The following is a 57671-nucleotide window of genomic DNA, read 5'->3' as shown; positions in this document are numbered from 1 at the left end:
CAGATGCGTGACCTTCGATCACAGCCTCTGTTTTGCCGTAGCGCTTGAAGAAAGCTACAAAGTCTTCGATGTCGGCAGAGTGCGGTTCAGATACTTCAGCACTTTCGTTGGCAAACAGAACACGCAGGTTGTGCGTTACTTCTTTTTCGTCAAATACAGTACAACCGTCTGCGTCTACTTTGTCGTTCATTGGTGTGTCAGGGCACATGTCTTTGCTGTCTACAACGCCATCGCTGTCGCTGTCAGCTTCAGTCACTACTGCACAACCTGTTGAATCAACTTCGGTACCAGCTGGTGTGTTAGGACACTGGTCAACACTGTTCAGCACGCCATCGCTGTCGCTGTCACCGTCTACAACAGGCGTAGGCTCGTTGTAGTTAGACGTTGTCGCGTTGCCGAATGGGAACGTCAGACCAACTTTAACGCTGTAGTCGTAATAAGAATCATCGATGTCACGATAAGCAGCAACTTCAGTAGAAAGCTTCAGCTTTTCACCGATTGCCCAGTGCTTACCTAAACCCAAGTTAACCAGGTTGTGATCTTCATCGAATTCCTGACGTTTAAGACCACCGAAAATGTACCACCAATCATTAGGCATGAAGTACATCGCGTCTACGCCGAACATAAAGCCAGAAGCGCTATCTTTATTGCTCAGAACTTCCATATAGTCGAGTTCTAGCGCAGTAAATTCACCGCGAACAGCCCAGCTTTCATCAAACCGCCAGCCCATTTCCATGCCAACACCTTTGCCATCATCCAGGTAATCAGGTGCTGGTTTGTCTACGTCAGCATTATAATACATACCGTAAATGCCAAACCATTTATCGTATGATTGAGTTGATGCTTCCTGTGCAGATACATGAGCAGAGGCTGCTAATGCAAAAGCCAGTGCAGACAGTTTAAAAGTTTTGTTCATTTTCACATCCTGTATAACGTTGAGTGATTGATAAATCAATTGGATGAAAGGGTCTTAGCATACGGCGTGCCAACTACAACATTTCGTATATAAGAATTTTCTGGATTTTATCGCCAAAGGCCGTGTAAAGTCGCTAGAATGCGCCGACTGCCACCATTATTGCGATGTTCGCCCATAATGACACCTTGCCAGGTGCCTAGCTGAAGTTTTCCATCCTTTATCGGAATTGTTACCTCGCAACCCAACAAGCTAGACTTGATGTGAGCGGGCATGTCATCCATACCTTCATAGGTGTGTGTAAAAAATTCCGACGTTTCCAATACAGTATGGTTAAACCAGCTTTCTAGATCACTTCTTACCGATGGATCTGCGTTTTCATTAATGGTGAGACTGGCACTTGTATGCTGAAGCCACAAGTGAAGTTGCCCAATCTTTACGTTTGCTAACTCACTGATTGCACTTTCGATATGGTCTGTGATGAGGTGGAAACCCCGTCGAAACGGGGGGAGGGTAATTTCTTGCTGATGCCAGTTACTTGTCAAAGCATATTTCCATGTGAGCCAGTCCTTCGTCACACATAAATGGCATGATGAGCTTGGAACCATCGACCTGGTGGCTAATAGTGTGTTGCTTTCCAGATACTACGATCGGTGTGGCCATGCCAAACTCGAAGCCTTTTTCTGCCAGGTCTCGCTTTGCGTTGCCACAAATCATGTTTGTGACTTCCCCAACCATATCGCCAACTTCCGCGTCGAGCTTCGCAGGACGTTCGCCTACCATACGCTCCATAATGGTCAGCGCCAGTTCCTCATCAAAGGTGATCGACATTGACCCTTTTATCTGAGGCCCTACCATTCCAATTAAGCCGGAAACATCACCTTGCGCTATATCACTTTGTTTACGCTTTGGTTTTCCTGGCTTTAATTTGGTTTGTGCCATGGTTTCCATCACATTTAGTAAACCATTGATGAAAGGATTAACAAACTCAACATTCATGGTGTTCTTCCTCTGGCTCAGAGTTTTCTGCATCCTGACAGTCTGCACAAAGTCCGTGAGCTTCTATTGTTTGTTTGGAAACTTTGAAACCATATTTACTCGCCTGGTTTTCAAGGGTTTCCTGTAAGCCTTCCGACTGAATTTCTGCTACATCGCCACAACTGTCGCAAATAAGGAACTGTACCGGATGGTGGCAGCCGAAATGGTGACAGGCCACGAATGCATTAGTGGATTCCAGTCGGTGTATAAAACCAAATTCTAGTAAAAAATCCAGAGCACGATAAACAGTTGCCGGTTTCGCGCCGGATTCTGTCTCTTTTAATGTGTCCAGTAACTCATAAGCCCCCATCGGACCGTGTTTACCAAGTAAAATCTCGTAAACTTTTTCGCGTAAAGGGGTGAATCTGGCGCCACGCTGTTCGCAATAAGCACGGGCTTCATTAATCAGGGTAGTACTATTCATGACTTTTTACCGACAAATGTCTTTATTATTTATGACATGATAACCCGTGACTGGTTCGGGTTCCTGCCAATGCAGCTGATTTCTATTCTCAGTATAACATTGCGGTGAACCTTAACAATGACAGAGGTGTTTCCGCAATCGTAACAACTATAAAAATACCGGGAAAATCACTATCATGAGCGCCGTGTTTTTGAAATGCCCCTTTAAATAGCAACACAAGTTTAGGACTTTTTAAGGTGAATGAATGATTAAGCCAGTGACAGAGAATCGTCTCGCTACTACACAGGCGTTATGGATTATATTCAGCCGTGACATGTTGCTGGTGAGAAAATCTGACGATGCTTTATTTCAGGGGTACTGGAGTGATATTAGTCTACTCGCCCACCATCAAAGTAGTATTGTAGAATTACCCGCACTATCGGAACATCACGACCTCGCGCATCCCGTTTTTCTGCTCGATCTAGGAGCTGAGCACGTAGAACATGAGTTGTGGGAATTTACTACAATGCGTAGCGTGATGGCTGAAGGTTCAGAGGCACTGTTCAATGTACTGTCGAGAGCTTGGCAATACGTACATTTTCTTCGCACCCATCGCTACTGCGGCCAGTGCGGCGCGCAGATGGAACAGGTGGATTGGGAAATGGCGATGCAATGTCATCAGTGCAAACATCGGGCTTATCCTCGTGTCTCGCCTTGTATCATTGTGGGAATTTATCGCGATAATCAGATTTTGCTGGCTAAGGGCGTTCGTCACAAAGAAAGTGGTATGTACTCTACACTCGCCGGCTTCGTGGAAAGTGGTGAAACTCTCGAACAAGCTGTTCATCGGGAAGTCGAGGAAGAAGTGGGCGTAAAAATTAAGAATCTTTCATACTTCAATAGTCAGCCTTGGCCATTTCCGCATTCGTTAATGATGGGATTTCTGGCGGAATATGACTCTGGCGATATTGTTCCGCAGCCCGGCGAAATTGATGATGCGCAATGGTTTGATATCGATAATCTACCAAAGATTCCACCTAAGCTTTCTATAGCTGGCAAGCTTATAGAGGCGATGATCCAAAGAGACATGGTGAAAGAATAATAAAAAAGCCTCGCTAGGCGAGGCTTCAGGAAGGTTTTAATCGGTCCCTTAAGGGCTTCTTCATTTTTTCTTACTATTATATAAGTCTTCGTGAGAAGCAAGACTAAAGTCTTATGCATTCGTATGCAAAGCGAGTCTTTAGCACAATTTTGGGTAACAGTTGATTTGACCCCGACGCAAGCGGGCGAAATATTGTTATACTCCCCACCAGATTATGATTAAGTTGTAGAGGATTTGCATGTCGGCTAATAGCCCATCTATCGAGCGCCCGGCGCTGAAGAATGACAGATATTTACGCGCGCTACTCAAGCAGCCTATAGACGTTACTCCTGTTTGGATGATGCGTCAGGCTGGTCGGTACTTGCCAGAATATAAAGCCACCCGTGCGGAAGCCGGTGATTTTATGTCGTTGTGTAAGAACGCTGAATTAGCCTGTGAAGTAACGCTACAACCTCTGCGTCGTTTTCCTCTAGATGCCGCTATTCTGTTTTCTGACATTCTCACGATTCCTGATGCCATGGGATTGGGTTTGTATTTTGAAGCGGGCGAAGGTCCTCGCTTTAAAAATCCAATACAGAGTAAAGCTGATATCGATAAAATTGGTATTCCTGATCCGGAAGGTGAGCTGCAATATGTGATGAATGCCGTGCGCACTATTCGCCGCGAATTGAAAGGCGAAGTGCCACTGATTGGTTTCTCGGGAAGTCCGTGGACACTGGCAACTTACATGGTTGAAGGTGGTTCAAGTAAGGCCTTCACCAAAATTAAGAAAATGGCGTTTGCTGAACCTGCACTGCTACATGCATTATTGGAAAAGCTTGCTGATTCTGTCACCAGTTATCTGAACGCGCAAATTGCTGCTGGCGCACAGTCGGTGATGATTTTTGATACCTGGGGTGGTGTATTGTCGCCACGGGATTACAAATTATTTTCTCTTCAGTATATGGCGCGTATCGTTGAAGGGCTTGATCGCGAAAGTGAAGGCCGTCGAGTGCCGGTAACCTTGTTCACTAAAAATGGCGGCATGTGGCTTGAAGCCATTGCTGATACTGGCTGCGATGCTGTGGGTTTAGATTGGACTATCGATATTGCTGATGCCAAAGCCCGCGTCGGTGACAAGGTCGCTCTGCAGGGCAACATGGATCCTTCCATGTTATATGCCCAACCTGAACGAATTGAGCAAGAAGTCGCAGAAATTCTTGCCGGATTCGGCGAAGGGACAGGCCATGTATTTAACCTTGGTCATGGCATACATCTCGATGTACCACCCGAGCACGCCGGCGTTTTTGTTGACGCAGTGCATAAGCTAAGTCGCCAATATCACAAGTAATTGTTACTAAGCGTAAAATTGCGGGAAGGTAGGCGCTAATTACGCGTCTCTTGGTAAGCCTTTCTGAATGACTCTGATTAAACGCTGCTTCTGACGATTGTCGTCATGGGCAGCGTTTTTGTTTGTCTGCTGCTCTATGGCCCAGTCGATGTGTTCTTGAACCAGTTCGCTTACCTGACCACTTCTACTTTCAAGGGCTGAAAGGATAGACTCATCGGCAGCGGCATTTCCCATCGCAACTGCAATGTTGCGTAACCAGCGTGCGTGACCAATACGTCGAATTGGTGAGCCTTCCGTGTTTTTCAGAAACGTCGTTTCATCCCAATTAAACAGGTTAATCAGCGTTTCACCATGCAGTTGGCTTCGAGGGAAGAAGTCTTTCTCTTCAGTGATGTTGCCATAGCGGTTCCACGGGCATACCAGTTGGCAGTCATCACAGCCGTATATTCGATTTCCCATCAAGGGGCGTAACGCTTCTGGTATTGGCCCATCATTCTCGATGGTGAGATATGAAATGCACTTTCTGGCATCGACAGTGTAGGGGGCGACGATGGCCTGGGTAGGGCAAATCGTCAGACATGCCGTGCAACTGCCGCAACCTTCTTCTACGGGCTTATCTACCGGTAATGGCAGGTTGATAAACAGTTCGCCGAGAAAAAACCAGGAGCCCGCTTCTTTGTTTAGTGTGAGGGAGTGTTTGCCTGTCCAACCAATACCGGCTTTCTCGGCTATAGCATGTTCGAGCACCGGCGCGGAATCTACAAACGGGCGATACTCAGTGTGAGCCAATTCAGCTTTAATTTTCTCGCCCAGTTGTTTTAGTCGGTTTCGAAGTACTTTGTGGTAATCCCTTCCCAGGGCATAACGGCTAATGTAACCAATTTTGTCATCAGAAAGGTGGCGAGCAAACGACGCGTCAGGCGGGAGATAGTCCATACGCACACTAATAACCCGCACTGTACCAGGCACCAGTTCTGCCGGGCGTGCGCGCTTTACACCATGGGCTGCCATGTATTCCATATCGCCATGATAGCCGTTTCCCAGCCATTCAAGCAGCTTATCTTCGTGCTGACTAAGATCAACATCGCTGATACCGACCTGCTGAAAACCTAGCGCGCGGCCCCAAGCCTTGATATCGTTTGTTAATCTATTGAGATCGATTGATTGCAACGCGGACATGAAACCATGCTAGACACTAAACTCGCGACAAGCTTATCACACAAACTCTTTCGCGCAGAACAAGTAAGAGAACACGAACGTAAAGCAGCGGAAGATTCCGGCTGCGATTTATCTACGCTGATGGAGCGTGCCGGTACTTCAGTATTTCGTCAGTGTCAGAGCCTGCTCCCGAATACCGATGTTTTTTTGGTCGTAGTTGGGCAAGGAAATAATGCGGGTGACGGTTATATTGCCGCTTTAAAAGCTAAAGATGCGGGTAAACAGGTGCATGTCTGCGCCGTAGAGCCTCATCGAATTCTCGAAGGCGATGCTGGTGAAGCGCAGCGTCGTTGGTTAGATGCTGGCGGTAAAATTGAAGTGTTCTGCGAAGAGCTCCTGGCAAAAGCAGGGCTAATCGTAGATGCCATGTTGGGTACCGGCATTACTAGTTATATTCGCAATGAGTTTGCCGATATCATCGACGCCATTAATGCCAGCGATACCCCTGTTGTGAGTATTGATGTGCCGTCAGGTCTGGATGCCAACACTGGGCAGTCTTTGGGGCGTTGTATCGAAGCTGATGTTACGGTTACGTTTGTAGGCATTAAGCCCGGTTTAACCACCGGTGCCGGAAAACAGTCCTGCGGCAAACTGGTTTACGATGATCTTGGTATTGGTAAAGCCTTTGCAGAATTAGCGCGATCATCGGCCAGTTTGCTGGATATCGAACAGTTCCGTGGTATGGGGCCGCGTGCTGTACACAGCCACAAGGGAACATACGGTCGTTTGCTCTGTGTTGGTGGTAATAAAGGCACTGCCGGTGCTATACGATTAAGCAGTGAAGCGGCTCTTCGCAGTGGTGCGGGCATGGTGCGGGTATTTACGCATGAAACTTCTACCATACAAGTAAGCGCTGGTCGTCCAGAGTTAATGGTTACTGACAGCGATCTTGAAGATGCGCTGAAGTGGGCAACCTGTGTGGTGATTGGACCCGGGCTCGGACAAGACGATTGGGCTGAATCGGTATTCACCACGGTAATGAAGCACTGTCAGACGCATCCTAAGCCCATGGTACTGGATGCGGATGCACTGAATTTGCTTAATCGTGCGGCAACGGCGTACACCATTAACGACTGTATTTTAACCCCTCACGCTGGCGAAGCGGCCCGCTTGCTGGGTGTGTCGGTAGATGATGTAGAAGCAGAACGATTCAACTATGCACGTCAGTGCGCTCAGCGTTATCACGCAACGTGTGTGCTGAAAGGTGCAGGTACCATCATTGATAACGAGAGAAAGACCTGGGTGAGTAAACATGGGAACCCTGGTATGGCAACGGCTGGCAGCGGTGACGTATTAAGCGGCATTTTGGGGGCATTGTTGGCGCAAGGACTGTCTCGTGATATTGCGGCTAAATACGGTGTCACAGTGCATGCGAAAGCGGGTGATGATCTGGCTGACTTGTATGGTCAGCGTGGTATGATTGCCAGCGATTTATTCGATGCCGTGCGCATGCTCATCAACCAGTAGTGAATGTTAAACTGAACTTATGCCTTATCCAGAACTCTCCTTTACGTCTTCATCACCCGAAGAAACCGCATTTGTCGCTGAAACGTTGGCGGACGCGGTCAGTCAGCAGCAGCTAGCGACCGGCTTGGTTGTCTATCTGGAGGGCGATTTGGGCGCGGGTAAGACAACGTTCAGTCGTTACTTTATTCAACGGCTAGGCCATTCAGGTAATGTTAAGAGTCCCACTTATACACTGGTTGAACCGTATGAGCTGGAAGACGTATCGGTGTATCATTTCGACTTATACCGGCTAGCTGATCCTGAGGAACTGGAGTTCATGGGGATTCGGGATTACTTCCGCGAAAAGGCGGTCTGTTTAATTGAATGGCCGCAAAAAGGAGCTGAATTCTTGGCTTCTGCGGATTTAGTGATTAGTATTAACTCACATAATGATGGACGAATATTATCGGTTACTGCCCGTTCAGAGGCAGGTAAAGCCATTATTGATGTACTAGGTAGCTGACTCTTTAAATAAAATAACAAAGTCAGTAAGGGTAAATTTCAGGGTTAATTATGTTGCGCGTAATCATACTCACAATCTGTGTGTGGTGTCTGGCGAGCGCTGCCTGGGCACAAAATCAGATCAGTAGCGTTAGGGCTGCGCCTTCTGGCGACAGAACCCGTTTGGTACTTGATCTGAAAAGTGCGCCAGAATATACCTATTTTTCACTCGAAAGCCCTTACCGGTTGGTTATTGATTTAGCTGATACTGGCAATAACAGCGATTTATCCAAGGCGGATATCAGCGGCGATCTCGTTCGCCGGGTTCGCCATTCCACACCAAAAAATGAGAATGCCGCTCGCATTGTCGTTGAGTTATCTCGCAAGGCTGCACCTTCCGTTTTTCCGGTTGAGCCTGATGGACCCTATGGTCACCGCTTAGTTGTCGACCTTATTGACTCAAAGCCAACCTATACTCAAACCCCCAGTGTCGTGCTCGATAGCAAGAACAATAGTCGCGATCGCGACATTATCATTGCCATCGACGCTGGACACGGTGGGAACGATCCTGGTTCTATTGGCCGTGCTGGCACGTATGAAAAGCACATTACGCTAAGCATCGCCAAATATCTTGAAGATATGGTAAATGCCCAGTCGGGAATGCGTGCCATCATGACGCGAACAGGCGATTACTATGTGGGACTGAATAAACGCCCTGAAATTGCCCGTAAAAGTAAAGCCGATCTGCTTATCTCTATTCACGCTGACGCGTTTACTACCGCTGGACCGCGTGGCGGTTCGGTGTGGGTATTGTCTATGCGCCGGGCTGATACTGAATTAGGTCGCTGGCTGGAAAGAACGGAGCAACATTCAGAGTTATTGGGTGGAGCCGCTGAAGTCATTTCCGATAATGCCAGTGAGCGTTATCTGGCTGAAACGATTCTTGGGCTGTCTATGGACCACTCCATGGCGTCGAGTTACGACCTGAGTCAGAAAGTGATTAAGGAGCTTAAGGGCGTCACTCGCATGCACAAGTCTTCGCCGCAGGCTGCAAGCCTTGCTGTACTGACTGCACCAGATATTCCCTCTATCCTGGTTGAAACGGGTTTTATCAGTAATCCGCAGGAAGAAAAAAACCTGAACTGGAGTGATTACCGGGAGCGTCTGGCATCATCCATGTTCAATGCTATTAAAACCTATTTCCGCCAGGTGCCGCCCGACGGCACCCTCTGGGCAGCAGAAAAGTCGCGGAATCTCATTCATAAAGTCAGACGGGGTGAGTCTTTATCCTTGCTGGCCCAGCGCTACAATGTCAAAATCAGCACTATCAAAGCCGCTAATAACTTAAATAGCGATACCGTTCAGATTGGTCAGGAACTGACCATACCGCGAACCTGAAAGTAACCAGTTACAGGATTTCCCTTGCCTATACAGCTACTCCCACCACAGTTGGCTAACCAGATTGCGGCTGGCGAGGTGGTAGAAAGACCTGCCTCCGTTGTTAAAGAACTGGTTGAAAACAGTTTGGACGCCGGTGCAACCCGTATTGAACTGGATATTGAAAAAGGCGGTCACAAGCGCATTCGTTTACGTGACAACGGCAACGGTATTATTAAAGATGAGCTAGCGCTCGCATTAAGCCGCCATGCAACCAGCAAAATTGCCACGCTGGACGATTTGGAAAGTATTTTATCGCTTGGTTTTCGTGGCGAAGCGCTTGCCAGTATCAGTTCGGTTAGTCGTTTGATACTCACCTCTAAGCCAGAAGCGCAAGAGCAGGCCTGGCAGGCACACTGCGAGGGGCGGGACATGGCTGTGAGTCTTAATCCGGTAGCGCACCCGCCAGGTACCACAATTGATGTTGCAGACTTGTTCTACAACACCCCGGCCAGACGAAAATTTCTGCGTACCGAGAAAACTGAGTATCAGCATATTGAAGATGTTATCCGTCGGATTGCACTCAGTCATCCTGCGGTGTCGTTTATTCTTAAACACAACGGCAAAGTGACTAAGCGTTATCAGACATCATCCTTAGACCATCTTACCCAGCGCATTGCTGCGGTGATGGGGCAGAAGTTTCTGACCAATGCGATACATGTGAAAACAGATTATCACGGTATGCAACTGGAGGCATGGCTGGGCAATGAAGCCATGTTGCGAAGCAGTACGGATGGGCAGTTCAGTTTTGTAAATGGTCGCGGTATGCGTGATAAACTCATCTTGCACGCAATTCGTCAGGCATATGAGAGTGTGTGGGGCGTATTAGAACAACCCTCATTCGTGGTTTACCTCACTGTTGATCCCCGCGATGTAGACGTCAACGTACATCCTGCAAAACACGAAGTGCGTTTCCAGCAAAGTAGGCTGGTACATGATTTTATATGTAAAACCGTGGCTGATGCGCTTTGCGACGGTGATGAGAAAACGCAAACGCGTTTCGACGAGCCCGAACACGACTATATTCGCCCCTTAACACCCGTTACCTCAACGTCGCCGGTTCCGGCGTTTGAGCAGCGTCAGGCGGGGTCGCCAAGCTCGCCGTCTGGGGTTGGCGGGTCATTTCGTCAGCCTACCGGTGGCGGGAGCAGCAGTGGGCGCTATCCGCCAACACAATCAGGGTCGTCGAAGCCCTCCATCGCCGATTACAGCGAGAGCTATACGGCCTTGCTGACATCGCAGGCAAATATTGGTGACACAGTAAACTTGCAATATCTTCAAATAAATGAATATATAAGAATTTACTGTCATAAAAACAGCTGTTTGCTATTGTCTATAAACGCTATAATTGGCCCTTGGGTCGAGCAAAATATTATCGCGGCTGGCGCCTCACAACCGCTACTCATGCCTGTCTCCGTCGCTGACGATGGTGCTATTAGCCAGGACACGGTGGAATTACTTCGGGAAGGCTTTTTTGAAGTAAATTTGGTTGCGGGGAAGTATCGTTTGCAGCAGGTGCCGGCAGGTTGCAGGCATTTCCCATGGGTTAACTGGTTTCCGCAAATACTCGCATCAAAACAGGAAACGCTAGGTGGTGTGCTAAAATCCGTGAGTAATACCGACACCTTGCCTAGCGACATCATTGCTGCGGTTTGGCATGATTTTGACCAAAATGCGGAAGCAGAGAAAATTGTCACGCTGGAAGCCCATGGACGCAGGCAGTCCATAGATAGCCTGATTGAGAAATGGCCCGAATGAAAAGTAAAGACGATATGAAGCCTGTCGTAACAATTATGGGCCCGACCGCTTCCGGTAAAACCAGTCTGGCTCTAGCGTTGTCACAGCAAACACCATGTGAAATTATTAGCGTTGATTCTGCGCTGGTTTATCGCGGTATGGATATCGGAACCGCAAAGCCAACGGCTGAAGAACAAGCCATCGCGCCGCATTGGCTTATCGATATTATCGACCCTAATGAAAGTTATTCTGTAGCAGAATTTCACAGTGACGTGGGTACACTGATTAACGACATTCACCAGCGCGGCAAATTGCCTGTTTTGGTGGGTGGTACGATGATGTACTTTAATGCCTTGATAAATGGCATTTCGCCCTTACCTAGTTCAAACGATGAGGCAAGAGCGCGTATTGCCCAGGAAGCCGAGGCCTATGGATGGAACGCCTTACACGACGAATTGACTCGTGTAGACCCTGTAAGCGCAGCTCGTATTCATCCAAATGACCCACAGCGCCTGACCCGCGCTCTGGAAGTATATCGGTCTACCGGGCGTAATCTGACAGACTGGCAAGCAACTAAAGGTGAGCCTTGTCCGTTTAATGTCACACAATTTGCCATTGCGCCGGAAGACAGAGCGGTTTTACACGGTCGTATTGAACAACGATTCGATATGATGCTGGAAGACGGCTTTATAGACGAGGTCAGAAGTTTATTTGCCCGGGGTGATCTACACGAAGATTTACCCTCTATACGATCTGTAGGATACCGTCAGGCGTGGCAGTATTTGCAAGGGCAACTTGATTACGCGGAAATGCGTGAACGAGGGATAATAGCAACACGTCAGCTTGCTAAGCGTCAGCTAACCTGGTTAAGAGGCTGGCCTGAAGTCGAATGGCTTGACACGTTTGCTAACGATAACTTAACTAGAGTTATGTCAAAAATCACACTTTAACTGTTGGAGTGTGTTATACATTAAGCGCGGTGACAACTGTATAGTTTGTCATGGAAATAATAAAAACTAAGGAAATCAAATGGCTAAAGGGCAATCACTACAAGACCCATTCTTGAATGCGTTAAGAAAGGAGCGTATTCCCGTTTCCATCTACCTGGTAAACGGTATCAAACTTCAGGGGCAGGTTGAATCTTTCGACCAGTTCGTGATTTTGCTGAAAAACACAGTAAGCCAGATGGTATATAAGCATGCCATTTCTACTGTTGTGCCTTCTCGAGCTATCACTATGCCCAGTTCAACCCAAGGGGACTCTGACAATAGTAAAAGTGAATAATACAAAAGGTACATTGCTTGTTTGACCGTTATGAAGCCGGTGAACAGGCTGTTCTTGTTCATGTAAATTTTGCTGACGAAAGCAGTAAAGAAGATCTCGCTGAGCTTGAATTGCTCGTATCTTCTGCTGGAGTGAATGCGGTAGACGTACTTACGACGTCGCGCAGTGCACCCCACGCCAAGTATTTCGTTGGTTCAGGTAAAGCCGAAGAGATTGCTGCTTCTGTGAAAGCGCATGATGCGAATGTAGTGATTTTCAATCATGCGTTGTCGCCGTCTCAGGAACGGAATCTCGAAGCTATCTGTAAATGCCGGGTACTAGACCGTACTGGCTTGATCCTCGATATCTTTGCGCAACGTGCGCGAACCCATGAGGGTAAATTACAGGTAGAGCTGGCGCAGTTACGGCATATTTCAACCCGACTCATACGCGGATGGACACACTTAGAGCGCCAGAAAGGCGGGATAGGTCTGCGTGGACCGGGTGAAACACAGCTCGAAACTGACCGCCGGCTCTTACGTGCCAGAATTAAAGCCATCCTGCGCAGGCTGGAGAAAGTCCAGAAGCAGCGGGAGCAAGGCCGTCGTTCGCGCAAGCGCGCCGAAATTCCAACCGTCTCTCTCGTTGGCTATACCAATGCCGGCAAATCAACTATGTTCAATACCATAACGGATTCTCACGTTTATGCAGCCGATCAGCTATTTGCAACGCTTGATCCTACACTGCGTAAAATTGAACTTAAGGACGTGGGACCGGCTATTCTTGCTGACACAGTAGGGTTTATTCGTCACCTGCCTCACGATTTAGTTGCTGCGTTTAAAGCTACGCTGCAGGAGACGCAGGAAGCCGATTTACTCCTACATGTGGTAGATGTTGCGGAAGCTAACTATCGTGAAACGATGGATGAGGTGAACGCGGTTCTTGAAGAAATTGACGCAGATGACATTCAACAATTAATAATCTGTAATAAGATTGATAAACTTGATGAAATTTCTTCGCGTATAGATAGAGATGAGGACGGTGTGCCTACCCGGGTATGGGTATCGGCACAAACCGGCGAAGGACTCGATTTATTGAGCCAAGCGCTGACCGACTGTCTCGGTCAAAGCATGGTGAGCTATACATTACGAATTCCGCCTGCACAGAGCAAATTACGTGGTGTATTGTACGATTTAAATTGTATTGCCAATGAAGCTTACGATTCTGACGGTGACTGGGTAGTAGACATTAAAATGCCTGCTGCTGATTGGAACCGTTTAGAGAAACGATTGGACCAGGGGTTATCCCATTTTGTGGACCATCATTGACAAACGCTTAAATTAACGACAGTTTTCAGATAAATAACCAATTATGGAGTATCAGCATGGCTTGGAATGAGCCGGGTGGCAAAAATAATGACCCGTGGAAAAACCGCGGCGGTCGAGATCAAGGGCCCCCGGATTTGGACGATGTGTTCAAAAACCTGTTTGGTAAGTTCGGTAAAATGGGCGGCGGCAGCGGTGGTTCTGGTAAAAGTCTTGGCACAGTTGGTGCTGGAATTTTAATTGGACTGTTGGTCGTTATCTGGGTCGTCAGTGGTTTCTATACTATCCGCGAATCAGAACGTGGTGTCGTGCTTCGCTTTGGCGAATATTATAAGCAAGTCGACCCCGGCCTGCGTTGGAAGCCAACGTTTATCGATTCTGTTATTCCGGTAGATGTAACTTCTATTCGTGATCAGGCGTCTAGCGGTTCCATGCTGACTGAAGACGAAAACGTTGTTCGCGTTCAAATGGAAATGCAGTACCGAGTTGTCGACCCGTACCGTTGGACATTTGCTGTAACGAGCCCTGAAATGAGTTTGAGTCAGGCCTTAGACAGTGCAATTCGTTACGTTGTTGGTCACTCTCAAATGGACGATGTACTTACAGATGGTCGTGAAGTTACTCGTCAGCGAGTGTGGGAAGAGTTGCAGTCTATCCTTGAACCCTATGATCTGGGTGTCACGATTACTGACATGAACTTCCGCGATGCGCGTCCACCTGAAGAAGTAAAAGATGCATTTGATGATGCTATTGCCGCGCAGGAAGATGAACAACGTTTCATTCGTGAAGCTGAAGCTTATGCCCGTGAAATTGAGCCTCGCGCCCGTGGTCAGGTTAATCGCATGAACGAAGAAGCACAGGCATACAAAGAGCGTGTGATCCTAGAAGCGCAGGGTGAAGTGGCACGATTTGCTGAGCTTCTGCCTCAGTACGAATCCGCGCCAACGGTTACCCGAGAGCGTATTTATCTGGAAACCATGGAAGAAGTGCTTGGTAAAACAAGCAAAGTGTTGGTCGACACCAAAGGTGGCAACAACATGATGTATTTACCACTGGATAAAATGATGGAACAGCGTTCGTCGTCAACTTCATCTCCAGCAAGAAGTTCAACAACACCTTATCAGTCGTTACCGATGTCGTCTTCGGACAACAGCGGCAGACCTTCAACGGTAAATTCTGGTATTCGTGATAGCCGTTTTGGAAGTGGGGGAGAATAACACATGAAGAATCTATTGATTGCAGCCGTGGTGCTGGTGGTTATTCTGTTTTCGGGCGCCGTTTTCGTGGTTAGCGAAGGTGAACGCGCTATTGTAATCCAGTTTGGTAAGGTTCAACGTGATGATGCTACCGGCGACACCAGAGTGTTTGAGCCGGGTCTGCACTTTAAATTCCCGTTCATCGACTCTGTGCGACGTCTTGATGCGCGTATTCAGACGTTGGACGATGTGCCTGATCGTTTCGTAACATCAGAGAAGAAAGACCTGATTGTAGACTCTTACGTGAAGTGGAAAATTGCCGATTTTGCTCAGTACTATCTGTCAACGCAAGGCGGGAATAAACTTCAGGCGGAAGCGCTGTTAAAGCAAAAAGTGAATAACGGCCTGCGTTCAGAGTTTGGTGCTCGCACCATCGCACAAATCGTGTCGGGTGAGCGCTCAGCGCTGATGAATCAAGCAATGGAACAGGCTAGTCAGTCCTCAAAAGAGCTGGGTATCGAAATTGTTGACGTGCGTGTAAAGCAGATCAACCTGCCGAACGAAGTCAGCAACGCGATTTTCCAACGTATGCGAGCTGAACGCGCAGCGGTTGCCCGTGAACACCGTTCTGAAGGTCAGGAGCAAGCCGAGGTCATCCGTGCCGATATCGACGCCAAAGTAACGGTTATGCTGGCAGACGCCGAGCGTAATGCCCGTCAGGTTCGTGGTGAAGGTGACGCATTGGCAGCTCAGATTTACGCAACGTCATATTCTAAGAACCCTGAGTTCTACAGCTTCCTGCGCAGTATGGATGCATACCGCAAGAGCTTCAGCAGCAAAGACGATATCATGGTGCTGGAACCGGATGGTGAGTTCTTCAAATACCTGAATAACGCCAAAGGTAAATAACTTCCTAAGCCCGCGAAATGCGGGCTTTTTTAATTCTCCCGTATCCTCTGCTTTACGCTTTATCGGCTAATGATAAAGTATAGAAAATGAGCCACTTCATAGCCTTTTGCTGCGAACTGGCTGTTTTTTCGTTATACTCTCGCCAAAATTAAGCAGATTAATCTGCAGATTATAAAACGACAGAGGTTATATTTTGAGCTCCAGACAGTCTGATACTTCTTCTTTTGAGGAAGAAGCAAAGAGTGGATGGTTTGCGCGATTTTTAGCTACCGTAGAGTGGCTGGGGAATCTGTTGCCGCACCCGGTAACGTTGTTCGCCTTACTATCTATTTTCATCGTTATTCTTAGTGGCATTCTTGGTTATTTCGATATTGCCGTTGCTGATCCTCGCCCGGTAGGAGCTAAAGGTCGCGAAGCCGACGGCATGATTGAAGTTATCTCATTGGTCAACGCCGAAGGCTTGCAAAAAATTGTGACGCATCTGGTAACGAACTTCACCGGTTTTGCGCCATTGGGCACAGTACTTGTGGCGCTGCTCGGTGTATCTGTTGCCGAGCATTCCGGCATGCTTTCCGCGCTGATGCGATCGATTGTAATGGGCGCGCCACGTTTATTGGTTACGTTCGCCGTTGTGTTCGCGGGCATTCTTTCAAATACGGCTTCTGAGCTTGGCTACGTGGTACTTATTCCGCTGGCTGCAATGATCTTTCATTCGCTTGGACGGCACCCCTTTGCAGGCCTTGCCGCAGCGTTTGCCGGCGTATCTGCTGGATACAGTGCTAACCTGTTATTGGGTACTATTGATCCGCTGCTTTCTGGAATAACCGAAGCCGCTGCTCACATGATTGACCCGGAGTATATAGTCGGGCCAGAGGTGAACTGGTACTTCATGTTCATCAGTACCTTCATTATTGCCATCATGGGCACATACGTGACAGATCGTATTGTTGAGCCCCGACTTGGCAAATACAACGAAGAGCATGCGTCCGATGATCTTGAATCGGCGTCGATGTCAGCGGTAACAGATACCGAGCGCCGTGGTTTAAAAATGGCGGGCCTGTCGTTTGTTGTGCTGTGTGCAATTTTAGCGCTCACCATCGTGCCAGAAGGTGGTCCTTTACGTAATCCGGAAACCGGCGGCGTAACAGGCTCTCCATTCCTCAAAGGCATCGTGGCATTTATTTTTATTACCTTTGCGGTTCCCGGTTTTGTGTATGGCCGTGTGGTTGGTACCATGCGAAACGACAAAGATGTGATTAATGCCATGTCGAAAAGCATGGGGGCTATGGGTCTGTATATCACGCTGGTTTTCTTTGCTGCTCAGTTTGTGGCCTTCTTTAAGTGGACAAATCTCGGCACCTTTATGGCTGTAAAGGGCGCAGCGTTCCTGCAGGCTGCGGGACTGGACGGTCCGTCGGTGTTTATTCTGTTCATTCTGATGTGTGGTATGGTTAACTTGTCGCTGGGTAGTGCATCGGCGCAATGGGCCGTAACGGCACCAATATTTATTCCTATGCTGATGTTGCTGGGCTATGCGCCGGAAGTTATTCAGGCGGCTTATCGAATTGGCGATTCAGTGACTAACGTTATCTCACCGATGATGAGTTACTTTGGCCTTATTCTGGCTATGGCCGCCAAATACCGAAAGGATATTGGCATGGGGACACTCATTGCCATGATGCTGCCGTACTCCATGGTATTCATTGTCGGTTGGACAATACTGTTCTACATCTGGGTATTCTTACTCGGTATGCCGGTAGGGCCCGGCGCGGCAACTTACTACCAGCCGTAATCCAAGCGCTAAAATTGATTATACAAGAACGACCGGTAAGTCTGACTTACCGGTTTTTTTATTTCAAAGGCGTCCAGTGAGATTAAATAATCGTAACAATCGAGCAAAATGATGGATCAAAAGCACTGGTTAATCAGTATACTTACCAGTGATTTAAAATCGTTGGTCATGATTTCAGGTAAAGCAGCATGAAATACAAAAATTCCACTCATTTCACACACGGTCAGCCAGATAAGCTGGGTGTGTTAATTACTAATTTGGGCACGCCTGAAGCGCCAACCAAACAGGCGCTGAAGCCTTACCTGAAGGAATTTTTGTCAGACCCACGGGTTGTGGAAGTGCCAAGGCTTTTGTGGTGGTGCATTCTCAATGGCGTAATTTTGAATATTCGCCCAAAACGCTCCGCTCATGCTTACTCCACGGTATGGACCGAAGATGGCTCGCCGCTCATGGCGATTACAAAGGCGCAGCATGCCGCATTGGCAGATAAATGCAGGCAGCAATACGGCGACGATGTGGTGATAGATTTTGCCATGCGTTACGGCGAACCATCTATTGCCAATGCCATTCAGCGACTGTTGGATCAAGGCGTTCGCAAGTTGGTGGTGCTGCCGTTGTACCCCCAGTATTGCGCGTCCACCACGGCGTCGACGTTCGATGCCGTTGCTGCCGATTTCACCAAGCGTCGATGGATGCCGGAGCTGCGCTTCATTACAAACTACAACGATAACCCGGCTTATATCGAAGCCTTAGCTAACAGTGTTAGAAAGCACTGGGAAGAAAATGGCAAAGCGGATTTACTGCTGATGTCCTACCACGGGATCCCTAAACGATACCTCATCAACGGCGACCCCTATCATTGCGAGTGTTACAAAACGTCAAGGCTGTTGGCCGAAGCGCTGGAACTAAAATCTGATCAATACATGACAACTTTTCAATCCCGTTTTGGTCGGGAAGAGTGGTTGCAACCGTATACAGATGAAACGATGAAATCTCTACCGGGTAAAGGTATTCGCTCGGTACAGGTTCTGTGTCCGGGGTTCTCTGCAGATTGCCTTGAAACAATTGAGGAAATCGGCGTTGAAAACAAGACGTATTTCATGGAAGCCGGAGGGAAACGATTTGAATATATCCCTGCGCTGAATGACGACCCGGCACACGTTGATATGTTGTTTGCACTCATCAATGACAATCTACACGGTTGGCGCATTGATAAAGAAACGCGCAAACGGCAAGCACTGGCTAAAGCACTAGGCGCAAGCGACTAATATGACATCACAGACCAAAGCACCGAAAGAACTCCTTAAAGCACAGAAATGGGCGAACATGCTGGATACAGCGATTAAGCTGCCAGTGATTAATTTTCGGGTGGGTCTGGATTCTATTGTTGGTCTGATTCCCGGTGTGGGTGATGCGCTGATGTTATTTGCTGGCTTCCGGATTATCAGAATGGGCCAAAAACTTGGCATGCCCAGCGACCAGATCAAAGTAATGGTACGCAATAGCGTAATTGATTTTGGTCTCGGCTTCATTCCATTTATCGGTGATGTCGCCGACTTCTTCTACAAATCAAACAGAAAGAATGTTCAGATCATGGAGCGTTGGTGGATTGAAAATAACAAGGCCGCTGTCGATGCGTCTGCGCGTGAACAGTTCCGTGATTGGGAAGAGAAATTCGATAGCTAGCCCGCTAAAGCGCTTTGCTGGAATAAATTTCCAGCGTTTCCAGTGGAATAATATCCAGCGCCTTATGATGCGTTGCTTCAAGATTCACTCTGGGTGCGACGCCTGCATGGTAGGCTTCCAGCCAACGTGCCGCACAAAGACACCATCGGTCCCCCGGAGTTAATCCGGGAAACATCATATCTGGCCGGGGCGTAATCAAATCATTGCCGCGCTCTGCCGAATAAGCGAGGAAAGGCTCGTCGACGATAGCACAAACACTGTGATTACCAATGTCAGCATCAGGTACATAACAAAACCCTTCACGGGTGAAGCCTGTATTGCCACAACAAAGCTGCAGTGGACGCCCATATACATTTTTTTCATTTGCCATAATGAGTGCGCCTGAATAAATTCAATAACGTATATACGGTACAGGAAATCAACGCATTGTCACACCGCTAACGCAGTGTCTGGAGAAACAGTATGTTAGATAAAAGTCAGCTCAGTGCCCCAATCGGCGGCGAAAACGTAGACGCGCAGGAAATTGCCCGCTTCGACGCGCTGGCTGATGCATGGTGGGACCCAGCCGGAAAATACAAAACAGCACTGTCATTTAATGCCGCCCGGGTAGAATTTATTGTTGGCGCCATTCAAAAGCATTTTAAACCGAGCGGCATTGCAGACAGTCTATTGGCTGATTTATCAATTCTTGATGTCGGCAGTGGGGGAGGCCTTATCTGCGAGCCTCTGGCCAAACGAGGCGCATCGGTAACGGGCATTGATGCCAGCGCAACCAGCGTGGAAGTAGCGAAAAGGCACGCGCTCAAAGAGAACTTAGCTGTAGAGTATCATCATTGCCTTTCTGGCGAATGGGCTGCAAAGGGTCATCGTTATGATGTGGTAATAAACGCTGAAGTGGTGGAGCATGTGCCGGATCAGGCAATGCTGATAAAGGAATGTGCCGATATGGTGAAGCCGGGAGGATTACTCATTCTGGCTACCCTTAATCGAACACTTCTCAGTTATGTCATCGCAATCGTCGGCGCAGAATACGTGATGCGTTATCTGCCGGTTGGTACGCACAGTTGGACTAAGTTCGTCAAACCCGATGAACTTGATTGCTGGGTGGGAGCCGAGCTGTCCCGGAAATATCAAAGTGGCTTTAAACTGAATCCGCTTAGCGGAAATTGGCGCACCTCGCCGTCTATGCAAGTGAACTACTTGTGTGGCTATACGAAAAGTGAACGTGCAGACTGAGTATGAATAGCCTGCCTGCACGGATATAAAAACCTACCATTCTCCTGTCACAAACCGCCGATAAACTCGGTGTGTGACGAATGCCTTTCAGCAATAGTTGGATAACTGTTGAACAGTACCATCCTTTCACTAAATTACTGTTATACTGGCAACAAAATAAATTAAGTAAGAGAGTACATGAGCGACGATCCCCATTTCCAGCGAGAGAAAGAGAAATACGAAAAACCGGTAGCAAGCCGGGAATATCTGATGTCAGTGATGAAAGAACAGGGCAAACCTTTGTCTTTCCTCGACATTTGCTCGCTGGTAGATGCAATGGATGAAGACAGCCGAATTGGAATTCAGCGCCGTCTGCGTGCTATGGAACGTCAGGGGCAAGTTCAGTTCACTAAGCAGAAAAAATATGCACTGCAAAATCGGGATGAACTGATTAAAGGCCGCATTATTGGCCATCGCGACGGATATGGTTTCCTGCGCCCTGAAGATAACAGCGGCGATTTGTTTATCAGCGCCGGACAAATGAACTTGTTTATGCACGACGACGTGGTCGAAGCCAGAGAAAGTGGCACCGATCGTCGTGGCCGCAAAGAAGCGTATATCACTCAGGTTATTGAGCCGAGAAGCGAACCTATAGTTGGGCGTTACTTTGTCGAAAACGGTGTTGCCGTGGTCATGCCCGATGACAGTCGCCTGCAACACGAAATCATGATTCCCCCAGAAGCCACGAAAGGCGCTCGTATGGGGCAGGTTGTGGTGGTGGAAATTACCCAGCGCCCACGACGTCGGGTGAGTCCGGTAGGTAAGATTGTTGAAGTACTCGGTGAACACATGGCGCCGGGTATGGAAATTGAAATGGCGCTGCGTACCTTCGATATTCCTCACGTGTGGCCAACTGCGGTAGAGCGCTATGTGAAACGGTTTACCGAAGAAGTGCCAGAGGCAACCAAAGAAGGGCGGATTGATTTACGTCAGTTGCCGTTAGTCACTATCGACGGTGAAGATGCCCGGGACTTTGATGATGCGGTTTTCTGCGAGCCTCTGGATGAGGGGGGTTGGCAGCTTTGGGTTGCTATTGCCGATGTCAGTAGCTATGTGAAATTGGGGACTGCATTGGATAAAGAAGCGCAGAACCGGGGGAACTCGGTGTACTTCCCTGATCAGGTTATTCCCATGCTACCGGAAGTGCTGTCAAACGGCCTATGTTCGCTTAATCCAGAAATAGACCGCTTATGTATGGTCTGCGAGATGACTATCACAGAGCAGGGTAAACTCGACAGCTATCAGTTCTATGAAGCGGTAATGAACTCCCATGCCCGCCTGACTTATAACAAAGTTTGGCAAATCCTTGAGGGCGATAAAGAGTTGAACCAGCGTTATGCCGAACAAGTACCACACCTTCGAAATTTGCATGACTTGTACCGTGCATTGAAGCGTTCACGTGCTCATCGTGGTGCTATTGAATTTGAGACGCAGGAAAGTAAGTTCGTTTTTAACGCCCAGCGCAAAATCGAGAATGTAGTGCCTGTAGTACGCAACGACGCACACATGATGATTGAAGAATGCATGATCATGGCAAACGTCAGTGCCGCAAAATTCCTTGAGAAGCATCAGATGCCAGCGCTATATCGGGTTCATGATAAGCCGGATGCCGACAGGCTAACGACGTTTACGTCTTACCTCAAAGAAATTGGTATTCCTCATCGTATCACCGAAGATGCACGACCTGCCGATTTTACCGACGTGGTGACAAAGACCAAAGCGCGTCCAGATCAAGAGCTAATTCAAACCATGCTGCTTCGCTCGATGAAGCAAGCGGTGTACGACTGCGACAATGTCGGGCATTTTGGTTTGGCGTTAGAGGCTTATGCACATTTTACGTCGCCAATCCGTCGCTACCCCGACTTGGTTGTGCATCGCGCGATTAAAGCTATCCTCAAAAAGCAGAAGCAAAAAGTCACCGGCCCGAAAGCCTACTCCGTTGAAGAAGTTGAACAATTGGGCGAGCAGTGCTCAATGACGGAGCGTCGCGCAGATGACGCCACGCGAGATGTCGCAGACTGGCTAAAATGCGAATTCATGCAGGATCATGTGGGCTCAAGCTTTGAGGGCGTAGTGGCATCGGTCACAAATTTTGGCATGTTCGTACGTATCAGTGAGTACCATATCGATGGTTTAGTTCATATCACCTCTCTGGATGACGACTATTATCGCTACGATGATGTGAAGCAAACGCTGGTAGGCGACTCCGGTGCACGTCAGTTCCGTCTCGGCGATACGCTGATGGTAAAAGTTGCGGCAGTCAATCTGGACGAAAGAAAGATTGATTTAATTCTTGATGCGTCTATGCTGCGTGGCCGCGGTGGCCGTAAAGTACAGGTCAGAAAGGCAGAACCTAAATCTTCAGAAGGCCGTCGTGAAGGCAGCAAACGCGACGGTAAGGCCGAAAGTGCAGGTAAGCCAAGTAAAAGCCGGAAGCCGCGTAATAGTAGCAAGAATGGACGTCAGTCAGAGCGCAGTAAACCTGCCGGACGGGCGCCGAAAAAAACACGTAGCAAATCGAGTAAAGGTAAAAAGAAATAAATGGCGCAGCAAGAATGGTTGTACGGCCTGCATGCAATGCAGTCGGTATTAGAACATGAACCAGAGCGAGTTCTGGAAGTACTGGTGCTGAAAGGTCGTGACGACGAACGATTGAAAAACATCATTAATCAGGCGCGCCGCTTTGGTATTAGCGTGCAGTTTTGTCAGCGTAAAGTGTTAGACGATAAAGTCAGTGGCGAGCAACACCAAGGCGTCGTCGCTCGGGCAAAGCCGGCCAGAGTGCTTGATGAAGCCGATTTAGATGCTGTTTTAAACAAACAGAGCGAACCTTTTCTTTTGGTACTTGATGGTGTCACCGACCCACACAATATTGGTGCATGCTTGCGTACTGCCGATGCCGCGGGTGTTCACGCGGTTATCGTACCTAAAGATAAGTCTGCCGGACTTACCGCCACTGCCCGCAAAGTGGCATGTGGAGCGGCCGAATCTGTTCCATTGATTCAGGTTACCAATCTCTCCCGTACTCTCAAGCATCTGCAGGATAAAGGGGTTTGGGTTATCGGAACCGCGGGTGAGGCCGAACAGCTCATCTATCAGGTTGACCTGAAAGGGCCAACGGCACTGGTCATGGGCGCAGAAGGTAAAGGCATGCGTCGCCTTACTCGAGAACATTGCGACCAGTTGGTGAAACTTCCTATGGCAGGTGCGGTTTCATCTTTGAATGTGTCGGTCGCCACAGGTGTTTGTCTGTATGAGATTGTCAGGCAGCGTCAGGGCTAAGTCATCTTAATAACGCTATATAGAAGCCGGTTTAACGCCGGCTTCTCTTTATCTAGAGGGTAATTCGATTATCCAACCCCAGTATTCTGTAAATAGTGCAAAGATCACGTAAATCACTGAACAGTGCCGATTTTTATCGGACTTAGGGAAGTATGATATGCACGTTCCGAAAACCATTTGAACGTGAACAACTACCTTCTGCTAAGGATTTACTAATTTATGCTATTTCGACTTATCAAGCCGTCTATCAAGTTGTTGACGGTATTTGCATTGCTTGCTGGTCTTTCCGCCTGTGGAGGCTCAAGCGATGACAGTTCAGATTATACCTATGCGTATATTCAGTTTTACAATGCCTCTCCCAACGGTGCAACAGTAACAATGCGTGAAGTCGATGGCGACTCATTTGGCTATGCGCCATTCGGTGATTCGACAACTCTGGTATCGACTGATGCAGGTGAATACGACCTGGAATTTATTCGCACAGATTCGGATGATCAGGAAGTTCTCCTGCACGAAATGACAGTTACGCTACGAAAAGGATATAAAACCTTAATCGTCCTTAGCGGTGACTTTGAACAAGGTGAATACATTGAATACCAGTTCGAAAGAACGTCAATGGAAGACCATTTTCGTTTATTCGTGAACAATGAATTGGTAGGGCAGGACGAGTACGACTTCTATCTTGCGGAAGATGGTGACCCGTTTGAAGCTGCTAATTTGTTAGGTACCGTAAGTTATCAGGAACTGACTGAAATGACTTACTGGGACGGCGATGACGATAGTGATGATTTCGACTCTGGTGATTATACTATCTATCTTACAGCACCAGGTGAGACAGAAGTCCTGTTCGAATCTCAAACTATTTCATTCAGCTACGATACCGAATACGTGTTGGTACTTCGTGACGTGAGTGGCGCGATCCGCACAGGTTTGTCAGTCGATATGGTGCTAAATTCATCTTACGTCACCAATATTGCAGACGTAGATGCCGACTCGCAATATCGTATTTATAACAGCACGGACTACGATGCTCCTCTTACTGTTACGTTTGGTGGGAATGACGGCGAAGAAGACACGGAATTTACTTTGTCTGCCGGTGAAATTTCTGAGTTCACAGAAATTAATTATGGTGATTATCGCGTTACCGTTACCACCAGTGACGGCGAAGCGACTGCGCTGACAAACAAGCTTATCACTCTTAATCAAGGCGAAAGTAAGGCGATAATGATTTATGAGGCCAATGAAAAACTTGAAGCCGCTACGTTTGTAGAAAGTGGTTTGCCGCAATCCTATGACAAGACGGTAAATATTATTAATCTTGTAAGTGATTTCGATAACGTTGATTTTTATCTGGTTCGTAATGACGAAACCATTGATACGGCTGACTACTATTTGATGAACCTGGAGCTTGGTGAAAGCAACAGTATCGTTCTGCCATCAGATTATTATGAAATCATTGCTGTGTATGAAGATGATAACGATGAGCAGGTGCTGCTTGATAGAACCGCACTGTATGGATTTACGGAAGAAGAAAACTACATTGTTACTATCGAGCCTGCGGATACTGCAACAGGCTATGAAATAAATGTGTTGTTTTAATTAATACGACATAGCGACGGCGTTCTTACGCTGCAACGCACAAAAGCGGCAGGTGATACGGAAGTAGCACCTGCCGATTTTTTGTGTGCTATCTTAAGCCATCAATACAACTTCACACTTCTCCAGCGATGCAAATAATTAAAGCGTTACACGGTATATCAGCTGATGTAACGATTTCGACAGAAGAAAAATTACAACGCTTACTGAAACTAGGTCTTGATGCGCTTAGTTTGGACATCGGACTCGTTAGTCATATCGATGGCGATGTGTATACGGTAATTTCAGCAGTTTCTCCCGGAGACGCTATCGAGAAAGGGGCAACCTTTGCTCTCGGTGACACTTACTGTCGTGACACACTCGCTGCAGATAAAATTGTTAGTTACAGCGATGCTGCTGAAGAAGTTGGGGTCGCTCATCCCGGCTACCGCAATTTTGCCTTGCAGAGTTATATCGGCATGCCGTTTATGGTGAACGGTGAGCGATACGGTACCGTGAACTTTTCGAGTCTGGATAAACGTGGCCAGCCTTTCACCACCGAGGAGCAGGATTATATTATGCTCCTCGCCGAGTGGGTTGGCACTGAGCTTACCCGACAGCAGCAAATGCACGCCATTTTCGAACAGCAGAAGGCGCTTGAACATCAGCACCGGCTGCACCTTCAGATGTCGAAGCTTGCAAAGGTGGGTACGTGGGAAATGAATCAGACAACAGAAGAGGTAAGCTTGTCGGATTCATTAAGAAAACTATTTGAAATCCCAGAAGACGCAACACTGAATTTCGACGTAGTCCGGTCGACTATTTATCAAAAGAAAGATCTGGAAACGTTTCGGGTATTGATGGCGCATTCGAAAGAGACTGGAGAAGCATGGTCTTTTGAGTTTGAGGCCATAACACTGAAAGGAAGACGATTCTGGGCACAATCCCAGGGTGTTGCAGACACATCCGACCCAGAAAATATTCGTTATTACGGCGCAACCCAGGATGTCACCGAACATATGCTTGTAAAAAAGCAACTTGAAGAGCGCCGCCATGTTGCTGAAAACGCTTTAGCTTCTCGCAGTCAGTTTTTAGCTAACATGAGCCATGAAATTCGTACACCCATCAACGGTATTGTGGGTATGTTGGACGCACTAACAACCACACCGTTAAATGATAAGCAGCAAGAGTTCTGTCGTTTAGCCACACAAAGCGCTGCAGGCTTACTTCAGATAGTCAATGATGTGCTCGACTTTTCAAAGATAGATGCAGGTGAACTGGAACTGGAACAAATACCGATAGATATCGGCCGTATTGCTGAGGAGCAGGTTCGTCTATTTCAATTAGCGGCCCACAAAAAAGGCTTAATGCTAAAACTCGACCTGCAAAAAACAGAACACTTTGGCGTTAAAGGCGATCCCACCCGAATAAGGCAAATATTCACTAACTTAATCAGCAACGCGATAAAGTTTACAGAGCAAGGGAACATCCTGGTAAAACTACGTTCAAAGTTGCAAAACAACGGGCGCAAGCTAATACAAATCATGGTGCAAGATGATGGTATTGGAATAAAACCTGAACATCAGGCTTCGATATTTTCACCTTTCCGCCAAAGTGACAGTGAAACGACACGTCGTTATGGCGGCACCGGTCTTGGTTTATCTATTGTGGCGCAAATCGCTGAACATATGAACGGCGGGATCAGAGTTAACAGTGAATTCGGCAAAGGCTCAACATTCATTGTCGCGCTTTCTCTTGATATTGCCGAAAGCAGCGAAGCTGAAAACCCCAACCAAGAAGCGGCATCTGTCATCACCGATGAGATGGCAGGCAAGCATGTGCTGGTGGTTGAAGACAATGAGATAAATCAACTTGTCGTAGCTGAACAACTGAAGCAGTTTGGCATTACGTGTGACATTGCCAGCCATGGGGCTGAAGCACTGGAAAGCGTGGTTAGGAAAATAGCCGCAGACGACATGTACGCACTCATTTTAATGGATTGCCAAATGCCCGTAATGGATGGCTATGAAGCTGCGACGCAAATCAGGCAGCTTGGCAGGGCAGCACAATTGGTACCTATCATCGCACTTACTGCGAATGTGCTGGTGGGAGAGCGTGAAAAATGTCTGCTGGCCGGTATGAATGACTATTTATCTAAGCCCATTGATAAAGGGAATTTTTCCCGTTGTTTGCATCGCTATTTACTTGCGTAGCATAGTGATGCAGTTCTGATGAACTAAACAGAATAGCAGAGTTGAGAAGAATGTCGGATCGTTTAAATTTAATTCAAATTCACACTATCACTTACTAATCTTTTCTGTTATAGTTTCGCGCCCTTTTTATGGGGGTATGTACATAAAAGCGGCAATATCTGCTGTTTTTATCAGCGCAAACGACTCGAGAGAGTCTTAATTATCGAGCGGAGCACTAACATGATCCAAATGCAAACTAACCTGGACGTTGCAGACAACAGCGGCGCTCGCAGGGTTCAGTGTATTAAGGTTCTTGGTGGCTCGCATCGCCGTTATGCAGGTATCGGTGACATCATCAAAGTTACTGTTAAGGAAGCAATTCCTCGCGGTAAAGTTAAAAAAGGTGACGTACTGAACGCAGTGGTGGTGCGTACTAGAAAAGGCGTTCGTCGTGCAGATGGTTCTACCATCCGTTTTGACGCTAACGCGGCTGTATTGTTAAACAACAATAAGCAACCTATTGGTACGCGTATCTTTGGTCCGGTTACACGTGAGCTGAGAAGTGACAACTTCATGAAAATCATCTCACTGGCCCCAGAGGTACTATAAGGAGTCACGATAATGGCTAGAAAAATTCGTCGTGATGATGAAGTAGTCGTATTAGCGGGTAAAGATAAAGGCAAACAAGGCAAAGTCCTGAAAGTGCTGGTATCTGAAGACCGTGTAGTTGTAGAAGGTGCAAACCTTGTCAAGAAACACCAGAAGCCAAACCCACACATGGGCGTAGCTGGCGGTATTGTTGAAAAAGAAGCATCTCTGCACGTTTCTAATGTTGCGGTAGTTAACCCTGCGACGGGTAAAGCTGACCGTATTGGTTTCCGTACTGAAGACGGTAAGAAAGTTCGTTTCTTTAAGTCTAACGGTGAACTTGTTTAATTAATTGGAGAGTACGATGGCGAAACTGCATGATTTCTATAAAGAAACGGTAGTAGCTGACCTTGCAAAGCAGTTCAGTTACCAAAGCGTCATGCAAGTCCCTCGGATTGAAAAAATCACCCTGAACATGGGTCTGGGTGAAGCCGTAGCTGACAAGAAAGTTCTGGAAAATGCGACTGCCGATATGGCAGCTATCGCTGGCCAGAAGCCAATTGTTACAGTTGCGCGTAAATCTGTTGCGGGTTTTAAAATCCGTGAAGGTTATCCGATTGGCTGTAAAGTAACCCTGCGTGGCGAGCGTATGTGGGAATTCTTAGAGCGTTTGATTTCAATCGCAATTCCTCGTGTACGTGACTTCCGTGGCTTGAGCGCTAAGTCGTTCGACGGTCGTGGAAACTACAGCATGGGCGTTCGTGAACAAATCATCTTCCCTGAAATCGATTTCGATAAAGTGGATAAAGTACGCGGTATGGATATCACTATCACTACCAGTGCAAAAACTGATGATGAAGCACGTGCTCTGTTGACCGCGTTCAACTTCCCATTCAAAAAATAAGGGGTGTAGGGTTATGGCAAAAGAATCAATGAAGGCTCGTGAAGTAAAGCGTGCAAAGCTTGTTGCTAAGTATGCTGAAAAACGTGCCGCACTTAAAGCGATTATCAGCGATGTTAACGCCTCTGAAGAAGAGCGTTGGGATGCTGTTCTGAAGCTACAACAACTGCCACGTGACAGTGCTAAATCTCGTCAGCAAAACCGCTGCCGCGTAACTGGCCGTCCACACGGTTTCCTACGTAAGTTCGGTCTGAGCCGTATCAAACTGCGTGAAGCAGCGATGCGCGGTGAAGTCCCTGGCCTGAAAAAAGCCAGCTGGTAAGGAGTAGCTAAGAATGAGCATGCAAGATCCTATCGCGGATATGTTTACCCGCATCCGTAACGGCCAGATGGCACAGAAAGTTGCTGTGACTATGCCTTCTTCAAAACTGCGCGTTGCTATTGCAGGCGTACTGAAGGCTGAAGGTTACATCACTGACTTCGCTGTTTCTGGTGACGTTAAGCCTACTCTTGAAGTTACTCTGAAGTACTTCGAAGGTAAGCAAGTAATCGACACTATTGAACGTGTAAGCCGTCCTGGTCTGCGCATCTATAAGAAAAAAGATGAGCTGCCAAAAGTAATGGGTGGTTTAGGCGTTGCTATCGTGTCAACTTCTAAAGGTGTGATGACTGACCGTGCTGCGCGTAAAGCAGGCATGGGCGGTGAGATCATCGGTTATGTAGCGTAATCGGAGGAGTTGAAATGTCACGAGTAGCAAAAGCCCCAGTAAACGTAGCATCAGGCGTTGAAGTTAAAATCAACGGCCAGGAAGTTACTGTTAAGGGCACTAAAGGCACACTGACTAAAGTATTCAACGACGCTGTTGAAGTAGTACAAGATGAGAACCAACTGAAAGCTCTGCCTCGTGAAGGTTTTGCTGATGCATGGGCTCAAGCTGGTACTGTTCGCGCACTGTTGAACTCAATGGTTCAGGGCGTATCTGAAGGTTTTGAGAAAAAACTGCAACTGTTAGGTGTTGGTTATCGTGCACAAGCACAAGGTAACAAACTGAACCTGACTCTGGGTTTCTCTCACCCTGTAGCATACGAAATGCCTGAAGGCATCACAGTTGAAACGCCTACCCAAACTGAAATCCTCGTTAAAGGCGCGGATAAGCAGGTTGTAGGTCAGGTTGCGGCAAACATCCGCGCGTACCGTCCACCAGAGCCTTACAAAGGTAAAGGTGTTCGCTATGCAGACGAGAATGTTCGTCGTAAAGAAGCTAAGAAAAAGTAGGTGGGTGATACGATGGATAAGAAAACATCACGTTTACGTCGCGCAACTCGCGCACGTGCTAAGATCCGTGAATTGGCCGCGCATCGCCTGGTAATTAACCGTACACCTCGCCACATCTATGCCCAGTTAATCGCTCCTAGCGGTGCTGAGGTACTGGCGGCGGCTTCTACCGTTGAAAAAGGTCTGGCAGCAGATCTGAAAGCAACCGGTAATGCGGAAGCAGCTGCGGCAGTGGGTAAAGCTATCGCCGAGCGTGCAATCGAAAAAGGCATCAAAGTTGTTGCTTTCGATCGCAGCGGTTTTAAATACCACGGTCGCGTAAAAGCATTAGCTGATGCAGCTCGCGAAGCTGGTCTTCAGTTCTAGGAGTGAAGAATAATGGCTAAACAAGAAGTTCAAAACGGTGATATGCTGGAAAAATTGATCGCTGTAAACCGCGTTTCTAAAGTGGTTAAAGGTGGTCGTATTTTCAGTTTCACTGCACTGACTGTAGTTGGTGACGGCAATGGCCGTGTTGGTTTTGGTTACGGTAAAGCACGTGAAGTGCCTGCTGCTATCCAAAAAGCGATGGAAAAAGCACGTCGCAACATGGTTACTGTAGACCTGAACGGTCACACATTGCAGCACCCTATTAAAGGTCGTCACTCTGGCTCTAAAGTTTACATGCAGCCAGCATCTGAAGGTACCGGTATCATTGCCGGTGGTGCGATGCGTGCAGTACTTGAAGTAGCTGGTGTACAGAACGTACTTTCAAAATGCTACGGCTCTACAAACCCAATCAACGTTGTTCGTGCAACAGTTAACGCGCTGACTGAGATGAACTCTCCAGCGGGTATTGCTGCAAAACGTGGATTGTCTGTAGAAGAAATTTTGGGGTAATCAGACATGGCAACGATTAAAGTAAAGCAAACTAAAAGTGCGATTGGCCGTCTGCCAAAGCACAAAGCTACGCTTAAAGGCTTAGGTCTTCGTAAAATCAACCATGTCCGTGAACTGGAAGATACCCCAGCAGTACGTGGCATGATCAACCGTGTATATTACATGGTTGAGATCGTGGAGGAGTAAGACATGCGTTTAAACACAATTTCTCCTGCAGAAGGTTCAAAACCAACCGCTAAGCGTGTAGGTCGTGGTATTGGTTCAGGTCTGGGTAAAACCGGTGGCCGTGGTCACAAAGGCCAAACCAGCCGTTCGGGCGGTACCATCAGACAGGGCTTTGAAGGTGGTCAAATGCCTATTCAGCGCCGTCTGCCTAAGTTTGGTTTCACCTCTCGTAAGAGCTTTGTTACTGATCAAGTAACTCTGACTGAAATCGCTAAGGTTGAAGGTGATACCGTTTCTCTGGAAACTTTGAAAGCAGCTGGTCTTATTAAGAAAGACGTACTGTTCGTTAAAGTTGTAAAGAGCGGCGAAGTATCTAAAGCTGTTACAGTTAGCGGGTTGAAGGTTACAAAAGGCGCTCTTGAAGCGATTGAAGCCGCCGGCGGTAAAGTAGAGGAATAAGCTAGATGGCTAAACCAGGATTGGATTCAGGCGCGAAAAGCGGCTTGAGTGAGCTGAAGTCAAGATTGTTGTTCGTACTCGGTGCGATTGTCGTGTTCAGACTGGGCTCTTATGTGCCGCTTCCTGGCATCGACGCAGCAGTACTTGCTGAGTTGTTTGAGCAACAAAAAGGTACCATCGTAGAAATGTTTAACATGTTCTCCGGTGGTGCGCTTGAGCGTGCATCCGTTCTGGCTTTGGGCATTATGCCTTACATTACTGCATCGATTATCATGCAGTTGCTCACGGTGGTTCACCCACCGATGATGGAGCTTAAAAAGGAAGGCGAAGCTGGTCGTAAGAAAATTAGTCAGTACACGCGTTATTTAACGCTGGTACTGGCTACATTCCAATCTATTGGTATTGCGACTAACCTGCCTAACCTGATTAATGGTTTGGTTATAAACCCTGGCTTCGGATTCTACTTTACAGCGGTAGTTAGCTTAGTCACAGGAACGATGTTCCTGATGTGGTTAGGTGAGCAAATTACCGAAAGAGGTATTGGTAACGGTATCTCTATATTGATTTTTGCTGGTATTGTTGCCGGTCTGCCAACAGCGATTGGTCAGACAGCGGAACAAGCAAGACAGGGCGACATTAACTTGTTGTTCCTGATGCTGATTGGCGTAATCGTCATCGGTCTGATTTACCTGGTAGTGTTTGTTGAACGAGCGCAGCGTCGTATCGTTGTAAACTATGCGAAGCGTCAGCAGGGCCGTAAGGTGTTTGCAGCGCAGAGCACGCACTTACCATTAAAGGTAAACATGGCGGGTGTTATTCCACCAATCTTCGCATCCAGTATCATTCTGTTTCCATCTACCATTGCTGGTTGGTTTGGTCAGAATGAATCTACAGCTTGGTTGCAGGACATCGCATTAATGCTTTCTCCTGGTCAGCCGCTGTACGTGATGTTGTACGCAACTGCGATTATCTTCTTCTGCTTCTTCTATACTGCGTTGGTTTTCAACCCACGTGAAACTGCAGATAACCTGAAGAAATCTGGTGCGTTTATTCCTGGTATCCGTCCAGGTGAGCAAACATCGCGTTATATCGATAAGGTAATGACTCGTCTGACTTTGGCTGGCGCACTTTACATAACCTTTATTTGTTTAGTGCCTGAATTCATGTTGATCGCGTGGAATGTGCCGTTCTACTTCGGTGGTACGTCGCTTCTGATTATCGTGGTTGTCATCATGGACTTTATGGCACAGGTGCAGACACATCTGATGTCTAGTCAGTATGAGTCTGTTCTGAAGAAAGCTAATCTGAAAGGCTACGGTCGATAAGATTAGTGCACTACGGAGTGATGTAATGAAAGTTCGTGCATCAGTAAAGAAGATTTGCCGTAACTGCAAAATCATCAAGCGCAACGGTGTTGTGCGAGTAATTTGCAGCTCTGACCCTAAGCATAAGCAGCGTCAAGGCTAATCGAAAAAGCGGTTAAAATTCGAAATGTAAGCTGAACCTCATACTGGGTTCAGCTTGCTCTATTTCGTTTATATAAACCTTATGTTGCAATTTTGTCGTCGGGTAAGTATCCTATCGGGCTTTTTAGGTCGTCGACATTAAAATATAGAGGAGTGCTGTTAATGGCCCGTATCGCTGGCATTAACATTCCTGAACACAAGCACACCGTTATCGCTCTTCAGGCGATTTTCGGTATTGGCGCAACTCGTGCAAAAGAGATCTGTGCTAACGCTGGTGTTGCAGAATCAACAAAAGTAAAAGAGCTTGACGAAGCAACTGTAGAGAAGCTTCGTGAAGAAGTGGCTAAGTTCACCGTTGAAGGTGATCTGCGCCGTGAAGTATCTATGAGCATCAAACGTTTGATGGACCTGGGTTGCTTCCGTGGTATTCGCCACCGTCGTAGCTTGCCTCTACGTGGTCAGCGCACTAAAACTAATGCGCGTACCCGTAAAGGTCCTCGTAAGCCAATTAAGAAGTAAGCGGGGGAATTAGTTATGGCAAAAGCACCTACTCGTACTACGCGTAAACGCGCTAAGCGTCAGGTTGCAGACGGTATGGCTCATATCCATGCGTCTTTCAACAACACAATTGTGACTATCACTGACCGTCAAGGCAATGCATTAGCATGGGCGACATCAGGTGGTTCTGGTTTCCGTGGTTCACGTAAATCTACCCCTTTTGCTGCACAGGTTGCTGCTGAACGTGCTGGCGTAGCCGCACAAGACTACGGTCTGAAAAACCTTGAAGTTTTCGTTAAAGGTCCAGGTCCAGGCCGTGAGTCCGCGATCCGTGCACTTAACGCAACTGGTTACAAGATCACAAACATTACCGATGTGACTCCTATTCCTCACAACGGTTGTCGTCCACCGAAAAAACGTCGCGTTTAATCGCCGGACAGTTGGAGAAAGAACATGGCAAGATATTTGGGTCCTAAACTCAAACTTAGCCGTCGCGAAGGAACTGACCTGTTCCTGAAAAGCGGCGTTCGCGCAATCGATTCTAAATGTAAAATCGATACAGCGCCTGGTCAGCACGGTGCCCGTCGTGGCCGTCTGTCTGACTACGGTGTTCAGCTGCGTGAAAAGCAAAAAGTTCGTCGTATGTACGGCGTTCTGGAAAAACAATTCCGTAACTACTATAAAGAAGCTGCCCGTCTGAAAGGCAACACTGGTGAAAACCTGTTGCAACTGCTTGAGCAGCGTCTGGATAACGTAGTATATCGTATGGGATTCGCCAGCACTCGTGCAGAAGCACGCCAGCTGGTTAGCCACAAGGCGATCATGGTAAATGGTCAAGTTGTGAACATTCCATCGTTTAACGTTTCTGCCGAAGACGTGGTTTCTGTTCGTGAAAAGGCTAAGAAGCAAGCGCGTATCGTTGCTGCTTTGGAACTGGCTGACCAACGTGAGAAGCCAACCTGGATTGAAGTAGACAACAGCAAAATGGAAGGCACTTTCAAGCGCGTTCCAGAAAGAACTGACCTGTCTGCTGAAATTAACGAACAGTTGATCGTCGAACTTTACTCTAAGTAAAGCTAACTAAAGAGGAAGCATTGTGGGTTCTGTGACTGAATTCCTGAAACCGAGATTAGTAGAGATCGAAAACGTTTCTCCTACTCGTGCCAAAGTAACTTTGGAACCACTAGAGCGCGGCTTTGGCCACACTCTGGGTAACGCCCTTCGCCGCATCTTGCTGTCATCCATGCCTGGATGTGCGGTAACTGAAGTGGAAATCGATGGCGTTTTACACGAGTACAGCACCAAAGAAGGTGTTCAAGAAGACGTAATCGAGATTCTGCTGAATCTGAAAGGTTTAGCGGTTCGCCTGGAAGGTAAAACTGAGGCAACCCTGACATTAGTGAAATCTGGCGCTGGCCCTGTTGTTGCTGGTGATATTCAGCATGACGGTGATGTAGAAATCGTTAACCCTGACCATGTTATCTGTACTTTAACTGGCGAAGCTGACATCAGCATGCGCATTAAAGTAGAAACTGCTCGTGGTTACGTGCCTGCTGCTACTCGTCGCTCCTCCGAAGAAGATGATCGTCCAATTGGTCGTTTGTTAGTTGATGCTTCATACAGCCCGGTTGAACGTATTGCTTATTCTGTTGAGTCTGCACGTGTTGAACAACGCACAGACTTAGACAAGCTGATCATTGATATGGAAACCAACGGTACATTGGATCCTGAAGAAGCGATCCGCCGCGCAGCCACTATTCTGGCTGAGCAATTAGATGCCTTTGTTGACCTGCGTGATGTTTCTGAACCCGTTCAGAAAGAAGAGAAGCCGGAATTCGATCCGATTCTCCTGCGCCCAGTTGATGATCTGGAACTGACAGTACGTTCTGCTAACTGTTTGAAAGCAGAAGCTATCCAGTATATTGGTGACCTGGTTCAGCGTACTGAGGTTGAGTTACTTAAAACGCCTAACCTTGGTAAGAAATCGCTAACTGAAATCAAAGATGTTCTAGCATCTCGTGGACTTTCTCTGGGCATGCGCCTGGAAAACTGGCCACCAGAGAGCATCGCTGAAAAAGATTAATCAGGTTTTTATCAAACTGATTTGTAGAGAAGGATAAAACTATGCGCCATCGTAAGAGTGGTCGTCAGTTGAATCGCAACAGCAGCCATCGTCAAGCTATGTTCAAAAACATGGCCGGCTCACTGGTCAAGCACGAAGTGATCAAAACGACGTTACCAAAAGCGAAAGAATTACGTCGCGTAATCGAGCCTTTAATCACACTGGCAAAACAAGACAGCGTTGCAAACCGCCGTCTGGCTATGGCCCGCACAGGTGATAAAGAGGTTGTAGGTAAACTGTTCAACGAGCTTGGTCCTCGTTACGAAGCTCGCCCAGGCGGTTACACTCGCATTCTTAAATGCGGTTTCCGTGCAGGCGACAACGCCCCTATGGCGTTCGTTGAGCTGGTAGACCGTCCTGAAGTAGAAGCTGAAGAAGCTGAAGCGACAGAAGAGTAAGGTTACTCATGTATGAAAAAGGCTGGAGTGTAAACTCCGGCCTTTTTTTATGTTGAAAAACTATTAGATTGCTAGAAAACAGACAGTGAATTAAGAGAGTTAATCCTATCTTAAATTATTGGCTTCAGCTTCATCAGGCAAGACGAGCTATTACAAAGGATGTTACTATTGCGGTCGTTTTGCACTATATCTGCAAATTGATTAAAACCTGATCTAGAGATTCAATTACCATGTTAGAAAGTATTTCCCTAAGGGAGTTCGGGTATAATTTCTTAGGCCCTATTCTTAGTAAATACATCGCTGAAGTATGCAATAAACTCGATAACTATGATCAACCGGTTTCAGTGTTCCACCTAGCGAGGGAAGGTTACGCGCTCAAAAGGGCTTTTGAAACTTACTCACCAGGAGTCTGTTACAATTCCTGCTATATGCTCGCCTCCAGAACCTTTTTATTTAGAATTACGCTTGATCAGGAAGCGTCTTGGGAATTGAGCCTGGGTCATAGCTTTAACGGTACGATAGCAGAATTCTTACGTGCTAGGTATGCTTTCACTCTTCATGAGGTAGAGCAAATCCTGATGGATGAAGATAGCGAGCGAATCATCTCTTTGCCTGAAGATACAGATGTAATATGCCAAATTTTCAGATTAAAAATCGCCCTTATAGCTTCTATAATCAACGACAGCAAAAATGCATATCTAAATTATTTGCGCTCGATAGGTTTTCTAGAGAAAGATATCTTGCCGGTGGTATTAGACGTTGGTTATTCAGGAACAATTCAAAAGTTACTGGTGCTGCTGACTTCAAGGCAGGTAGACGGAATCTATATGATCACCACGTCTTCCAAGAAAGACACAATCAACAATGTGCCATATTCTATCGAACATGTGTTCAACACTAACGTAAAAATGGGGGGCGGATATTTAATGCTCGACCGTTCAATGTTTTTAGAGGCGCTGCTTACTTCACCCGACGGGCAATTCGTAGATATTATAGAGCTCACTAACGCTTCTTCATTTTCATTCTGCTTCGGTAAACGTAATTATACCCAAGAAAATTTTGATAAATTAGAGCGAGTTTTGGAAGGCGCTTTCGAATGTATCTCGGACGTGAGGAAACATGAATTTTCTTACACCGTTGAAGAGATTGAAGAGCTATACGAAAGGTATGTCAGTCAGCGTAATCTCCTGCCAAGAGCATCGTGGCCGTTGTTTGTCCTTGATGACGCGATCTCGGGACATTCTGATTTACACCCCTTGATTTTCTTTGGTTTGTAAAATGATATTAAAATTAAAGCGACTAGTGCGACGTCTGCAGCAATCGTTGGAGATGGTGGCAAGACCCCGAACGGCAAAGGCTTTTAATGAAGCCAAGAAACAGGGCCTCTTTGACATAAAGTGGTATGAGGAACACTACGGTTCTTTTCCTCATGAGCTCGCCGCGTTTAAAGACTATTTAGAGAAATCGACATCTTGTAACGTTAATCCATCTGCACTTTTCGATACGGAAAAGTATCTCAGGTCTAATATGGATCTCTATCTAGGGCTGAAGAATCCTCTGTTACATTACATTTATCATGGAAAGAAAGAAGGCAGACAAAAGTTCAATGTCACTAACACTTGGTCACCTTGTGAAGTCTTGATCGCAAAAGACACCCCATCCTGGAAGAAACAAAAAGTAGCTGTCGTCCTCCACATATTTTACAAAGATTTTGTAGCTAAATTTGTCAATACATTAGAGCAGTTCCCCACAGAAATAGATATATTCGTAACAGCATCGTCGGAGTCAATTAAGAAACTTTCTGAACAAGCCTTCGGTGGTGTTGGAAACGTAAAAAAAGTAAAAGTAGAAGTTGCTGAAAACAGAGGGCGAAACTTCGGGCCTTTCCTTATCAACTTTAGCAAAGAACTACTTGAGTATGACCTTATGTGTCATATGCACTCCAAAAAATCTCTTTATAGTGGCAGAGAGCAAACTCAATGGTTTGATTATCTGAACCACTTTATGTTAAAAGACAAGCACGTAGCTAAGTCTTTGCTGCGTCTTTTCGATGAGCATGCTTCTTTAGGTGTTTATTATCCGACTTCATTTTGGATGATGCCTCCTTGGGTAAATCACTGGACGTGTAACAAGGCGTTCGCGACCCAATTTATTAACGAATGGGGAATTGATTTAACAAACAATTTTGTTAATTATCCAGTGGGAGGTATGTTCTGGGCACGTCCTGAGGCACTGAAGCCATTGCTGGACAGGTCTTACTCATATACTGATTTCCCTGAAGAGCCGCTGCCTAATGATGGGAGTTGGTTGCATGCGCTAGAACGTACAATAGGTTTGTTAGCTGAAAAAGAAGGGTTTACGCAGTTTTTTTACCATCCACCACTTGGTGCATTTACCACAGATAAAACGTATATCATTTCAAACTATTTCAAACCTCCAGAGAATGTTCTCAACGATTTAAAACATTTTGATATCATTTCATTTGATATATTCGATACCGTGCTACGTCGGCGATATACCGAGGCAGACTTCGCTAAACATCTGCTGGCTAAAGAATTAATCCAAGAGGGATACTTTGAAAGTGAAGCTGCTTTTGTGAAAGCTCGGAACAACGCTGAATATCGATGTCGAGTAGAGAAAAACTTCGAGGGTGATGTTTCAATATTCGAAGCCTACGTGAAGTTGGGAGGTGAGCTTGATATACCATTAGACACTACCAAGCTTTGGGCCGAAAGAGAATTTGAGCACGATTTGGCGATGGTGTTACCCAAAAATGAAATGGTCAAGGTCGTTCAGGAATTACATTCTCTAGGTAAGAAAATTTGGTTTACGACTGACATTTACTATTCACATTCACAGATAGTTAAAATGCTTAAGGCCATCGGCATATCTGTACCTTATCGCCTTTTCGTTAGCTCAGACCTCTGTAAAAGAAAGGACACAGGGACAATGTGGAAGCACATTAAGTCTTTAGTTGATGAACAGAAAGAAACTTTTGTTCACGTGGGTGACAACGTTCGTTCCGACGCACAGATCTGTGGGGACTTCGGGTTGCAAAACATGCATATATTGAATCCATTAGATAAGTGGCGAGTAGCCAACTTGCAAAACCCGGACTTTTCCGATGAAAAAAATATCATTAAATGGGGAAAACAGGTTTCTCATTTCGGAAGATACCCTTTTTTTGGTGAATAAATAATGAAGTTATTTTTACACGTTGGCCCGCATAAAACCGGTACAACACTTATTCAAAAGACAATGTTAGATAATCAAAGTGCGCTTCTTAGGCAGGGGCTTTTTTATCCTAAGCGTTTTTTTCGGATTTTCGGACATCACCCTTTTCGAGAAAAACTCTTAGAGAAGCGACTTACAGACGAGGATGTCGCGTTCCTAGAGCATACTGGTAAAAACGTTTTGCTCTCGAGTGAAGATCTCATCTCTTTAAGTGAAGAGCATTTTCTTTATTTAAAGGAGAGGCTCTCAAACTTCGAAATCGAAGTTATATATGCATGGCGCCGTACCAATAAAAAAATGTTCTCAATTTGGCAGGAGTATGTGAAACACGGAGGTCAGGATACTTTTTTTGAGTATCATCTTCCACACATTGCCAGGCCAGCCACGAGTGGTATGTTGTCGCCCGACGTAAAGCTCAATATGCTCGCCCGAGTATTCGGAAAACAAAAGATTTCAATTATTGATTATGATGCGGCAGCGAAAGCGGATAACTTATTAGACTTATTTTGCGAGCTAGTAGGATTGAGGGATTCATCCAAACTTACCGTGCCTCTACAAGATAAAAACGCAAGCAACAAGTCTATGGGATTTCCCGAGTCGGAACTACTTCGCGCATTTAATTGCTATTTCGCGAAAGCTTTAGGGGTATCTGGCGTGTCGGTAAGATTGGCATTTACCGAAAAAAGAAGCCACTTAAACCAGAAAGTACTTGCAGATTTATTAAATGTAATCGCAGGAGACATTGTTCAGGTAAATGCAGATAGATATTTTATCGATCAGCGCAGTGAAAATATATTGAAAAATGATTTCGCGTCATGTCTTGTAAACTACGAAGAAAGCCAGTTGCATCATTCTTTCAATATCAGTAGTCAGAAGTGGTTAGTAGAAAAGCATGCATCTACTATGTTTGAAACTTTAGCTAAGCAATTACAACCATTCTTATGATAAATTTATTTAAAATGAAAAAAAATAATATTAAGACCAAAATTGTTGCTGTCGCTAAAGACGAAGGTGCATATTTGGCCGAATGGGTGCACCATCATCTGTTCTTAGGGTTCGACGCCATAGATATATATATCAACAGAACAAGTGACAATTCATTAGCAATACTTAAGATAATTTCAGACAAGTTTCCTAATGTAAACTGCTATACAGCTGACTGGGTCGACCTTTGCTCAGAAGAAGTGAGCGGAAAAATACAGGAAGTTACGTATGCATTGGCGCTTGATCAAGAGAAGCAAAAAAAAGAATTTGATTATCTAATGTATTTAGATATTGATGAATTCTGGATGCCAAAAGATTTATCCACTGATATCAACACTATTATTTCTCGATTAAAATGCCCAGATTCAATTTCTTTTCAATGGATTAATGAATTGGGAAGTCCTGATTCATTTAGTCCGTTAGCGAAAGACATAGTTGGTAGACGCCACAAACTGGTTAAGACTGCATTCAAAGTATCAGACAAAGTAAAAAAGGTACTGTTACATTTACCAATAATATCTCGAGGGAAAATGCTTTTAGTCGATGGGCAGGACTACAAGCCTGAAAAAGGGCACCACGAGCAACTCAATGCTTCGTTGTCTTCAGATAGAGATGTGATGGTTATTCATAGAATGTTTCGCTCTCCCATGGAATATGTGTCATTGCTTAACAGAGGCAGACCTTCCAGTAAACAGTCTCAAATTAAAACCAATCGTTCGGGCTACAATCAGTGCATAGGTGAAGATACTACATTTTCCCTTGATGAAAAGGCTTATCAACGGTATCAAGAAAGCTATGATAAATTTATAATCAATATTTCATTATCCAAAGAAATAGATACTGCGCAAAAATTTATTAAGCAACGTTACCAAAACTGTATCAAGGCAATTTCGTCTTTAGAAGACAGAGATGTGCCGAAGGCTGTTCGAGCATTACAAAATACTAATGAAGAAATTTATAACGAACTGGTCAAAAAATTTGGTAACGAAAAGTATATCAGGTCAATTGGCAGGCCTGTTGTACTGAAGGAGATGGCTTCTTATTTTGCTAGTATCAATATCGATGTGGCGCTTGCATATATATCAAGGGCTTTAGAGTTACATCCCAAAGGGCCACAGCTCTTAGATATGCATAAGCGTTTGGTCAAGATGTCTGAGATAAGCTCTCAACTACCATGAAAATCATCAGTTCGTTAAAAAAGTTCGGGCCACGTTTAAGTTCTTTAAAAACAATGGAAGTTCAGTGGCTTTCTCACCATATTCCGAAAACAGCAGGGACATCACTTAAAGCCTGCTACGACGAAGTATTTGGAAGGCGACATGTATACGATCTTTATAATCCCGTTTTAGTTAAACAATTCTCCGAGGGGAATCAGATAACGTTGCCGAAAACAATACGCCTTATACATGGCCACTACCAACCTCATCCAGAGCAGATATCACAATTTCCGAATGCAAAGAGAATAGTCTGGATAAGGGATCCTGTAGCCCGAGCCTGGTCTGTATTAAAACACCTTATTAGGAATCAGCAGCATAAAAAAGAGTTTGTGCTGTTGAAAGCTAAGTTTGGCGAGAGACTGAAAAATCCCGACGATGAAATTCTTGATTATTTTTTAAAATGCCCCGAATTTAAACATCTTAATCGACCTTACCAAAATTATTTTAAAAAGGTACCTATTGAACACTTTGCGTTTGTAGGTATAACGGAGAATTTTGAAAACGACATTGATAAGCTTAGTAGTTTAATGCAGGTAAAATTGAAAAATAAAAAGCTCAACGTGATTTTTTCCGAAAGTGTGATTGATAAAAATGACTTCAAACATTATTTGAAAGGTGAATATGAAGTTGTTCGTAATTTTATACCGTACAACTAAAATCAACATCTAAAATGTTACAGAGGAACGCAGATGTACGAGTTCTCCATTGCCTCGCCGCACAAGAATGTGTTGTGGTATGACTACAGGGTCTTTGAGAACACTAAACATGAGCTCGAGAAGCTTGGTTGTGTTTATAAGAAAAATGCGCGTAATCGAATTTATTTACTAAGCCCACCACTGAGAAGTAGTTATGAGGACGTAAAAGGCTTCGATGAATGCGCCAATAACCTTGCTATTATTTACTCTCATTTCGAAAAAGTTGAGTGTTTGAATAAGTTTAGTAAAGTCTTCGTTCCAAGCAATCTTGTAAAAAAGTTTTTTCTTGAACAGAGAAAGAGCGCATCATTCTGGTTTAAAAAAAATCCATTTTTAGACTCGAAGAACAAGCTTGTTGTTTTACCCCCTTATTCGTCGCTAACAGAAAAGGTTGGGGAGCCGAATTTATTACAGTGTGACCTTAGCTTCATTGGATCCCCCCGGATCAGACCCATAGTTGAAGATATTTTACCTATCGTTGAGAAGCATAATCTTACTTTTCATCTCTACGGACCTGGCTGGGAGCGCTATTCCGGTAATCCTGCTGCAAAGAACTATGTAGTGGCTAAAACTATTGAATACAACCAATTTTCTGATCTGGCTTTAGCTTCGAAAATTTGCTTGATTGACCACCATCAAACAATGAATGACATAGGCGCAGTTAGTCATAAGTATATTGACCATGTTCTTAGCGGTGCGTTTGTCATCAGTGACAAAAATAATGATGCCGTGAGTAATTACCGTGGTGTTTGCTACGAAACGAGGAGTGACTTGGAAGAGCTGGTGTTATTTTATTTAGATGATCCTGAAGCTCGAGAGCTGAGGCGAATAGAACAGTGCAATCTTGCTAAAAGTAATACAACGGCTAACGCTGCCAAAGAATTAATGAAATATTTTGTTTAGTAATTCAATTCCTGAACCACCATATGCTAACCTTTAGAATGTCTAAATGTAATGCACACCATACACCTCTGAAGAAAGTCGATTCGTTTGAGTAGATTGTTGCAATGTTCGATGAAATCTCATGCGAGAAGTAGCTTTACAAGTCGGTAGTATAAAAATATTCAAGGTAAAATGTCGGAGAAAAGTGCGTACGGTGCTCGTTGTTAAAGCGTGAGTAATATGAGCTATTTGTTGAACCTTATCCAGAGACTTGCTTAACGCTGACCTGTCTAGGTTTCTTAGTCTATTTGGCCTTGCGTTATTAAAACTAGTTGTACTATTTAGTAATTCCGAAAAGAGCTAGTACCTTATAGTTAATAAATTTTATATTGAGATAAATATAAAAAATATATAAAAGAAAAGTTACAATTTTATTTAATTTAAAATTAATAATATAAATTAATTAGAAGAAGATGTTTTTATGAATGACAAAGAAAGAGAGAACGTAGAATTAATAATTAATTCTGGTCTATTCGACTTAATTTTTTTTTCAAAAGAAAGCTCAGTGAAATTTACTAACGCTGAAGATGCTATATTATTCTTCCTAAAAAAAGGTTGTGATATTAGTTTTAATCCATTAGTCGATATAAATTTCTGTACAGCCAATTATGGAATAAAAAAGCATGAAGTGATTAAATATCTATTACAAAATAGAAACGCATCTCCACATCCTTTATTTGATACAGATTGGTATGTAGATAATAATATTGATGTTAAAAACTCAGATCTTCATCCGCTCTTCCACTATCAGAATTATGGTTTTAGAGAATTAAGGGATCCAAATCCTTTCTTTAGTGTTAGTTATTACCTAAGAAAAAATGAAGATGTTGCGAATGCCGGGATTGAACCCCTTCATCATTACCTTAAATATGGCGAGAAAGAGCTTAGAAATCCTAACCCATATTTCTCCTTAAAGTATTATTTTAGCAAGAATCCAGCTTTGAGAAGAATGGAGATTGGTCCATTACATCACTTTATTTACTATTCGAATAGAGGAATACATAGACCAAATCCATTTCTACTGCCATCATGGTATTTAAGAAGGACGAATAAGAAATTTGAAGAGTTATTTTTAGATTTAGAAGAAGAAACAGACTTCAAGAACTTTTGCCCTGATATCGATGTTGACTATCTAGCTGAATATTTAAATATTTCCGGGTTCGATGTTACAAGTAATGTTCTTGAAGAGTTAGTCGTTGCAAGCGAAACTGATCCTAAAATACTATCTTTTATTGAAGATGGCCTTATCTATCCGAAAACAATGGATGATATTGTTAGAAAAAATTTTCCTGTTACTCAAAGTTCGTTAAAAAGAAATATAGAATTTACAGTGAAAAAAAAGCCCCTTTTCACTGTTATAATGCCAACTTATAACCGCAGAGATATCATTTCCGATTCTATTGATTCTGTCCTCAATCAAACTTATAAGAATTTTGAGCTAATTGTTGTTGATGATTCTAGTGGTGATGCCACTATTGAATATCTTGAGGATAAATACAGACTAGAGATAAAGACTGGATTGCTAAGAGTACTAACGACTTCGTCAAATCTTGGTGCGTCTGGCGCTAGAAATTTAGGTTTAGAAATATCAAAAGGCGATTATGTTGCATACTTAGATAGTGATAATTTTTGGTTTGAAGATACACTAAAAAATTATGCCTACGTGTATGAAACTTACAATCCGTTGACTGTATATACACCTATTCTTTATGCAGATGAAAATCTGGATTCAAAAAAAGTAATTGGAGAAAGCTATTCGCGTTATCATTTGTTGAAGTCAAACTTCATTGACATGAATGGTTTTTCACATTCCAGAAAGCTATATGAAATTTTGGGGGGATTCGATGATTCTTTGACAAGATTAGTAGATTGGGAATTGATAATTAGATATACAAAGGATTACGTACCTATTTATTTTCCAGTTATAAGTACATATTATCGAGTAAATATTAAAGGCGTTAACTCGATAACGAATTCTGTGCCACTGGTTGAAAATCATAAAAAGATTCAATCTAGACACGCTATCGAAAATCTTTCGATGAAAGTTATAAATTCTGATTACTATCTGAAATTGATAAGAGATGGTTATGACGTAGAGAGTTTAAAGCCATCTAGAAAGCGAAAAATTCTTAAATTTGCAATAATAATTGAAGATTCTTTAGATACAAATGAATTTCTCGTAAAGCTTTCTGATTTAACTACATTATATTTCTCAATATTTAAATTCAGCCCATCGAACAAAGAGTTTACATGTCTTAAGACAGATTTGAATTTTGATATTTCTGATCTTTCGGACTTTGATTACTTTTACTATCCGAGTAACAATAAAGATCTGCTACCAGAAGCTATAATAAAACAAGTCTTACTATCTGCTTCGATTGAAAGTTTGGATTATTGCATAGTTTCTAATTCTCTGGAATCAAGCTTAGAGGTCAAAATTTCTTCATTTAGGAATAACGTTGTCGTATCAAGACAGCATTTTATTCAGTTTGCTTTTAGAAATTGTGAAAATGTATTTAGAGGGCGTGTTTTAAATATAAATTATAATCAAAAAGAGTCCTTTAGGAATTATCATCTTGATTCATTGTTTAATTTACCCATTAAAATAGATGGCTATGGGTTTATCACTAACAAAGAACATTCCACGGATATATTTTATAAGGAAAAGGGTTTATTCTTTAAGCCTAAAGTTGATAGAAGCAAGCCTTATATCGTGTTAGTAGGAATGAAAATATCAGTTGGAGGTGTAGAACGACTTTCTTTAGATATCATTGAAACGCTTTCAAAAAACTTTAATTTTATCTATCTCTCGCTCGAGAAGTCTAGTAATAAGAACGGTAGTTTATTTCAAGAGATATCTAATGTATCAACTGAGATATATTGTATGTCGGAAATTTCAGTACATTCTCAATATGAACGTGTTCTAGATTTTATTAACCATACCTATAATCCGAGTCTTCTCCTGCAAATGAATGGGTCTACGTGGTGGTGTGATAACTATGGCTTGATCAGAAAGTGTTTCGAGAATGTCCCGTTTATTGACCATCAGTGCTATGACTCTGAGGAGGGCTGGATTAATAAGTTGGAGTCAGGTCCACTTCGTAACTCAGAGTATTTTATTGCAGTTAATGATGATATAGAGCGACGCATGATTGCTGACTTTGGTCTGCCAACTGAACGAATAGCTAGAATTAGTCATGGAGTCAATTTTTCTACTGCTAGGTCGTTATCTAATCTAGACAAGGAGTCGGTTAGAAAAGAATTTGGTATTGATAACTTTACAAAAGTTTTTGCTTTTGTTGGCAGATTAACAGATCAAAAAGATCCACTTTGCTTTCTAGAACTAGCCAAAAGTAAATTAATTTCGATGCCTGACACATTGTTTTTATTGATTGGTGATGGTGAGTTAGCTCAGCTTTGTGATAACTATATTGATGAACATTCATTATCTAACGTAAAATGTTTTAGAAACATCCGTCCTATTAGCAAACTTTTCTATATTATTGATGGAATAGTGATAACTTCTAAATATGAAGGTCTCCCCCTAGCTTTGATTGAAGCAATTTATTGTGGAGTTCCTGTATTAAGTACTAATGTTGGTGAAATCAAGCCAGTCGTTGAGCGCTATAAAGCCGGTATGATAATTGATCGCAATACAGAATTTGAATCCAGGTTTGATGATTTTGCGTCCCTATTGCCTGAATTTAACGACAATATTGATGACTGCCGAGAAATTTTTTGCGACGAGTTCGATATTACCAGTGTATGTAAAAAATTTAATAGTATTTTTGTGGAGTTAATAGATGATTAGTGTAGTTATTCCTAGTTTTAATCATAGGAAATTTATAAAAAAAGCAATCTATTCTGTCTTAAATCAAAGTTATGATGATTTGGAATTAATTGTTATCGATGATGGATCTGACGATTTTAGCTCTGAATTAATTCAAACAATATCTGATAGAAGATTGATATTCAAAAGTCGTGAAAACATGGGTGCGCACTATACCATTAACGAGGCTATTTCATTTGCCACTGGTGACTACTTGGCAATTTTGAATTCCGATGATTATTTTTCGCCGTTGAGGTTCGAAAAAATGATCTCAGCGATGGAGGAAGATAATTCGGATTTGTGTACAAGTTGGATTGAGTTGGTTGATGAAAACGGTGTGGTTGTTGGAAGAAAGAAAGGTTGGTTTGACTGTTTACCGTTCTGGCAAGATAGTCATTTCGACTTGGCTGACAAGCAATCTAACTTCATAGCAAATTTGTACGCCTCTAATTTCGTATCCACTACTAGCAATATTCTTATGAAGCGTAATGTTTATGAGCACCTTAAAGGTTTTAAGAACTTGAGGTTTGTTCATGATTGGGATTTCTTGCTCCGCGCCGCTAGAGAATTTAAATTTAGTCAAATAGATGATTTTTTAATGAGCTATCGTACTCATTCTTCAAATACGATATCATCTGATTTCAGTTGGATGATGTTTGAGGTTTGCTGGGTTCGTGCCTATTTTAAGAAAAGCATCCTTGCTCTTTTAAATTCTGATAGAGCAATTGACTCCAATTCTTTTGCCATTAATGACTATGACGAAATCGTGGAGTTATTGATTAAAGATAGCTTGATAGATTCTAAAAATGATAACGCTTTCTTCGAAAGATTATTAGATAGTGAAGTGTTACGAAAGTGTTACGTTGAGAAAATAAAGCAATTCTGAGTTTAAATTATGTTTTTAATTTTTGGTTCTTCTAGTTTCGTCGGCAAGCATTTCTGTGATTTTTTAATCGATAGGGGTGAGCGTTTTATATTTGTAGATAGAACTAAATGTCGCTTGAGTCCTGCACACCTGAGTTTATCTGATTTTTTAAATCTAGATCAACATGCGTGTCGTGATCTGTTAAAATTATGTAAAGGCATTGTTTATTGTATTGGCAATTCTAATCCTTATGCATTTGAAGAAAAACTCCATGAAGAAATTTCTGATTTTGTTCCATTACTTTCAAATGTCGCAAAAAAAGTAGCTCTGTTTTCTAGTAATGTACCTTTCGTTTTTTTGTCTTCTGCTGGTATGGTATACTCTCGAAAGTTAATTGTTAGAAGTGAATTGAGTCCCGTTAATCCAGAAACCTCCTATGGATTTACAAAGTATTTGTCTGAAGAAACGATTAAGTTTTTGGGGCAAAATTATAATTTAAATTACTGTATCCTTAGATTAAGTAATCCTGTTGGTAAATGGCATCGCAATCCTAAGCAAGGTGTAATTGGTGTGTTAAATTCTGCTTTTAAAAATAGGCAGTCTTTTACATTAATCGGCGATGGTAATCAGGAAAGGGACTTCATCGATTGTGACGATGTTTCCAACGCTATATTAAAAGCTATTCATTATATTATGTGTGATAAAAATCCTTTACGTATTTTTAATATAGCCAGAGGAGAGTCTTATTCTATTAATCGAATTATCAAAGAACTCAGTATTATTTATGACTATGAAATTGATGTTATTAAGTCTGATAAACCATTTAATCATCCTGATAGTTATATAGTTGACATTACACGGGCTGTAGATAACTTGGACTGGTCCCCTAGTTCATCCTTGTCTGATATTTTGAGGAAGATTGTTTGAAACAATGGATAGATAAGTCTATACGTTCATTTTCTGATGATAAGTTTTCATTTGGAAATTTATACAAGAATCAGGAGTTTATGTTCGCGCTTTCTCATGCGCAGTTATTTTATAAAAGCGATGTAATATATTCTCTGATTCCGAAAAATTCCTGTACTTCTTTGCGACTTAATATCGCTTTAGAAAATGGGGTGGTAAGGAGTGAAAAGGATTTTGATTGGATTCATTCTAATTATAATGTTTTTCAAGCCTCTGTCTCTGAAGCCGTAAGGTGCAAATTAGCATTTGTGATCTTGAGGTGTCCGTTTCGTAGGTTAGTAAGTGGCTTTTTAGATAAGTTTCTTAGACTAGAATCTGATGCAAGTTCTCTTCTTGATATTGCGGATATTGACAAAGATAGTTTTGATTTTAGTTCTTTTGTTGACTTGATTTCTGAAAAGGACGAAGGGGATTTAAATATTCATTGGCGACCCCAATCTTGTTTCACTCTTTTCGATAACTATGACTTTTATTTTAGTCTCGAAAGGTTTGATGTTTTTGAGGACTGGTTCCTTGATACTTTTAATAGAAAGTTTATTCCTGCCGATGGGTTAGTTGATTATTTTAATCGCCCTTTCACGAAAGTTAAAATTTATGCTGCTTCAAGTTTAAGTCTAAATACACTACTTAAACTTAAGGGAAATGGAGTTGTTCCTTTTACAAGCTGTTTTTATAATACTTACTTAATTCATAAGGTATCCAATATCTACGCGCGGGATATACATCTATATAAGAAAAACTTAGATGCTAACGATTTGCTTTTTAATATATGATAATTAAACCTCGAATTTTAAGGGTTGCTCATGAGAAAAGGAATAATCCTAGCCGGTGGCTCAGGCACACGCCTTCACCCGCTAACGAAAGTCGTCAGTAAGCAACTGATGCCGGTTTACGATAAACCGATGATATTTTATCCGCTGGCGACACTGATGATGTCCGGTATCAGGGATATTCTCATTATTACCACACCGCAGGAGCAGGCCCGGTTCGTCGAACTTATTGGTGATGGCTCTGCGCTGGGTATCAATGTGCAATATGCAGCTCAGCCTTCTCCAGACGGACTGGCGCAGGCGTTTCTTATCGGTGAAGCGTTTATTGGTAACGATGCTTGTACATTAATCCTTGGTGATAATATTTATTACGGCCATGACCTGAAAGTTTCCTTGAAAAATGCATATCAGCAAGATAATGGTGCTACCGTTTTCGGCTACCACGTGAATGACCCGGAACGCTACGGCGTGGTGGAATTCGATAATGACTGGAATGCGTTGTCCATCGAAGAAAAGCCTTCAGAGCCAAAATCCAATTATGCGGTTACGGGTCTTTACTACTACGACAACCGTGTCGTCGATTTTGCTAAACAGGTAAAGCCGTCTCCCCGTGGTGAGCTCGAAATCACTGATCTCAACAACCTGTACCTGCAGGATGGCTCGCTTAAAGTCGAACTGATGGGTCGAGGTTCCGCGTGGCTGGATACCGGTACACTGGACAGCCTCTTGGATGCGGCTAACTTTGTGGCTGCTATCGAAAAGCGACAGGGTCTGAAAGTCTGTTGTCCGGAAGAGGTTGCTTATCGCATGGGCTTTATCGATGCAGCACAGCTTGAAAAACTGGCTGCCCCGCTTAAGAAAAGTGGCTACGGCGATTATCTGATGAAAGTTATCAGCGACCGCGTTAAAGTGTAACGATACGCTGTCACGCAAAAAAGTTTATTCGATTTTTATTCAGGTAAGCATATGCAAGTAGTAAAAACCGACATCCCGGATGTCAAAATTATTGAGCCCCGCGTTTTTGGTGATGAGCGAGGCTTTTTCCTGGAAACTTTCCGCACGGACTGGTTTAAACGGGAATGCGCGGACGTGGATTTCGTGCAGGACAATCATTCTAAATCCAAACAAGGTATTCTGCGTGGCCTGCATTTTCAACTGGAACAGACCCAGGGCAAGTTAGTCCGTGTGGTCAGCGGCGAAGTGTTCGATGTTGCGGTAGACATGCGTAAAGAGTCGCCGACCTTTGGCAAATGGGTTGGCGTATTGTTGTCTGCCGAAAACAAACGTCAGCTTTGGGTACCAGCCGGGTTTGCTCATGGTTTCTATGTCACCAGTGAATCGGCTGAATTCGTGTATAAGTGCACAGATTATTATCACCCCGCTTCTGAAATCTCGGTGATGTATGACGACCCGACTGTCGGTATCGACTGGCCGCTGGTAAATGGCGAAGCGCCGTCGCTGTCTGCAAAAGATGCGGATGGCCTGGCGTTTAACGACGCACCGACATTTTAAGGAATTCCCATGACGATTGTAGTGATAGGGAAGTCCGGGCAGTTAGCGTATGAACTGCAACAGGCAGGCGGTGATAATATTGTTTGCCTGGGCCGTGACGATATCGACATCACGAATCAAACAGCGCTCACCGAAAAGCTGGACAGTCTCAAGCCTGACGCCATCATCAATGCTTCTGCGTACACCGCCGTCGATAAAGCGGAATCCGAACCGGAAGCGGCGGCGCTGATTAATACACAGGGCGTTGCGAATCTTGCAGAGTACTGCAAAGCAAACAGCATTTTCCTGGTACATGTGTCCACCGACTATGTGTTTAACGGCAAGAAAGGCTCGCCTTTTACAGTAGATGACACTATTGAACCGCAGGGTGTCTACGGTAGAACCAAAGCTGACGGTGAAAAAGCGCTGTTAAACACCATTCCGGATGCAAGCTGTTTAATCCGCACCGCCTGGGTGTACTCCACGCACGGCAATAACTTTGTAAAAACCATGCTGCGCCTAATGGCAGATAAGCCACAGCTAAACGTAATTGACGACCAGATTGGCTCGCCCACACTGGCAAGCGGTCTGGCACAGGCATGTTTGTACGCGGCACAACAAAAAACAGCAGGGGTATTCCACTGGACCGACGAAGGCGTCACCAGCTGGTACGACTTTGCGCTGGCGATACAGGAACTGGCTGCAGAGAAAGGTTTGCTGGAAAACAAAATTCCGGTGTTGCCTATTCCGTCGTCCCAGTACCCTACACCGGCAAAACGCCCGCACTACAGCGTGTTGGACAAAACCCTGACCCGCGAGACTTTTTCTTCACTGCATCCCACACACTGGCGAGAACAACTGGCCACCATGCTGGATGCACTGAAAGCACAACAGAGCAACGAACAATGAGCAAAACCATTCTCGTCACCGGCGGTGCCGGCTTTATCGGTTCGGCGGTGGTAAGACACCTGATTAACGATACCGATCACACAGTTATCAATCTGGATAAACTGACTTACGCCGGTAACCTGGAATCACTGACCACGGTATCCGACAACGCCCGTTACCACTTTGAAAAAGTCGATATTTGCGATGCCGACGAACTGAAGCGTGTATTCAGCACGCATCAGCCCGACATCATGATGCACCTGGCAGCTGAATCACACGTAGACCGTTCTATTGATGGCCCGGGTGAATTCATCCAGACCAATGTGGTCGGCACGTATACGCTGCTGGAACAGGCCCGTGCGTACTGGTCAACACTGGAAGACGACAAAAAAGCCGGCTTTAAATTCCACCACATCTCTACCGATGAAGTGTACGGCGACCTGCCACATCCGGATGAAGTGGAGCCAGGTACAGAACTGCCGTTGTTCACCGAAAGCACACCCTACGCGCCAAGCTCACCTTACTCAGCCAGTAAAGCGTCTTCAGACCAACTGGTTCGCTCTTGGTTGCGCACGTATAAACTGCCCACACTGGTGACGAACTGCTCGAACAATTACGGCCCTTACCATTTCCCGGAAAAACTGATTCCGCTGGTAATCCTGAATGCGCTGGCTGGTAAGTCGTTACCTGTGTATGGCAAAGGTAATCAAATCCGTGATTGGCTGTACGTGGAAGACCACGCCCGAGCGCTGGCTATCGTGGCGCTGAACGGCGAAATTGGTGAAACCTACAATATCGGTGGCCACAACGAGAAACAGAACATCGACGTGGTAAAAACCATCTGTACCATTCTTGATGAGGTAAAGCCAAAAGAGACAAAGTACGCCGAGCAAATCACTTACGTAACAGACCGCCCCGGCCACGATATGCGTTATGCCATTGATGCCTCGAAAATCCAGAGAGAGCTGGGCTGGACCCCCCAGGAAACTTTCGAAAGTGGTATCCGTAAAACGGTTGAATGGTACTTGAACAACGAAGCGTGGTGGAAAGCTGTGCTGGATGGTAGTTATCAGGGCGAGCGGTTAGGCGCTGGAAACTGATACCCGCGATAAATATCGTGTTAATATGAGAAGGCTGCAATTCGTTGCGGCCTTTTTTGTTGTATCTCAGGGAAACGCAGCGGTATGAAAAAATACGCAATGATGACGGTGAAAGGGGCAGTGGGCTTGCTCCCAAAGTCAGTAAAAAGCAAACTAAAAGATAATCACAAGCTGACAGAGTTTTATAGCCGATCATTGCAGCGCTCCGGTTTGTTTTATGGCTTCCCCTCCAAGAAAAAGCGGATGGCATTGTACGGTCAGTATCTGAAGGTACAAAGTCAAAAGATTGAACTTATCAATGCAGCAACAACGCTTGCTGATATTCAGATTGTTATTGTGGGGAGTAAGGACGCAGAACAAACGCTGCAATCTTTACAAGACAACGGTGTTGCGCTGGAACGTGTAATTGTTATTTCACGTAAAGCCAGATTCGACAACGTCCGGACAACGCATTCGCTGCGAGAATCTATTTCAGCATTAACAAATGTATCAAAAGTGTTGTTTCTTAACAGCGGTGATGTGCTCTTACCGGGTGCATTGAGCACCTTGCTCATGACTGCTGACGATGTCGATATCAGCTACTGCGACACTGATAAACTGGATAAGAAAAATAAGCGTACGTCACCTTACTTTCTCCCGGACTGGAACCCTGACCTTCAGTTTTCGACAGCTTATATTTCTACCGGTGCGCTGATTAAAGCTTCAGTTCTTAAAAAGGTGGAGACTAAGGCTGGTTCTGTCGCCGGTTTGATTTCTGAGTTGTGGCTGGCGGATGAAAAAATCACCATTCACCATATTCCCTATACTTTGATTCACCGGACAAAGGCCTTGTCGATGGAAGACATACTTAACGACCAGATTGACATATTGCGAGCTGGTAGCGAGGCTGAGCCTGCATTCGATAAAGAATTAAAAGTGAATCACGTGCAGTGGCCAGTGCTGAGTAACCCGCTTGTGTCGCTAATTATACCCACTAAGAACGGAAAGGAGCTTGTTAAGGCCTGCATCGAGTCCATTTTGCAGAAAACCACGTACACTAATTATGAAATACTTCTGATTGATAATGGCTCTGATGAGCAGGAAAGCCTGGAGTACTTCGAAACGTTGAAGTCATTACCGAATATTCGCGTACTTGAGTACCCTGGAGAATTTAATTACTCAGCAATCAACAATTTTGGCGTGCAACATGCTTCAGGTGAAGTGGTCGGGTTGGTAAACAACGATATAGAAGTTATTAAACCTGAATGGCTCACTTATATGGTCGGTCATACGCTGCGTGAAGATGTAGGTTGCGTAGGCGCCAAGCTGCTTTATTCAGATGGGCGCGTGCAACATGCTGGCGTTGTACTGGGGTACGGTGGTGGTGCAGGCCATGCTCATAAATATTTCCCCAGATATCATCCGGGATACATGAAGCGACTCGTAGCAACCCAGAACTACTCAGCAGTCACGGCTGCTTGTTTGCTGGTGCGTAAATTGAAGTTTCAGGAAGTAGGCGGCCTGAATGAGAAAGACCTGACGGTAGCATTTAATGATGTGGATTTTTGTCTTCGGGTCAGAGAAACTGGAGTCAGGAATTTATATTGTGCGGAAGCAGAGCTTTATCATCATGAATCGGTGAGTCGAGGCCTGGATCTATCGCCTGAGAAGGCCGCGAGATTTAAAAGAGAGCTTGAGTATTTGCAGGAACATTGGTGTGGCTATATCGAACATGATCCAGCTTACAGTCCAAACCTGACGTTAAGGCGGGAAAATTTTTCTGTTAAAACGAAAGAAGAGTTTGCAGCAATACGAATTGATTGAGTTACAGAGTTTAAGTTGGAGAAAAGGATAAATGGAAGCGAATAAAAAGCTTAAAGTCGCTGTAGCCGGAACGGGCTACGTGGGATTATCAAATGCTGTACTTCTTGCTCAGCACAATGAAGTAGTAGCCGTGGATTTGGTACCTGAAAAGGTTGAAATGCTGAATGCACGCAAATCACCTATAGAAGACAAAGAAATCTCTCAATATCTGGCAGAGAAAGATCTTAATCTTAAAGCCACGCTAAATGCCGAAGAAGCATACAAAGACGCAGACTTCGTTATTATCGCTACGCCTACCGATTACGATCCGCAAACTAACTACTTCAACACCGGTAGTGTGGATGCCGTAATCAAACTGGTAAAAGAAATTAACCCAAATGCGGTGATGGTGGTTAAATCAACGGTTCCGGTTGGCTTCACACGTGAAGCGAAAGAAGAGCATGGCACTGAAAATCTAATGTTTTCACCGGAGTTTCTGCGTGAAGGCCGCGCGCTCTACGATAACCTGTATCCTAGCCGGATTATTGTGGGTGAACGCAGCGAACGTGCAGAAGTGTTCGCGTCACTGCTGAAGCAGGGCGCGATTAAAGAAGATATCGAAGTGTTGTTCACTGACAGCACCGAAGCTGAAGCGATCAAGTTGTTCGCGAATACCTATCTTGCCATGCGTGTTGCCTACTTCAATGAGCTGGACAGCTACGCTGAGAGCAACGGTCTGGACTCCCGTCAGATCATCGAAGGCGTTGGCCTCGACCCGCGCATTGGTAAACACTACAACAACCCGAGCTTTGGTTATGGTGGTTACTGCTTACCGAAAGATACCAAGCAGCTACTGGCTAACTATAGCGCAGTACCAAACAACATGATCCAGGCCATCGTTGATGCCAACCGCACCCGCAAGGACTTTGTGGCAGATTCGATCATCAATCGCCGACCAAAAATCGTGGGTATTTTCCGCCTTATCATGAAGTCGGGCTCAGATAACTTCCGCGCAAGTGCGATTCAGGGGATCATGAAACGTATCAAAGCGAAGGGTATCGAGGTTGTCGTTTACGAACCAGTGATCAAGGAAGATGAATTCTTCAACTCCCGGGTAGTGAACGATCTGGATGCGTTTAAAGAAATGTCAGACGTGATTGTTGCCAACCGCGTAACTGATGACTTGAAAGACGTACTCGAAAAAGTGTACAGCCGGGACTTATTCGGTGCAGATTGATTCACAAAGGCCACATTAACGTGGCCTTTCCTTTTTACGTGATAGCACAAGTAGATTATAAAAAGGGAATACATAAAAAAACCGGCAAATTACCGGGGCTTTCTGTTCGTTGGTGCCTCTGCGAGAGCTAATCTATTGGTTAGCTATCACCACCTGAATGTCTTCTTGGCTTAAGCCAACTGATTGGCCATACTCAGTAAGCTTCTCATCACTTACACCATAACTTTGCGCGGTTTCAAGGATGCGCATAGCTTGTTCCTTTGTTGCTTTAGACTCACGTAACGCCGTAGTCAGTACTTCATCCGCCTGAGCAGGGAATACCGCAAGCAAGGCATCAACGACATACTCTCCAACATAAGGGACAGTATTCAATGCGGTGGAAAGAATATCGATAACTTTATTTGGATGTTCTTGAGATAGGGTCTGCACAATACGGTCTGCAGAATCAGGCTCTGTTTGAACGGCTACCCGAACAATATCATCAAGCTCATCAGGAGTAGAGTCCGCCGCTGCTTGGACAACGAAATCAACATAGCTAGGTTCAGCTTTAATTGCTAGTTTCACTATATTAGTACAGGTTGCCACTTCTTTCTCTATAGCTAATTGAACAATGTCTTGGGTTGAAGCTGGTTGAGCAGAGATAGCTGAGAAAATAATCTCACGATATTTATCTGGGTAGGTATCAAGTGCAACGTCGACAATAGGCACGACATCCTGCGGATAATGGCTAGCGATAGAACGAATAGCTCGACCGATTGACATGTTTTGATCGACCTGACGCTTTAAAAACTGTATCTGAAAATCATCATGGGTATTTTGGTGGTCACCAGGCATAGCAAAGCTGAGTGCTGGCAAGCACAAGGCAACAGCAAAAAATCGTATGCAAACACTAAAAAACATACTTAATCCTCGTATAACTCCAATCCCTGGGTACATTATTAACTATTAAAATATTAGAACATAATTGATTAAAATTAGTTCAATGAGATTATAAATCGTATGTATAGTTCGTAAAATAATCATTTAGACTAGTAAAGACAACTTTTTTAAGTATTTGCCTTGACGAAAAGTAATTAACCTCTACAATGCGCCCCACTTCCAAGGGAGAGTCAAACTATCCGCTAGGAAGGGTTATAACATAAGATACCTTCTTAAGTTATGACAGTTTTCAACGAAAACAACTTGCGAAATAAACTTTCAAAAAGATGTTGACACTGAAAACGAAGCGCGTAGAATGCGCGTCCCGCTTCGGGGTAAAGCTTCGAAGCCGCTAAGTAGAGCTTTTAAATAAGCACTTAG

Annotated in this window: 59 protein-coding genes (1 of these 59 running past the window's edge); 52 read left to right on the top strand and 7 right to left on the bottom strand. The window is 44.7% G+C overall.

All coding sequences use genetic code 11. From position 1 onward, the window contains the following. From ACXAGX_RS10480 to ACXAGX_RS10465, 4 genes are all read right to left on the bottom strand, one after another. Positions 1–916 carry the 5' portion of an OmpA family protein gene (locus ACXAGX_RS10480; protein ID WP_474838193.1) on the bottom strand. The gene continues 224 nt to the left of window position 1, outside the view, so the window shows 916 of its 1140 coding nt (coding positions 1–916); the start codon lies at positions 914–916; the stop codon falls past the left edge of the window. Between the two features lie 107 nt (positions 917–1023). After that, positions 1024–1458 (bottom strand): secondary thiamine-phosphate synthase enzyme YjbQ, encoded by a 435-nt coding sequence (locus ACXAGX_RS10475; protein ID WP_474838191.1) that lies wholly within the window; start codon positions 1456–1458, stop codon positions 1024–1026. After that, positions 1448–1912 (bottom strand): chemotaxis protein CheX, encoded by a 465-nt coding sequence (locus ACXAGX_RS10470; RefSeq protein ID WP_070125795.1) that lies wholly within the window; start codon positions 1910–1912, stop codon positions 1448–1450. Before ACXAGX_RS10470 ends, ACXAGX_RS10475 begins: the two co-directional genes overlap by 11 nt. Then, on the bottom strand, positions 1902–2375 hold the full coding sequence (locus ACXAGX_RS10465) for a transcriptional repressor (RefSeq protein ID WP_474838189.1): 474 nt from the start codon (positions 2373–2375) through the stop codon (positions 1902–1904). The genes ACXAGX_RS10470 and ACXAGX_RS10465 overlap by 11 nt, the downstream gene beginning before the upstream one ends. A gap of 244 nt (positions 2376–2619) precedes the next feature. Between ACXAGX_RS10465 and nudC the strand changes: the two genes are divergently transcribed. Next, positions 2620–3456: an NAD(+) diphosphatase gene (gene nudC / locus ACXAGX_RS10460; protein ID WP_474838187.1), complete on the top strand. Its 837-nt coding sequence runs from the start codon at positions 2620–2622 to the stop codon at positions 3454–3456. Positions 3457–3694: 238 nt separating this feature from the next. Continuing rightward, positions 3695–4786, top strand: coding sequence for a uroporphyrinogen decarboxylase (gene hemE / locus ACXAGX_RS10455; RefSeq protein ID WP_474838185.1), 1092 nt, complete (start codon positions 3695–3697; stop codon positions 4784–4786). Between the two features lie 39 nt (positions 4787–4825). Here the strand turns inward: hemE and queG are convergent, their stop codons facing one another. Further along, entirely contained in the window at positions 4826–5965 is a 1140-nt protein-coding gene (queG, locus tag ACXAGX_RS10450) for a tRNA epoxyqueuosine(34) reductase QueG (RefSeq protein WP_474838183.1), read from the bottom strand. A gap of 6 nt (positions 5966–5971) precedes the next feature. Between queG and ACXAGX_RS10445 the strand changes: the two genes are divergently transcribed. The 12 genes from ACXAGX_RS10445 to ACXAGX_RS10390 all read left to right on the top strand — a co-directional run bounded on the left by ACXAGX_RS10445 (position 5972) and on the right by ACXAGX_RS10390 (position 19296). Further along, on the top strand, positions 5972–7471 hold the full coding sequence (locus ACXAGX_RS10445; protein ID WP_474824902.1) for an NAD(P)H-hydrate dehydratase: 1500 nt from the start codon (positions 5972–5974) through the stop codon (positions 7469–7471). A 19-nt stretch (positions 7472–7490) separates the two neighbouring features. Further along, positions 7491–7973, top strand: a complete 483-nt coding sequence (gene tsaE / locus ACXAGX_RS10440) for a tRNA (adenosine(37)-N6)-threonylcarbamoyltransferase complex ATPase subunit type 1 TsaE (protein WP_474838181.1) — start codon at positions 7491–7493, stop codon at positions 7971–7973. Between the two features lie 50 nt (positions 7974–8023). Beyond that, a complete protein-coding gene (locus tag ACXAGX_RS10435; RefSeq protein WP_474838179.1) occupies positions 8024–9349 on the top strand; it encodes an N-acetylmuramoyl-L-alanine amidase in 1326 nt (441 codons plus the stop codon). A 24-nt stretch (positions 9350–9373) separates the two neighbouring features. Then, positions 9374–11146: a DNA mismatch repair endonuclease MutL gene (gene mutL, locus ACXAGX_RS10430; RefSeq protein ID WP_474838177.1), complete on the top strand. Its 1773-nt coding sequence runs from the start codon at positions 9374–9376 to the stop codon at positions 11144–11146. Further along, positions 11134–12075, top strand: coding sequence for a tRNA (adenosine(37)-N6)-dimethylallyltransferase MiaA (gene miaA, locus ACXAGX_RS10425; protein ID WP_474838175.1), 942 nt, complete (start codon positions 11134–11136; stop codon positions 12073–12075). Before mutL ends, miaA begins: the two co-directional genes overlap by 13 nt. Positions 12076–12154: 79 nt before the next feature. Beyond that, entirely contained in the window at positions 12155–12409 is a 255-nt protein-coding gene (gene hfq / locus ACXAGX_RS10420) for an RNA chaperone Hfq (protein ID WP_070125785.1), read from the top strand. A 17-nt stretch (positions 12410–12426) separates the two neighbouring features. Further along, positions 12427–13716 carry a ribosome rescue GTPase HflX gene (hflX, locus tag ACXAGX_RS10415; protein ID WP_474838173.1) on the top strand — a complete coding sequence of 430 codons (1290 nt, stop codon included), beginning with the start codon at positions 12427–12429 and terminating at the stop codon, positions 13714–13716. Positions 13717–13772: 56 nt separating this feature from the next. Further along, positions 13773–14930, top strand: coding sequence for an FtsH protease activity modulator HflK (hflK, locus tag ACXAGX_RS10410; protein WP_474838171.1), 1158 nt, complete (start codon positions 13773–13775; stop codon positions 14928–14930). A gap of 3 nt (positions 14931–14933) precedes the next feature. Further along, the gene (gene hflC, locus ACXAGX_RS10405) at positions 14934–15818 is read left to right on the top strand and encodes a protease modulator HflC (RefSeq protein WP_474824910.1); all 885 of its coding nucleotides are present in this window, start codon (positions 14934–14936) and stop codon (positions 15816–15818) included. Between the two features lie 193 nt (positions 15819–16011). Next, positions 16012–17610 (top strand): AbgT family transporter, encoded by a 1599-nt coding sequence (locus tag ACXAGX_RS10400; protein ID WP_474838169.1) that lies wholly within the window; start codon positions 16012–16014, stop codon positions 17608–17610. A 188-nt stretch (positions 17611–17798) separates the two neighbouring features. Further along, entirely contained in the window at positions 17799–18878 is a 1080-nt protein-coding gene (gene hemH, locus ACXAGX_RS10395; protein ID WP_474838167.1) for a ferrochelatase, read from the top strand. A gap of 1 nt (position 18879) precedes the next feature. After that, the gene (locus ACXAGX_RS10390) at positions 18880–19296 is read left to right on the top strand and encodes a DUF4112 domain-containing protein (RefSeq protein ID WP_474824913.1); all 417 of its coding nucleotides are present in this window, start codon (positions 18880–18882) and stop codon (positions 19294–19296) included. A 4-nt stretch (positions 19297–19300) separates the two neighbouring features. Here the strand turns inward: ACXAGX_RS10390 and ACXAGX_RS10385 are convergent, their stop codons facing one another. Then, positions 19301–19666 carry a DUF2237 family protein gene (locus ACXAGX_RS10385; protein WP_474824914.1) on the bottom strand — a complete coding sequence of 122 codons (366 nt, stop codon included), beginning with the start codon at positions 19664–19666 and terminating at the stop codon, positions 19301–19303. Positions 19667–19758: 92 nt separating this feature from the next. Here ACXAGX_RS10385 and ubiG point away from each other — a divergent pair, with 92 nt between their 5' ends. From ubiG to ACXAGX_RS10195, 38 genes are all read left to right on the top strand, one after another. Beyond that, positions 19759–20532, top strand: a complete 774-nt coding sequence (ubiG, locus tag ACXAGX_RS10380) for a bifunctional 2-polyprenyl-6-hydroxyphenol methylase/3-demethylubiquinol 3-O-methyltransferase UbiG (RefSeq protein WP_474824915.1) — start codon at positions 19759–19761, stop codon at positions 20530–20532. Positions 20533–20709: 177 nt separating this feature from the next. After that, positions 20710–23112 carry a ribonuclease R gene (gene rnr / locus ACXAGX_RS10375; protein WP_474838165.1) on the top strand — a complete coding sequence of 801 codons (2403 nt, stop codon included), beginning with the start codon at positions 20710–20712 and terminating at the stop codon, positions 23110–23112. After that, on the top strand, positions 23113–23853 hold the full coding sequence (rlmB, locus tag ACXAGX_RS10370; RefSeq protein WP_474838163.1) for a 23S rRNA (guanosine(2251)-2'-O)-methyltransferase RlmB: 741 nt from the start codon (positions 23113–23115) through the stop codon (positions 23851–23853). It abuts the gene before it with no gap. Positions 23854–24072: 219 nt separating this feature from the next. Continuing rightward, on the top strand, positions 24073–25452 hold the full coding sequence (locus tag ACXAGX_RS10365) for a DUF4397 domain-containing protein (protein WP_474838161.1): 1380 nt from the start codon (positions 24073–24075) through the stop codon (positions 25450–25452). Positions 25453–25580: 128 nt separating this feature from the next. Next, on the top strand, positions 25581–27641 hold the full coding sequence (locus ACXAGX_RS10360; protein ID WP_474838160.1) for a GAF domain-containing hybrid sensor histidine kinase/response regulator: 2061 nt from the start codon (positions 25581–25583) through the stop codon (positions 27639–27641). A 219-nt stretch (positions 27642–27860) separates the two neighbouring features. Then, positions 27861–28229 (top strand): 50S ribosomal protein L14, encoded by a 369-nt coding sequence (gene rplN / locus ACXAGX_RS10355; RefSeq protein WP_070125772.1) that lies wholly within the window; start codon positions 27861–27863, stop codon positions 28227–28229. Positions 28230–28241: 12 nt separating this feature from the next. Further along, entirely contained in the window at positions 28242–28556 is a 315-nt protein-coding gene (gene rplX / locus ACXAGX_RS10350) for a 50S ribosomal protein L24 (RefSeq protein WP_474824921.1), read from the top strand. 16 nt (positions 28557–28572) lie between these two features. Beyond that, on the top strand, positions 28573–29112 hold the full coding sequence (gene rplE, locus ACXAGX_RS10345) for a 50S ribosomal protein L5 (protein WP_070125770.1): 540 nt from the start codon (positions 28573–28575) through the stop codon (positions 29110–29112). Between the two features lie 13 nt (positions 29113–29125). Further along, the gene (rpsN, locus tag ACXAGX_RS10340; protein WP_070125769.1) at positions 29126–29431 is read left to right on the top strand and encodes a 30S ribosomal protein S14; all 306 of its coding nucleotides are present in this window, start codon (positions 29126–29128) and stop codon (positions 29429–29431) included. A gap of 13 nt (positions 29432–29444) precedes the next feature. Next, positions 29445–29837, top strand: a complete 393-nt coding sequence (gene rpsH / locus ACXAGX_RS10335; protein WP_070125768.1) for a 30S ribosomal protein S8 — start codon at positions 29445–29447, stop codon at positions 29835–29837. Between the two features lie 14 nt (positions 29838–29851). Beyond that, positions 29852–30385, top strand: coding sequence for a 50S ribosomal protein L6 (gene rplF / locus ACXAGX_RS10330; protein WP_474838158.1), 534 nt, complete (start codon positions 29852–29854; stop codon positions 30383–30385). Between the two features lie 12 nt (positions 30386–30397). Then, positions 30398–30751, top strand: coding sequence for a 50S ribosomal protein L18 (gene rplR / locus ACXAGX_RS10325; RefSeq protein WP_070126110.1), 354 nt, complete (start codon positions 30398–30400; stop codon positions 30749–30751). Positions 30752–30763: 12 nt separating this feature from the next. Continuing rightward, positions 30764–31264, top strand: coding sequence for a 30S ribosomal protein S5 (rpsE, locus tag ACXAGX_RS10320; RefSeq protein ID WP_474824924.1), 501 nt, complete (start codon positions 30764–30766; stop codon positions 31262–31264). A gap of 6 nt (positions 31265–31270) precedes the next feature. Then, on the top strand, positions 31271–31450 hold the full coding sequence (gene rpmD / locus ACXAGX_RS10315) for a 50S ribosomal protein L30 (protein ID WP_014950907.1): 180 nt from the start codon (positions 31271–31273) through the stop codon (positions 31448–31450). A gap of 3 nt (positions 31451–31453) precedes the next feature. Continuing rightward, positions 31454–31888, top strand: a complete 435-nt coding sequence (rplO, locus tag ACXAGX_RS10310; RefSeq protein ID WP_474824925.1) for a 50S ribosomal protein L15 — start codon at positions 31454–31456, stop codon at positions 31886–31888. Between the two features lie 5 nt (positions 31889–31893). Next, positions 31894–33213, top strand: coding sequence for a preprotein translocase subunit SecY (secY, locus tag ACXAGX_RS10305; RefSeq protein WP_474824926.1), 1320 nt, complete (start codon positions 31894–31896; stop codon positions 33211–33213). Positions 33214–33238: 25 nt separating this feature from the next. After that, entirely contained in the window at positions 33239–33355 is a 117-nt protein-coding gene (gene rpmJ / locus ACXAGX_RS10300; RefSeq protein ID WP_073325329.1) for a 50S ribosomal protein L36, read from the top strand. Between the two features lie 161 nt (positions 33356–33516). After that, on the top strand, positions 33517–33873 hold the full coding sequence (gene rpsM / locus ACXAGX_RS10295; RefSeq protein ID WP_070125762.1) for a 30S ribosomal protein S13: 357 nt from the start codon (positions 33517–33519) through the stop codon (positions 33871–33873). Positions 33874–33888: 15 nt separating this feature from the next. Then, complete coding sequence (rpsK, locus tag ACXAGX_RS10290) at positions 33889–34281, top strand: 30S ribosomal protein S11 (protein WP_070125761.1); 393 nt, start codon at positions 33889–33891, stop codon at positions 34279–34281. 24 nt (positions 34282–34305) lie between these two features. Next, a complete protein-coding gene (rpsD, locus tag ACXAGX_RS10285) occupies positions 34306–34926 on the top strand; it encodes a 30S ribosomal protein S4 (protein WP_412723251.1) in 621 nt (206 codons plus the stop codon). A gap of 19 nt (positions 34927–34945) precedes the next feature. Beyond that, positions 34946–35935: a DNA-directed RNA polymerase subunit alpha gene (locus ACXAGX_RS10280; RefSeq protein ID WP_474824949.1), complete on the top strand. Its 990-nt coding sequence runs from the start codon at positions 34946–34948 to the stop codon at positions 35933–35935. Positions 35936–35976: 41 nt separating this feature from the next. Then, entirely contained in the window at positions 35977–36372 is a 396-nt protein-coding gene (gene rplQ, locus ACXAGX_RS10275; protein WP_474824927.1) for a 50S ribosomal protein L17, read from the top strand. 230 nt (positions 36373–36602) lie between these two features. After that, entirely contained in the window at positions 36603–37649 is a 1047-nt protein-coding gene (locus ACXAGX_RS10270; RefSeq protein WP_474838155.1) for an HAD family hydrolase, read from the top strand. A gap of 1 nt (position 37650) precedes the next feature. Then, positions 37651–39567, top strand: a complete 1917-nt coding sequence (locus ACXAGX_RS10265; protein ID WP_474838153.1) for a rhamnan synthesis F family protein — start codon at positions 37651–37653, stop codon at positions 39565–39567. Positions 39568–39570: 3 nt separating this feature from the next. Continuing rightward, on the top strand, positions 39571–40551 hold the full coding sequence (locus ACXAGX_RS10260; protein ID WP_474838151.1) for a hypothetical protein: 981 nt from the start codon (positions 39571–39573) through the stop codon (positions 40549–40551). Between the two features lie 14 nt (positions 40552–40565). Beyond that, positions 40566–41768: a glycosyltransferase family 2 protein gene (locus tag ACXAGX_RS10255; RefSeq protein ID WP_474838149.1), complete on the top strand. Its 1203-nt coding sequence runs from the start codon at positions 40566–40568 to the stop codon at positions 41766–41768. Continuing rightward, complete coding sequence (locus ACXAGX_RS10250; RefSeq protein ID WP_474838147.1) at positions 41765–42463, top strand: hypothetical protein; 699 nt, start codon at positions 41765–41767, stop codon at positions 42461–42463. Before ACXAGX_RS10255 ends, ACXAGX_RS10250 begins: the two co-directional genes overlap by 4 nt. A gap of 33 nt (positions 42464–42496) precedes the next feature. After that, positions 42497–43405, top strand: coding sequence for a glycosyltransferase family protein (locus ACXAGX_RS10245; protein WP_474838145.1), 909 nt, complete (start codon positions 42497–42499; stop codon positions 43403–43405). A 460-nt stretch (positions 43406–43865) separates the two neighbouring features. After that, positions 43866–47255, top strand: a complete 3390-nt coding sequence (locus tag ACXAGX_RS10240; RefSeq protein WP_474838143.1) for a glycosyltransferase — start codon at positions 43866–43868, stop codon at positions 47253–47255. Further along, positions 47248–48159 carry a glycosyltransferase gene (locus ACXAGX_RS10235; protein WP_474838141.1) on the top strand — a complete coding sequence of 304 codons (912 nt, stop codon included), beginning with the start codon at positions 47248–47250 and terminating at the stop codon, positions 48157–48159. Before ACXAGX_RS10240 ends, ACXAGX_RS10235 begins: the two co-directional genes overlap by 8 nt. A 9-nt stretch (positions 48160–48168) precedes the next feature. After that, positions 48169–49065, top strand: coding sequence for an NAD-dependent epimerase/dehydratase family protein (locus ACXAGX_RS10230; protein WP_474838139.1), 897 nt, complete (start codon positions 48169–48171; stop codon positions 49063–49065). Then, a complete protein-coding gene (locus ACXAGX_RS10225) occupies positions 49062–49877 on the top strand; it encodes a sulfotransferase family 2 domain-containing protein (RefSeq protein WP_474838137.1) in 816 nt (271 codons plus the stop codon). Before ACXAGX_RS10230 ends, ACXAGX_RS10225 begins: the two co-directional genes overlap by 4 nt. 30 nt (positions 49878–49907) lie before the next feature. Next, positions 49908–50789 (top strand): glucose-1-phosphate thymidylyltransferase RfbA, encoded by an 882-nt coding sequence (gene rfbA, locus ACXAGX_RS10220; RefSeq protein WP_474838135.1) that lies wholly within the window; start codon positions 49908–49910, stop codon positions 50787–50789. A gap of 51 nt (positions 50790–50840) precedes the next feature. After that, the gene (gene rfbC, locus ACXAGX_RS10215) at positions 50841–51386 is read left to right on the top strand and encodes a dTDP-4-dehydrorhamnose 3,5-epimerase (RefSeq protein ID WP_474838133.1); all 546 of its coding nucleotides are present in this window, start codon (positions 50841–50843) and stop codon (positions 51384–51386) included. A 9-nt stretch (positions 51387–51395) separates the two neighbouring features. Then, positions 51396–52274, top strand: coding sequence for a dTDP-4-dehydrorhamnose reductase (rfbD, locus tag ACXAGX_RS10210; protein ID WP_474838131.1), 879 nt, complete (start codon positions 51396–51398; stop codon positions 52272–52274). Further along, positions 52271–53353 (top strand): dTDP-glucose 4,6-dehydratase, encoded by a 1083-nt coding sequence (rfbB, locus tag ACXAGX_RS10205; protein ID WP_474838130.1) that lies wholly within the window; start codon positions 52271–52273, stop codon positions 53351–53353. Before rfbD ends, rfbB begins: the two co-directional genes overlap by 4 nt. An 84-nt stretch (positions 53354–53437) precedes the next feature. After that, complete coding sequence (locus ACXAGX_RS10200; protein ID WP_474838128.1) at positions 53438–55156, top strand: glycosyltransferase family 2 protein; 1719 nt, start codon at positions 53438–53440, stop codon at positions 55154–55156. A 31-nt stretch (positions 55157–55187) separates the two neighbouring features. Further along, positions 55188–56372, top strand: coding sequence for a nucleotide sugar dehydrogenase (locus ACXAGX_RS10195; RefSeq protein WP_474838125.1), 1185 nt, complete (start codon positions 55188–55190; stop codon positions 56370–56372). A gap of 132 nt (positions 56373–56504) precedes the next feature. On the opposite strand, the gene ACXAGX_RS10190 is transcribed toward ACXAGX_RS10195, so the two are convergent. Further along, the gene (locus ACXAGX_RS10190; RefSeq protein WP_474838646.1) at positions 56505–57206 is read right to left on the bottom strand and encodes a hypothetical protein; all 702 of its coding nucleotides are present in this window, start codon (positions 57204–57206) and stop codon (positions 56505–56507) included. Between the last annotated feature and the right edge of the window lie 465 nt (positions 57207–57671).

The organism is Alteromonas sp. ABV4_515 (assembly GCF_056160345.1).
Note: the sequence above shows the minus strand (reverse complement) of the source record. Positions and strands in the feature narration are given on the sequence as shown.

Bases quoted from the DNA above. Each gene is read 5' to 3' on its own strand.
- ACXAGX_RS10470 (WP_070125795.1), bottom strand. From the start codon at position 1,912: ATGAATGTTGAGTTTGTTAATCCTTTCATCAATGGTTTACTAAATGTG.
- ACXAGX_RS10465 (WP_474838189.1), bottom strand. From the start codon at position 2,375: ATGAATAGTACTACCCTGATTAATGAAGCCCGTGCTTATTGCGAACAG.
- nudC (WP_474838187.1), top strand. From the start codon at position 2,620: ATGATTAAGCCAGTGACAGAGAATCGTCTCGCTACTACACAGGCGTTA.
- hemE (WP_474838185.1), top strand. From the start codon at position 3,695: ATGTCGGCTAATAGCCCATCTATCGAGCGCCCGGCGCTGAAGAATGAC.
- queG (WP_474838183.1), bottom strand. From the start codon at position 5,965: ATGTCCGCGTTGCAATCAATCGATCTCAATAGATTAACAAACGATATC.
- ACXAGX_RS10445 (WP_474824902.1), top strand. From the start codon at position 5,972: ATGCTAGACACTAAACTCGCGACAAGCTTATCACACAAACTCTTTCGC.
- tsaE (WP_474838181.1), top strand. From the start codon at position 7,491: ATGCCTTATCCAGAACTCTCCTTTACGTCTTCATCACCCGAAGAAACC.
- ACXAGX_RS10435 (WP_474838179.1), top strand. From the start codon at position 8,024: ATGTTGCGCGTAATCATACTCACAATCTGTGTGTGGTGTCTGGCGAGC.
- miaA (WP_474838175.1), top strand. From the start codon at position 11,134: ATGGCCCGAATGAAAAGTAAAGACGATATGAAGCCTGTCGTAACAATT.
- hfq (WP_070125785.1), top strand. From the start codon at position 12,155: ATGGCTAAAGGGCAATCACTACAAGACCCATTCTTGAATGCGTTAAGA.
- hflK (WP_474838171.1), top strand. From the start codon at position 13,773: ATGGCTTGGAATGAGCCGGGTGGCAAAAATAATGACCCGTGGAAAAAC.
- hflC (WP_474824910.1), top strand. From the start codon at position 14,934: ATGAAGAATCTATTGATTGCAGCCGTGGTGCTGGTGGTTATTCTGTTT.
- hemH (WP_474838167.1), top strand. From the start codon at position 17,799: ATGAAATACAAAAATTCCACTCATTTCACACACGGTCAGCCAGATAAG.
- ACXAGX_RS10390 (WP_474824913.1), top strand. From the start codon at position 18,880: ATGACATCACAGACCAAAGCACCGAAAGAACTCCTTAAAGCACAGAAA.
- ACXAGX_RS10385 (WP_474824914.1), bottom strand. From the start codon at position 19,666: ATGGCAAATGAAAAAAATGTATATGGGCGTCCACTGCAGCTTTGTTGT.
- ubiG (WP_474824915.1), top strand. From the start codon at position 19,759: ATGTTAGATAAAAGTCAGCTCAGTGCCCCAATCGGCGGCGAAAACGTA.
- rnr (WP_474838165.1), top strand. From the start codon at position 20,710: ATGAGCGACGATCCCCATTTCCAGCGAGAGAAAGAGAAATACGAAAAA.
- rlmB (WP_474838163.1), top strand. From the start codon at position 23,113: ATGGCGCAGCAAGAATGGTTGTACGGCCTGCATGCAATGCAGTCGGTA.
- ACXAGX_RS10365 (WP_474838161.1), top strand. From the start codon at position 24,073: ATGCTATTTCGACTTATCAAGCCGTCTATCAAGTTGTTGACGGTATTT.
- ACXAGX_RS10360 (WP_474838160.1), top strand. From the start codon at position 25,581: ATGCAAATAATTAAAGCGTTACACGGTATATCAGCTGATGTAACGATT.
- rplN (WP_070125772.1), top strand. From the start codon at position 27,861: ATGATCCAAATGCAAACTAACCTGGACGTTGCAGACAACAGCGGCGCT.
- rplX (WP_474824921.1), top strand. From the start codon at position 28,242: ATGGCTAGAAAAATTCGTCGTGATGATGAAGTAGTCGTATTAGCGGGT.
- rplE (WP_070125770.1), top strand. From the start codon at position 28,573: ATGGCGAAACTGCATGATTTCTATAAAGAAACGGTAGTAGCTGACCTT.
- rpsN (WP_070125769.1), top strand. From the start codon at position 29,126: ATGGCAAAAGAATCAATGAAGGCTCGTGAAGTAAAGCGTGCAAAGCTT.
- rpsH (WP_070125768.1), top strand. From the start codon at position 29,445: ATGAGCATGCAAGATCCTATCGCGGATATGTTTACCCGCATCCGTAAC.
- rplF (WP_474838158.1), top strand. From the start codon at position 29,852: ATGTCACGAGTAGCAAAAGCCCCAGTAAACGTAGCATCAGGCGTTGAA.
- rplR (WP_070126110.1), top strand. From the start codon at position 30,398: ATGGATAAGAAAACATCACGTTTACGTCGCGCAACTCGCGCACGTGCT.
- rpsE (WP_474824924.1), top strand. From the start codon at position 30,764: ATGGCTAAACAAGAAGTTCAAAACGGTGATATGCTGGAAAAATTGATC.
- rpmD (WP_014950907.1), top strand. From the start codon at position 31,271: ATGGCAACGATTAAAGTAAAGCAAACTAAAAGTGCGATTGGCCGTCTG.
- rplO (WP_474824925.1), top strand. From the start codon at position 31,454: ATGCGTTTAAACACAATTTCTCCTGCAGAAGGTTCAAAACCAACCGCT.
- secY (WP_474824926.1), top strand. From the start codon at position 31,894: ATGGCTAAACCAGGATTGGATTCAGGCGCGAAAAGCGGCTTGAGTGAG.
- rpmJ (WP_073325329.1), top strand. From the start codon at position 33,239: ATGAAAGTTCGTGCATCAGTAAAGAAGATTTGCCGTAACTGCAAAATC.
- rpsM (WP_070125762.1), top strand. From the start codon at position 33,517: ATGGCCCGTATCGCTGGCATTAACATTCCTGAACACAAGCACACCGTT.
- rpsK (WP_070125761.1), top strand. From the start codon at position 33,889: ATGGCAAAAGCACCTACTCGTACTACGCGTAAACGCGCTAAGCGTCAG.
- rpsD (WP_412723251.1), top strand. From the start codon at position 34,306: ATGGCAAGATATTTGGGTCCTAAACTCAAACTTAGCCGTCGCGAAGGA.
- rplQ (WP_474824927.1), top strand. From the start codon at position 35,977: ATGCGCCATCGTAAGAGTGGTCGTCAGTTGAATCGCAACAGCAGCCAT.
- ACXAGX_RS10270 (WP_474838155.1), top strand. From the start codon at position 36,603: ATGTTAGAAAGTATTTCCCTAAGGGAGTTCGGGTATAATTTCTTAGGC.
- ACXAGX_RS10265 (WP_474838153.1), top strand. From the start codon at position 37,651: ATGATATTAAAATTAAAGCGACTAGTGCGACGTCTGCAGCAATCGTTG.
- ACXAGX_RS10260 (WP_474838151.1), top strand. From the start codon at position 39,571: ATGAAGTTATTTTTACACGTTGGCCCGCATAAAACCGGTACAACACTT.
- ACXAGX_RS10255 (WP_474838149.1), top strand. From the start codon at position 40,566: ATGAAAAAAAATAATATTAAGACCAAAATTGTTGCTGTCGCTAAAGAC.
- ACXAGX_RS10250 (WP_474838147.1), top strand. From the start codon at position 41,765: ATGAAAATCATCAGTTCGTTAAAAAAGTTCGGGCCACGTTTAAGTTCT.
- ACXAGX_RS10245 (WP_474838145.1), top strand. From the start codon at position 42,497: ATGTACGAGTTCTCCATTGCCTCGCCGCACAAGAATGTGTTGTGGTAT.
- ACXAGX_RS10240 (WP_474838143.1), top strand. From the start codon at position 43,866: ATGAATGACAAAGAAAGAGAGAACGTAGAATTAATAATTAATTCTGGT.
- ACXAGX_RS10235 (WP_474838141.1), top strand. From the start codon at position 47,248: ATGATTAGTGTAGTTATTCCTAGTTTTAATCATAGGAAATTTATAAAA.
- ACXAGX_RS10230 (WP_474838139.1), top strand. From the start codon at position 48,169: ATGTTTTTAATTTTTGGTTCTTCTAGTTTCGTCGGCAAGCATTTCTGT.
- rfbA (WP_474838135.1), top strand. From the start codon at position 49,908: ATGAGAAAAGGAATAATCCTAGCCGGTGGCTCAGGCACACGCCTTCAC.
- rfbC (WP_474838133.1), top strand. From the start codon at position 50,841: ATGCAAGTAGTAAAAACCGACATCCCGGATGTCAAAATTATTGAGCCC.
- rfbD (WP_474838131.1), top strand. From the start codon at position 51,396: ATGACGATTGTAGTGATAGGGAAGTCCGGGCAGTTAGCGTATGAACTG.
- rfbB (WP_474838130.1), top strand. From the start codon at position 52,271: ATGAGCAAAACCATTCTCGTCACCGGCGGTGCCGGCTTTATCGGTTCG.
- ACXAGX_RS10200 (WP_474838128.1), top strand. From the start codon at position 53,438: ATGAAAAAATACGCAATGATGACGGTGAAAGGGGCAGTGGGCTTGCTC.
- ACXAGX_RS10195 (WP_474838125.1), top strand. From the start codon at position 55,188: ATGGAAGCGAATAAAAAGCTTAAAGTCGCTGTAGCCGGAACGGGCTAC.
- ACXAGX_RS10190 (WP_474838646.1), bottom strand. From the start codon at position 57,206: ATGCCTGGTGACCACCAAAATACCCATGATGATTTTCAGATACAGTTT.